The sequence below is a fragment of the Aeromonas aquatilis genome, assembly GCF_054052405.1.
On sequence record NZ_JBSTYP010000031.1, the window covers coordinates 1 to 56,456 of the forward strand.

The following is a 56,456-nucleotide window of genomic DNA, read 5'->3' on the forward strand; positions in this document are numbered from 1 at the left end:
GCTGGAACGTTACGGGAGGGGCGTGAATATCAAAGCATGTTTGCATGAGGCGCTGGGGCACCCCATGCAACACGTAATTGGGACATAGCCAATAAAAACCGTTGAGATAAGGTACAGCGGTGAAGAGTGGTGGCCATCGTGGCAACGCGCCCGATGGCCATATGGCAAGACATCAATTCGGTAAGTCAGAAGCGCCCCAGCTGCTGGAGCATCTCGATCAGCTCCTCTTCGCTGCTCGGCTCATAAGCCAGCTGAAGGCTCGGCGCAGCGCCTCCCATCAGCATGTAGACGTTGGTGCTGCAGTGGTCGTAGTGATACCACTTACCGTCGATACTGATCGTGTAAAACATTACATTCACTCACCATTTTCATGGCAACTCAACACCACACAAACAATAAACATAACTAACCAAAGGAATGCACAAAAAGCACTCGAGATATGATGGAATATATTAACTTCATAGCATGAGAGTATGTCTAACTGCGCTAGTTTATAAACAAACAGATGAATACAGGTCTCAAATACGTTATAAAAGACACCTGCGACAAATTAAGACCAATAAAACCATGCTTAATCAAATTAACAAAACAAACAATTACGGGATGATTGGCAAGCAAGATGATGAGGTCAATCTTTTGGAGTTTTTCACGCTCCTGTGGAAGAAAAAGTCGAAAATTTTACTTGCAACCTTTATTTTCGGTGGCATAGGTGTGTTGTATGCGGTGCTCGCACCGGAGCAATGGACCACTCATGCTACTATTTATCAACCCAAGCCACTCGATACTCTGGAACTTGATAGGCTGAGGGATAAGTTTAATTTATTGGGGCTGAGTGGTGTCAAAAATAACAACTCCATCTATAATGAATTCTTGGTGGAATTCAAGTCTTACAACAACATTAAAAATTACTTACAGAGTACTACACCGTTCAAAGAATATGTGGCCAAGAATAACTTGAATAACCAGCAGCAACAGCTGCTGCTGAAACAGTGGTCAGAATGGATGAAACTTGCCCCTGAAGATAAAAAAGGGGAAGAACCTGGCACCCACCTCTCTTTTTCTTTCTTTAACAAGGAAGATTCCCTCTCCATGCTGACGGGGTATATTGACTATATCGTTCGGTTACAAGGCCAAGATCAGCTCGACATTCTAGAGAACAATCGACAAAGCCAGATCAACACGCTTAAATTGGAAATAAGGCTGAAAACCGAAGATGCACAACGCGCCTTATCCAGAGAGATAGACAGCATCGAATACAGTATGAGTATTGCCAAAGCAGCCAAAGTGAACAAGCCATTGGTAAATTTCAACTACGGCGACCGCTTCCCAATCACTCTTGGTCAGGATGCATTGGCTCGAAAGTTAAACATTCTCAAGTCGCTGAGGATCGAAGAATATCAGCCAGAGATAATGGAGCTGAATGCACAACTCGCCCGACTGAAGAGCATCAATATTGGTAAACTAACACTCAGCCCATTCACTTATCTGGATACCCCAAGCACACCGCTTAGCCGTGATAAACCCAAGCGTCCGCTGATCGTCATCCTTGCTGCCATGTTGGGAGGAATGTTGGGTATTACACTGGTGCTGCTTCAACATGCAATTCAGCAACGTTGCAATAAAACAGAACCGGAACATGATTTCCACCCATCCCTGCTGGCCAATGCCAGCTGAGAATGTCGAGCAGACACATTCCTCGCCTTTATCCTTAATTTTTAGATAACAGCAAAACGGCCCCAAAGGGCCTAATGCCAGTCAGTTAAGCCTGACTGGCATTGTTTTTATTGGCTTTTTTCACACTATACCGCTGTGGTCTTGGCTTCACGCAGTGGGAATAACTTCGCTCCCTTCGTTCCGGCAGCACAAACCGCCTCGCCATGTCCCCCTTCAGGCTCGCCGCCTTCTTGCTACGCAGGGTCAGTCGATCTTGTTGCAGACTGTTCTTCATCTCCCGATAGCCCAGTTCGATTTTCCAGCGATGGCTGTAGATCTCAACAATATCGGCGCTCGAAAAGCGCATCGGGTCAACCATCGAGGTCAGTACCTGCAGCTCCTTACCGTTGATAGTGCGAGTCAGCAAGCGGGCTTCCACCGTGTCCGGCAGTTGTGGCCACTTCTTGTATGCCTGTGGACAGGTCTTTAGATGCACCAGCACATCCTGACACCCCAGCTGGCGCACCACCTCATATTGTGTGCCCTTTTTGAGCGGCAGCAGCCAGTGCCGCTCGCAGCCCGCGGTTTGCCAGGCATGGCGCAGGCCAAGCGAATAGAACCCCTTGTCGAACAGGGTCAGTGAGTGGTCTGGCGTGCGCACGATAAGCTGCTCAGCCAGCACCATCTCGTTGACGGCGCCGACAGCCTGAACAAGCAGATGGCTAGTGAGCTCCATTTGGCAAAACATGCGCACCTGCGGATAGGCAGTCTCGCCATGCTAGAGCTTGGCAAGGGGTTATTGGGCAATAAAAACCGCTGAGATAAGGTACAGCGGTGAAGAGTGGTGGCCATCGTGGCAACGCGCCCGATGGCCATATGGCAAGACATCAATTCGGTGATTTAGAAGCGCCCCTGCTGCTGGAGCATCTCGATCAGCTCCTCTTCGCTGCTCGGCTCATAGGCCAGCTGAAGGCTCGGCGCGGCGCCTCCCATTAGCATGTAGACGTTGGTGCTGCAGTGGTCGTAGTGATACCACTTACCGTCGATACAGACGTCGGTATAGCATCTCGGGTCCCTTTTCAGTTCCATATGCACATCCTTTTGTTACATCCCATCAACATCACTCCTGACCGTAAAATAACCACCAAGATTCAAGCTTGATGCAGATCAAGGGAAGCGGCTGAAAGGGACAGATATTTACCAGATCTGTGGCCTGCGGGACCCGGAGCGGCCAACCGCTATCCGAATGACGATAGGGGAAGGGCAAACAGATCGCTGGGTAGGAACTGCAACAACAAAAACGGCGCCCGCATGCGCCGTTTTTCATTTTCCCTCAACAGAGAGGGCAAGCCGGTAGGCTTATTCGTCTTCCAGATAGGCGTAGCCTTGCAGACCCAGCTCCAGCTCGTCGAGCAGGGCTTTGCGGGTTGCGTCGTCCAGCGCCGGGTGGGAGGCGATCCGCTGGTAGTTCTCGCGAATGACGGACGGGTCGATGTTGACGTAACGCAGCAGCTGGTCGACGGTATCGCCGCGCACCACGTTGCGAATGTCCATCTTGCCCTCTTCGTCCAGCCACACTTCCGCGCAGTGGGTGTCACCGAACAGGTTGTGCAGATCGCCGAGGATCTCCTGATAGGCACCGACCAGGAAGAAGCCGACGTGGCACTCTTCGTTCTCGCCGTAGACCGGCATCGGCAGGGTGCTCTCGACCCCCAGACCGTCAACATAGTGCTCGACCTGACCGTCGGAGTCACAGGTGATATCCATCAGGATACCGCGACGGCTAAGCGGACGATCGAGACCAGCCAGCGGCATCACCGGGAATACCTGACCGATACCCCAGGCATCCGGCAGAGACTGGAACAGAGAGAAGTTGGCAAAGCACTTGTCCGCCAGCTTTTCACTCAGTTCGTCAGCCAGCGCACGGTGGTTGCGGTTGACCGGGTTGAGCATCTCTTTGAGCGCCAGACAGGTGTTCTGGTGCAGCATCTCGGCCCAGGCACGCTGTTCAAGGTTCAAGAGGCCCATGGTGTACTGGGCATTCACGTCACCCAGATCTGCCACCGAGTCATGGAAGATCTCCAGCAGGGAGGGATCTTCGCTACGCAGATCCAGCCAGCCTTTCCACATGTTTTGCAGAATGGTCGGTGCATCTTCGTCCGGCGCGCTGATGTCGTTCATCTCCACCCCTTCGGCACCAATGATGTTGGTGACCAGCACGGCGTGGTGGGCGGTCAGGGCTCGGCCAGACTCGCTGATGATGGTCGGGTGCGGCAGGTCGAACTCGCGGCAGACATCGCCGATACCCCACACCACGTTGTTGGCGTACTCGGAGAGACTGTAGTTGGCGGAGCAGTGGCTCTGGGAACGGGTTCCCTCGTAGTCCACCCCCAGGCCGCCACCGACGTCCACTACCTCGATGTTGGCACCGAGGCGACGCAGTTCAGCGTAGAAACGACCGCACTCGCGGATGCCGCCCTGAATGTCGCGGATATTGGCGATCTGGGAGCCCAGATGGAAGTGCAGCAGTTGCAGGCAATCCAGCTTGCCCAGCCCGCGCAGACGCTCGATCAGCGCCAGGATCTGGGAGGCAGAGAGACCAAATTTGGACATGGAGCCGCCGCTCGATTCCCACATGCCGGAGCCGGTGGAAGCGAGCTTGGCACGCACCCCGATGTTGGGCTTGATATTGAGACGAGCTGACTCGTCCAGCACCATTTCCAGCTCGGAGGGCTTCTCCACCACGATGTAGACCTTGTGGCCCATCAGGTTGCCCAAGAGGGCGTGGCGGATATATTCGCGGTCTTTGTAACCGTTGCAGACGATCACCGAGCCTTGCTCATGGTGATGGGACAGCACGGCCAGCAGTTCCGGTTTGGAACCAGCTTCCAGGCCAAGCCGGGGCTTGTCGCTGTAGGACTGGCTGATGGTCTCGATGACACGACGCTGCTGGTTTACCTTGATCGGGTAAACGCACAGGTAGTCCCCTTCATAGCCTGACTTCTCGATGGCCTGACCAAAGGCGTTGAACAGCGCATCGACCCGACTCTTGAGGATGTCGGGGAAGCGCAGCAACACGGGGGTGGTCAGCCCGGACTGACGCAACTGTTCGATGGCGTCAGAGAGCACGATATGTGCGTCAGGGCGTGATTTGTCGGGGGCGACGGTCACATGACCGGCGTCATTGATATTGAAAAAACCCGCACCCCAGTAGGGAACGTTGTAGACCTTCAAGGAGTCCTTGCTGGACCAGTTAGTCATGGGCTATGCCTCGCAAATGAGCGACCCAAAGTCGCCTTCGTTACCCTCAATCACATCCAGACCATCTAGTGCAGAGTACGGCGAGCGCTGCCATCACGAGACGCAGCCACCCAAACCAACCCTTTGCACATCGCGGCAAGCCAGAGGCTGCCTGGTGGATCTTGGGAAGTAACGAGTCTTGATGTGGGGCTGGTGGCTTTACATCAAGCTCAACGGTATGCGGTGCTACTTTACGTTGCGCCGCGGTACTTTGATGACAGACGACATCAGCCACGTCGTCCGTTCATCATTCGGCAGCGATCCCGACAGCAGGAGAGGGTTCCAAGGAAGAGAAGCGAAGGCGCCAGCACGCATGCGTGCGTGTTGATAGACGACAACAACCACAGCCCAGCTCATATCCAGTGACCGCCCATGACAAGGGAAGATGATGAGCCGGTGGCCCACTCGGTCAAATGAAGGATGAGAGTCTGTTGTTCTCCCTGATACCGGAGCCTAACCGGTATTAAAGAAACCATTCCCCAGCAGTGTCTGTCGTTTCTGCGTGCCTCGCCCTATAGGCGTATGATCGGTCGGGTTTCTGGCGGCTCTGCCTGCTTCAGGGTTACCCTTGGATCGGCGCGGAGTGTACACACTTACCGCGGGCAGTGACAATAAAAAATAGTGTTCAAAATCTCCTTTTAATAAGTCGATCAAATCTTGCTGGCGGGCAGGCGGGCTCTGGGATGGCGCAGGTTATGCGACAGCCCGGTTTCCCCTTGAAAAGTGTGCGAAAACGCCATGGTTGGGCTGACGCCTTGCTGTGCGGTCGCTGAGGGGAATTTGGCCGCCACCACCAGCGCCTAAATATCGCAATAAATACCACATTTATGCGATCTCCCTCCCGGACGTTGCGCCGCGCGCCGCACATTCGCCGCTCTCCCCTTGCGTCAAAAAATGGGAAAAACCTGCGCTGACGCAATGAGTGCCCCGCACGGATTGGCCACAATGACCACTCACAACCGGAGGCTGATTAATGGATACCCTGCTTGAGCGTTTTTTGCGTTACGTGACTTTTCATACCCGCTCTGACGAGACCAATCCCGCCTGCCCGAGCAGCGAGGGGCAGCTGATCTTCGCCCGCGCCCTGCAAGGGGAGATGGAAGCGCTGGGGCTGACCCAAGTCACTCTGGATGAGCACGGCTACCTCACCGGCTGCCTGCCGGGCAACCAGCCGGATGCTCCCGCCATCGGCCTGATTGCCCACATGGATACCGCCGACTACGAGGCGGAGCAGGTCAACCCCCAGATCATCGAAAACTATCAGGGCGGCGACATCTGCCTTGGCAAGGGTGACGAGGTGCTCGCCATCCGTGACTACCGCTTTCTGAAAAACTACCTGGGTCAGGATCTCATCACCACCGACGGCACCACCCTGCTGGGCGCCGACGACAAGGCGGGCATCGCCGAGATCCTCACCGCCATCGACCACCTGCAGGCCCACCCCGAGATCCCGCGTGGCGATATCTGGGTCGGCTTTACCCCGGATGAAGAGATTGGCCGCGGCGCCAACCTGTTCCCGCTGGAGAGATTCCCGGCCAAGTGGGCCTATACCGTGGATGGCGGCGAACTGGGTGAGCTGGAGTATGAAAATTTCAACGCCGCCAGCGCCACGGTGCGTTTTATCGGCAATAACGTCCACCCCGGCACCGCCAAGGGGAGCATGATCAACAGCCAGACCCTGGCCGCCCGCTTCCACGCCGCCATGCCTGCCGAGCAGACCCCTGAGTGTACCGACGGGTATGAGGGCTTCTTCCATCTGGCTCAGATGAGCGGCAACGTGGAGGAGAGCACCCTGCACTACATCATCCGTGACTTCGACGACGAGCACTTCGCCGCACGCAAAGCCGAGATGCAGAGCCGGGTTGCCGCCCTGCAGGCCGAGTATCCGAAGGCCCGCATTGAGCTGACCCTGACCGACAGCTATCGCAACATGCGCAGCCAGATCGAGCCGCACATGCATATCGTCGAGCTGGCCCGCGCCGCCATGGAGGCCGCCGACGTGGTGCCGAAGATCAAGCCCATTCGCGGCGGTACCGATGGCGCCCGCCTCTCCTTTATGGGTCTGCCCTGCCCCAACCTCTTCACCGGTGGCCACAACTTCCACGGCAAGCATGAGTTCATCCCGCTGCAATCCATGGAGAAATCGGTCACCACCCTGGTGGAACTGGTACGCCTCACCGCAGCCTGGCGCGGTTAATCGGGTCGCTATCATTACCACGACCATCAAGGGGGGAGCCGGTTTACCGGCTCCCCCCTTGCTATCTGGCATCACCCATCAGGAAAGGGAAACCGGGGGAGGGTCGCTCAGGAGCTACTGGCTGCCGCTGCCATCAAACTGTCATCCCGCTGACATGTCGCGGGAACAGTGTCACATCATGCTGGGAGCAACGGATCGCCGGAGCCCACCAGATGTTCACTATCGATACCCTGCTGACCCAGCACTTCCCCCGCCTGCTTGGCTACCCCCTGCTCACCCCGCTGTTAAAGCGGCTGCTGGGCTGGCTGCTCAACGAACGTGCCTTTGCCGACTTTGCCACCCGCTATCCGCACCTTCGCGGCCTCGACTTTGTCGAGCAGGCGCTGACCCAGCTCGATTTCGACTATCGGGTCAGCGAGGCGCAGCTGGAGCATATTCCCGCCAGCGGCCGGGTCATTCTAGTCGCCAACCACCCCATCGGCTCGCTGGATGGACTGGCGCTGCTGCAACTGCTCGGCCGCATCCGCCCCGATGTGAAGATCGTCGCCAACCAGCTGCTGGCCCAGCTCGTGCCGCTGCGCCCTCTGCTATTGCCGGTGGACAATATGGAGGGCAAGACCGATCGGCAAGCCATCCTCGCCATGAACGAACACCTCGCCCATGAAGGGGCGCTGGTGATCTTCCCCGCAGGTGAAGTCTCGCGGCTTGGCCTCAAGGGGGTAAAAGATGGCCCCTGGCAGGCAGGCTTTATCAAGCTGGCCCAACGCACCCGCACCCCGTTGGTGCCCATCCATCTGGGAGGGCGCAACAGCCTCTGGTTCTATCTCGCCTCCTGGCTCAACAAGCCCGCTTCCGCCCTGTTGCTGGTACGCCAGCTATTTCGCCAGCAGGGGCAAACCCTGCCGGTGACCATAGGAGCGCGCATTCCGCTCGGCAGTTTTCAGGATCTACCCGCCAAGACGGCGGCGCGGCTGGTGCGCAACCACCTCTACCGAATTGGCCGTGGCAAGGCGGGACGGCTGCAGACCGAGGCCCCCATCGCCCTGCCGGAGGATCGCCGCCAGCTCAAACAGGCCATCGAAAGCTGCGAACAGCTCGGCACCACCCCGGATGGTCAGGGGATCTACCTCTACCGCCGCCATGAACTGAGCCACTCGGTGATCCTGCGCGAGCTGGGGCGACTGCGGGAGATCGCCTTTCGCGCGGTGGGGGAAGGATCCGGCAAGCGGCGGGACCTCGATGGCTTTGACAACGACTATCACCACCTGATCCTCTGGGATCCGGCCCGGCTCGATATTATCGGTGCCTACCGGTTCGCCCCGGTGGCCGAGCTGCTGGCCAGCAAGGGGAAGGATGGCCTCTACAGCCACACCCTGTTCGGCTTTGAGGATAAGCTGCTGCCCCGGTTGGAGCAGGCCATCGAGCTTGGCCGCAGCTTTATCCAGCCCGCTTACTGGGGCAAGCGGGGGCTCGATTATCTCTGGTTCGGCATCGGTGCCTATCTGGCCCGCTATCCCCGCTACCGCTACCTGTTTGGCCCGGTGTCGCTCTCCGGCAGCCTGCCGCCGGCGGCCAAGGACCTGCTGGTGAGCTTCTACCGCAAGCACTTTGCCCCCGAGCTGACGCTGGCCCCCTCCCGCCGTCCCTACCCCGAGACGCAGCCTCTGTTCGAGGGGTTGGATTACGGCACCGATCTCAAAGCACTCAAGGCCCGCCTCGACAATCTGGGCTGCGCTATCCCCACCCTCTACAAGCAGTATTCCGAGCTGTGCGAGCCGGGCGGGGTGCAGTTTATGGATTTTGGCATCGACCCCGACTTCAACCACTGCATCGACGGGCTGGTGTGGGTCGATGTGAGCCGCATCAAGCCCCACAAGCGGGCCCGCTATATCGGCAGCCATCTGGCCGAGCCGCGCTTATAACCCTGCAGGCACCAGGCAAACAGCCAAATGCAAAAAAGGAGAGAGAGGCCATGGCCTCCCTCTCCTTTCGATCTCATGCTCAGCACCTTTTCGAGGCGCTCGGCCCATCTGGCGTTACTCGGCCGCCTTGCGATCCGAGTGGCCCAGATCCCGCTCGGGTGCGATGACATCGCGCACCCGCTGCTTGATCACCTTGGCCTCGGGGAAGCCGTCATCGACCACCCGATCCCACACCTGCACCCCGCCCACCAGAATGCGGAACTCCCCCTTGCTGGCGGGCACCAGCGCCACCTCGCCCAGCTCGCTGTCGAAGGTGGAGAGCAGCTCCTGCGCCAGCCATGCGGCGCGCAGCATCCAGCGGCAAAGGGTGCAGTAGCGGATTTCGATGCGGGGTTTGCTGATCAGGGTTTCAGACTCGGTCATGAGTGACTCCATAAAAAAGCGGCCAATGGCGGGAAGTAGCGTACCGCCGCCCAATGGCCGCTCCCGGTTTGGTCAAATCAGTGCTGATCAACACCATGAAAATCGGCCAGCCAATGGCGGGCAATGGTACGCATCGCCGATTCTGGCAGCTCGAACAGGCCGGGAGCAAGAGGGCCTGCCGCCAGCATCCGGATCCCCTCCATGATCTCCGCCAGCACCAGATAGACATATTCGCCAATCACGGCGCCATGAACGAAGTTGACCGCCTCGCCCCGGTTGAGCAGGTAGATCTGGGTGCCGTCCGGCCGGTTGAGGGCCAGCACATGAGGGCACACCTCTTCGCTCGGCCACGGCAACTGGGCCAGCGAGAAGGCAAACTCGTCATCAGCTGAGGTGACCGAGGCCACCATGGTGCCGGGGCGCAGCTGTTGCAGATCCGCCAGATCGAGCGAGCCGTTGCCGGTGGAGCAGATCACCAGCTCGGCGCGGCTCAAGGCCTCGGCCTTGGTGATCAGACGAAAACCGTGGGAGAGCGCTTCGACCTGACGCAATACGTCGGTCTCTACCAACCCTAGGTGAAGGTTGCGACATCGTAGATCACGGGCGATGCTGCGCCCCACCTTGCCATAACCAAACAGCACGGCTTCGCAGACGTTGAAGGTGCGGTTGAGGGTGCGGGCCAGCGACTCGGCGGAATAGACCACGCTCAGACCAATCTGGATATCCTCGGCCTGCTTGAGGGGGCTGCGCGCTACCGACACCACCGGGGTCGCCAGCACCTCCTGCTCATAGCGCTGATGGCCGTTTTCGGTCATCTCCACCACCCCGAGAAAACGGGGACCGAAATACTCGCTGAGGGTTGTCTGGGTTCTGGCGAAGTAACCACCGATATCGAGGATCAGCAGCCGCTCGTGGGGGGCCACCAGCGGCGCAATCTGCTGGATGATGCTGTCGGGTTCATTGGTCCAGCGCCGGTTGAGGGGCAGCACCGGATAGTGCTGGGATACCCACTCCAGGGTCGGACCGTGTACCGATTTCGGTTTGGGCAAAATGGCACCAATCCGTCCAATCTGACCGAGAGCGTCGATAAAACGGGGGCGATCGGGAAGCAGGTGAGTGACCAGCAGAATGCAGAGACCGTCGATACGTCCCTGTCCGGTGAAATGGCGAAAAAACAGATGCTCAGATCCTTGACTGCGCAACTGTGGCCTCCTTATGTGCCGCAAAGCAGGCAAACAGAACCCGGCGCGGCCGGGTTCTGTGTGTGTCCAAATAAAATGAAAATCCTTTTTATCTGAAACACATATGGGGCTCAATCATTATCTACCAAGAGTATGAGCGAGTATGCAAAAATGACTGTAATTGCCTGTTTTTCATGCAAAAATCAGTACAAAGAAGCAGCAGGCCACACCCACCACAGGCTGAGCCCTGTTCCCGCCGCTGCGAGCAAGATCAGCCCACCCCAACGCACTGGCCAGGGTTTGTCACGCAACACCCACTCCAGCAGCGGCAGCAACCAGACCGGCAGCAACACCACTAGCGGCACCTCCACATATTGCCAGGCGAGCATCTGGACAAAAGCGAGTGCCAGCGCCAGACCGGCGGGTGCAGCCTTGATGCCAACAAAGGTGTCGAGCAGGGCGCGAAAACCGGCGAAAGCGGCCAGAGCACCGGCCAGCTGAGCAATCAACAGACTGCCATCGATGCCAATCACCAGCGCCAACCAGATAAAGCCGAGGGCAAACCCGAGCCCTTCGCGGCTGTCACCGCGCAGACCGCTCCAACCAAACCAGAGGATGGCGGGCAGCAGAGCCAGCCAGATCCCGGGTTCGCTCGCCAGTACCGAGGCCAATCCCTGCCACCACACCAGCGCACTGAACACAGCAAAGAGCAGCAGTGAACCGCGCAAATCGTTCACCTGAGCCGCAATGGCGGGCACCAGCAGGGTCAGCGGCAGCCACTGCCACGCCTTGGCCGGAATACCATAGAGACCGCCGAGCAAGGAGCCCACCAGCCAGAGCGCCAGCGCGCCCCACAGATAACCCAGTCGCGGCCAGCGCCACGATAGCAAAGCGGCTCCCAGAGGAGCCGCCAGGGTTTGCAGCAGAAGTTCCGCGCCCATTACTTGCGCACGCCTTCGACAAACAGGTTGATGTTCATCTCGTCCGGGATGCCGGGCAGCATGTAGCTCACGCCAAAGTCACTGCGCTTGATGGTGGTGGCGGCGTTGAAGCCGCTGCGGTAGCCGCCCCAGGGATCCTTGCCCTCACCGATCTTGACCAGATCGAAAGCCACTTCCTTGGAGACGCCGTGCAGGGTCAGGGTCCCTTTCAGCACGCCTTTATCCTTGGTGCCCTCGTAAGCGGAGCTGACGAAGGTCATCTTGGGATACTGCTTCACGTCGAGAAAATCGGGGCTGCGCAGGTGCTTGTCGCGGGCCTCGTGATTGGAGTCGACGCTGGCGGCATCCACTTCAAAGCTCGCCTTGGCCGCCGCCGGGTTGGCGTCATCCATGCTGAAGGTACCGCTGAAGGTGTTGAAGCGACCCACCAGTTCGGAGAAGCCCAGGTGACCCACCTTGAACTGCACCGTGGTGTGCGCTGCATCCACGTCGTAATCCGCCGCCATCAGAGGGGTCGCCATAAACAGGCAGGAGGCCAGCAGAGCCTTGGTCATTTTCATCCGTTCGTTCCTTCATCTTGGGGTTCACATCAGTGGTTAAAATGCTAACCTCGTTCTGAAGATGAATAATCAGTGATTTATTAAATTCATTATTTACTGAGGATGGAAAATGGACCAGATCGCCGCCATGCGCACCTTTATCAAGGTGGTGGAGTGCCAGAGCTTTACCAAGGCCGCCAACCAGCTCGGCATCTCGGTCGCCATGGCCTCCAAACTGATGCAGCAGTTGGAGGAATCCCTCGCCACCCGGCTGCTGTCGCGCACTACACGCCAGGTCAATCCCACCGAAGCGGGCCAGTTCTACTACCAGCGCTCCCTCGCCCTGCTGGCTGAGCTGGAAGAGACCCACAGCCAGCTGACCCACCACAACCAGCAGCCGAACGGCACCCTCAAGCTCTCGGTGCCGATGGATTTTGGCTATCTGCACCTCTCCCCCGCCCTGCCGCTGTTTCGCCAGCGCTTTCCCGATCTCAAGCTCGATATCGAGTACAGCGACCGGAGGGTGGCGCTGGTGGAAGAGGGGTTCGATCTGGCGCTGCGGATCGGCCACCTCAGCGACTCCTCGCTGGTGGCGCGCCAGCTTGCCACCATTCGGGTCGAGCTTTGCGCCAGCCCCGCCTATCTGGCGCGCAAGGGCAGACCGGAAAAACCCGAGGATCTCAAGCAGCACGACTGTCTGATCTACACCCTGACCCAGCCGGAGTGGCACTTCAAACAGGGAAGCGAGCAGCAGAGCATCCGGCCACAGGGGCCGCTGCGGGCCAACAACGGGGTGGCGCTGACTCGCGCCGCTTGTGATGATCAGGGCATCATATTGCAGCCCACCTTTATCGTGGGGGAAGCCTTGCAGGATGGCAGGCTGGTCAGCCTGCTGCCGGAGTGGGAGAAGGGGGAGGTGGGGCTCTATGCAGTCTATCCGCACCGCCGCTTCGTCTCGGCCAAGGTGCGCTGCTTTATCGAATTCGTGCAGGAGCGCTATCTCGCCCCGCAACAGTGGGATGCGCCGACCTGATGGCCAGCGCGGTGAACCACGACACACTGGACACACTGACTGTCCGGCGGGGTTAGCCGACGATAAACCGAGCCCCAAGCGGGCAACCTAGCCGCGAGTAGGCATCACAGCCGGTGCCAGTTTCGCCAGCAGACGCTCCTGCTCGAGACACAACTGCCAGCGTGGCAGTCGGGTGCGGATCACCGACAACTGCTGCTCACTGAGAGCATAGGGGAGCGCCACTTCAATCTCGGGGCAGTCAAACATGGCGGCAAGCTGCAGGATCAAAATGAGGTTTGCCTCGTCGGTCTTGTGCTTGTTGACCCGTTTGCGGATCTCGTGGCGCAGCTGGGTTTCAGGGTCCTGGGTCATCGCCTGCCAGCCGAAACCGAACAACGGCACCAGTGCGCTGACAATCCCCAGCGCCGTTATCGGCTGTTTGGGGGGATGATAGAGTTCGTTAAGATCCAGCAGAACAGGATTCTGACGAACCTCACCCTCACCAAATAAAATCGTTTTCGTCATTGGATTGCCCGTTATATTCCACTAGACTGCGCCGCATATTTTACCCCGATATGCCAACGAGGTGCTGATGCTAAGCGATATCGAGATCTCCCGCCAGTCCCCCCGTCTCTCCATTCACGCGCTGGCCGAACGCCTCGCCATCCCCCAGCACCTGCTCAGCCCCCATGGCCACTACAAAGGCAAGCTCAGCCTCGACCTGCTCACGTCTCAGCCCAAGCAGAGCGGCAAGCTGGTACTGGTGAGCGCCATCACCCCTACCCCGCTCGGTGAAGGGAAAACGGTGACCACCCTTGGCCTCTCCATGGGGCTCAACCATATCGGCCAGCCCAGCATCGCCACTATCCGCCAGCCGAGCCTCGGGCCGGTATTCGGGGTCAAGGGGGGCGCAGCCGGTGGCGGCCACGCCCAGGTGGTGCCGATGGAGGAGATGAACCTCCACCTTACCGGTGATTTTCACGCTCTGACGGCGGCTCACAATCTGGCGGCGGCAGCCCTCGATGCCCGCCTGTTCCATGAGCGCAAACTCGGCGACCAGTTCACCGCCAAAACCGGCCTGCCGCGGCTCGATATCGATGCCGATAACATCCTCTGGCCGCGCACCCTCGACATGAATGACCGCGCACTGCGCCACCTCACGATTGGACAGGGGGGCACTGCCGATGGTGTAGAGCGCAGCGATCGCTTCGTCATTACCGCCGCCTCCGAGCTGATGGCCATTCTGGCGCTGGCGAGCGATCTGAAAGACCTGCGCCAGCGCATCGGCCGCATCCAGCTGGCCCGCGATATTCACGGCGAGCCCATTACCGCCGAACAGTTGGAAGTGGCGGGCGCCATGACGGTACTGCTGAAAGATGCGCTGCAGCCGACCCTGATGCAGACCACCGAGCAGACACCGGTGCTGGTGCACGCCGGCCCCTTTGCCAATATTGCCCACGGCAACTCCTCGGTGATCGCCGATCGCATCGCCCTTGGTCTGACCGACTATGTGGTGACCGAAGCAGGTTTTGGCTCCGACATGGGGCTGGAGAAGTTCTTCAACATCAAGAGCCGCCAATCCGGCATTACCCCGGCCTGCGTGGTGCTGGTGGCCACGGTGCGCGGCCTCAAGGCCAACAGCGGCCTGCTCGATATCCGTCCGGGCCAGCCGCTGCCAGCCAGCCTGCAAGGGGAAGATCTGCCAACCCTCAAGCAGGGCTGCGCCAACCTCGCCTGGCATATCCGGAACGCCCGTCGCTACGGGATGACGGTAGTGGTCGCCATCAACCGCTTCCCCACCGACAGCGAGGCCGAGCTGGCGCTGCTGGCCCATGAGGCGCAGCAAGCCGGCGCCTGTGGCGCAGCCATCTCCAACGCCTTCACTCAGGGTGGTGCCGGTGCCAGCGAGCTGGCCCGCGCAGTGGTCGCCGCCTGCGAGCAACCCGGTAAGGTAAAACTGCTCTACCCAGATGAGATGAGCCTCGACGCCAAGCTGGCGACCCTGGTGGAGTGCGGCTACGGCGGCCGCGGAGTGCAGCTCTCCGACAGAGCGCGCCAGCAGCTGGCACAGCTCTCTGCCGAAGGGTGGGATCACTTGCCCATCTGCGTGGCCAAGACGCCGCTCTCCATCAGCCATGACCCCGCTCTCAAGGGAGTGCCGACCGATTTTGAGGTGCCCATCGACGAGGTGAAGCTCTGCGCCGGTGCCGGGTTCGTCTATGCGCTGGCGGGCCCTATCATGACCATGCCGGGGCTGGGCAGTCTGCCTGCCTATCGCCATATCGATATCGATGAGAACGGCGAGATAGTCGGCCTGAGCTGAGCCCTTCCACAACGCCAGAAACAACAAGGCCCCGCCAATTGCGAGGCCTTCTGTTATCCATGCATCACCCCTTAGAGGGTGAAGCGCTGGGTCATATGGTGCAGGGTGTTAGCCAGCTTGCTCAGTTCGCCACAAGCTTGGGCGATCTGATGAGCGCCCTGGGCATTCTCGTCAGCGGCATTGTGAATGTTGACGATGCTGCGGTTGAGCTCTTCGGTCACCGCATTCTGCTCTTCGGTGGCGGTGGCGATCAGGGTGTTCATGTCAGTGATGCGCACCACGGCACCGTTGATGGTCTCGATACTGGTACCGGCATCCCGCGCCAGACCGACGCTCTCCTGCATCTGGTGACGACTCAACTGCATGGCATTGCCCGCCTCGGCGGCGCGGCTCTGCAACAGCTCGATCATCTTGCTGATCTCGGCGGTGGAGTCCTGGGTACGCTGGGCCAAGGATCGCACTTCATCGGCAACGACCGCAAAGCCACGGCCCTGTTCACCGGCACGGGCGGCTTCGATGGCGGCGTTGAGGGCCAGCAGGTTGGTCTGACCGGCGATATCGCGGATCACATCCAGCACCACGCTGATGTTGGCGCTGTCGGCTTCCAGTTGCTGCACCACAGTACCCGCCTGTTCAATCTTGACCGACACATCTTCGATGCTGGCGATGGAGCTGCGTACCACTTCGCTGCCGGCCGCGGAGGTACGGGAGGCATCCTTGGCGACGCTCATGGCATCCGTGGTGTTGCGGGCCACTTCGTTGACGGTGGACTGCATCTCGTTCATGGCAGTCGCCACCTGGGAGACTTCGTTTTGCTGGATGGCCATGCCGCTGGCAGACTGGCTGGAGATGGCGCTCACCTCCTCCACCGCACTGCTGAGCTGGCTCACGGAACCGGCGATCTCGCTCACCAGATCGGAGAGAGAACCCTGCATCCGGTTGATGGCGGAGCCCAGCTGACCCAGTTCATCGCGGTTGAAGCGGCTGTCACGGATCCACTGCTGCAGTTCACCCTGCCCCAGCTCGCCATTGGCAATACGCTGGGCCTGACGGGCCAGCATGATCAGCGGGTCGCGAATTTGGCGGGTCAGTACCACGGAGAGCACCACCACAAGGATCAGGCCGAGCACCAGTGCGATGGTGACGCTCAGGTTGGCGGATTGGTAAGAGGCGACAATGTCACTGCGGGATTCAGACGCATAACCATGGTTAATCTGGATAAGGTCGGCCACCGACTTGTTAAGTGCCGTATAGAGGGAAATACCTTCCACCAGAAAGATGCGCTGGGCTTCTGCGAGTTGATCGCTGTCTTGCAGCTGCTTGACGCGCTGATGCAACGCCAGATAACGATCCCAGTCAGATTTAACGGTATCGAACGTGCGACGCTCCGCCACATCCTCAGCCCAGATGGTCTTGTCGTGCGCGACCAACTGCTGCACAATCTGGTTGACCTTTTGATTGGCGATATCACGGTATTCATTTCTCTTCACCGGATCCGCCGCCACCACGAAGTAGCCCAGTTCATAACGGCGCAAGTCGCTGATGGTGTCGCCTATTGCACTGGTGCGATTTACTGCGGGGAGGATGCTGTCGGTAAATCGAATGGCAACATCATTCATATTGCCAAACTGGACAATAGCGAAGCCGCCGATAAAGGCGACCATCAAACCGAGCACGGCGAAGCCGGCAGTGAGTTTTTTGCCTATGGTCATGGAACTGGTATTCATGGCGTATCCTGGTGGTCGTTAAATTCGTTGCACTCGTCCGGTTCACGCCCTCCTGGCATGAACTATCTGGCCACCTGTTCAGTGGCGCACCATCCAACCTTGATGAATATCTCTGAATTCCATGAGCGGCAGCGAGAGCCGTGAGGGGGCGCTAGAGTAACCGGATTGTGATGGTTCGAAAAGAGTCTGTCCGGTTACTTTTTGTAAGATAAAAACGAGGGATTTATCGTGCCCGATTAAATATACCGCTCAGATGAATAAATCGAGAAAATGCATAACGTTTGCATAAGGCAAGCCGCGCGAGTCAAGCCGTTGCAGGCCGCCACTCTCATCCGGGACCAATGAAAAACGCCAGCAATGGCTGCTGGCGTCTCGTTTATTCAGCAAGGCGGTTGCAAAACAACCGCCATCTTATCCGCGCAGGCCGCCCAGAAATTCAGCCCGGGTATCGGGCTGAGTCTTGAACACACCGCCGAGGGAGGTGGTGGTGGTATAGGAGGTGGAATCCATCACCCCGCGCGCCTTGACGCAGTAGTGGGTCGCCTTGATGCTGATGGCTACGTCCTTGGTACCGAGCAGCGTCTGCAGCGCCAACAAGATCTGCTGGGTCAGCCGCTCCTGCACCTGGGGACGACGGGCGAAGAACTGCACGATGCGGTTGATCTTCGACAGGCCAATCACCTTGCCGCGAGGGATATAGGCCACATGGGCCAGCCCGTCGATGGTGACGAAGTGGTGTTCGCAGGTACTGGTGAGGCTGATGTCCCGCACCATGATCATCTCGTCCACCTGCATCTTGTTCTCGATCACCGTCACCTTGGGGAAGGTGGAATAGTCGAGGCCGGAGAAGATCTCGTTGACGTACATCTTGGCGATGCGGTGCGGCGTCTCTGCCAGACTGTCATCGGTCAGATCCAGCCCCAGCGTCTCCATGATGGAGCGCATATGGCCTTCGATCTTCTCCCGCTTCTGCTGGCTGTTCAGCTCGTTGGTGACCAAGGGGGTTTCCAGTCCCTGGGCTTCGAGGGCAGCCCTGACCAGCAAGGCTTCCGGACTTAAGGTTGTCATTATCTTCTCTCCCACGCTCAGGGACTGTGAGGGCAGCTCAAGGAGCAACCCCTTATGTTATGGCGGCGTACAGGGCCGACGGTATCGCTGTAATGGTCGCCACACGAGATGTAACGGCCATCTGTTATGGCGGCATAGTAAACGGCCATTGCCGCCAAGATTCAAGTCAACTTGTGCGTCACCTCATACTTTATGGCCATCACCCCCCGTTTCAGCGCCGATTACCCCGAGATTCCCTTGAGATAACCTGCCCATCCCCGGGGATTTTTGTGATAATCCCGCCTTCAATCATAGAAAGAGGTCATGACGATGGGATTTGATACCAGCGGACTACTCCCCTTAAGCGATGCCCTGCAAGGGATGCTGGAACAACTCGCCTGCTGCTGCGACAGCGAACAGCTGCCCCTGCCAGAGGCTCTTGGCCGGGTACTTGCCTGCGATATCGCCTCCCCCCTCGCCGTGCCCCCCTTCGACAACTCCGCCATGGACGGTTATGCCGTACGCCTTGCAGATCTCGCCACCGGCACCCCGCTCATCATGGCGGGCAAGGCGTTTGCCGGTCAGCCCTATCAGAGCGAGTGGCCCGCCGGCCACTGCGTGCGGATCATGACAGGCGCTCCGGTCCCCCCAGGCACCGATGCGGTGGTGATGCAGGAAGAAACGCAGGCCGACGGCGATCGGATCACTTTTCTGGCACAACCCGAACCGGGCCAAAATATTCGCCGCGCCGGCAGCGATATCGGCAAGGGCGCCTGCGTGCTGCCAGCCGGTACTCGCCTCACCCCGCGCGAAATGCCACTGCTGGCCTCCCTCGGCGTGGCTACCGTCACGGTGCGTCGCCCGCTGAAAGTGGCCATCTTCAGCACCGGCGATGAGCTCAAACCGGTTGGTACCCCGCTCGCCCACGGCGATATCTATGACTCCAACCGCTATGGCGTACGGGCCATGCTGGCGCGCATGGGCTGCGACTGCCTCGACCTTGGCATCATCCCCGACGATCCCGCCCAGCTACGCGCCGCCTTTATCCGCGCCGACGAAGAGGCCGATGTACTCATCACCACCGGCGGCGTCTCGGTGGGGGAAGCGGACTTCACCAAACAACTGCTGGACGAGCTCGGCGAGATTGGCTTCTGGAAGCTGGCCATCAAGCCGGGCAAGCCGTTTGCTTTTGGCCGTCTGCCCCGCGCCTGGTTCTTCGGCCTGCCGGGCAACCCCGTCTCCGCCATGGTCACCTTCGATCAGCTAGTGCAACCGGCGCTGGCCAAGCTGGCGGGCCAGCACTTCGAGCGCCCGCTCCAGCTGCAAGCCATTGCGGCCGAGCCACTCAAAAAGAGCCCGGGCCGACTCGACTTCCAGCGCGGCATCCTGAGTCAGGGGCCAAACGGCCTCGAGGTGCGCAGCACCGGCTCGCAGGACTCCGCCGTGTTCAGCTCCCTGTCGCGAGCCAACTGCTACATCGTTCTTGAGCGCGAGCGGGGCCGCGTCGCAGCGGGCGAGACGGTGACCGTGGAGCCACTCGGGGGATTGCTGCTGTGAGCGAGATCCTGAGCGACGCCGAACTGCTGCGCTACAACCGCCAGATCATCCTCAAATCCTTCGACTTCGAGGGACAGGAGGCGCTCAAGCAGGCCCGTGTGCTGGTGATCGGCGCCGGTGGCCTTGGTTGCGCCGCCAGCCAGTATCTGGCGGTGGCCGGGGTTGGTCAGCTCACCCTGGTCGATTTCGACAAGGTGGAGCTCTCCAATCTGCAGCGTCAGGTGCTGCACAACGATGAGCGCATCGGTCACTACAAGGTGGACTCAGCAGCGCAATCGCTGCGCGCCCTCAACCCCTGGCTCAACGTGGAGACCCACGCTGCCGTTGCCGACGAGGCGCTGCTCGATAGCCTGCTGCCACGGCATCAGCTGGTACTCGACTGCACCGACAATCTGGCCATTCGCAACCTGCTGAATCAAAAGGCACGCCAGCATGGCGTGCCACTGGTCAGCGGCGCCGCCATCCGGCTGGAGGGGCAGCTGTGCAGCTTCACCTGGCAGGCAGATGAGCCCTGCTACGCCTGCCTCAGCGCCCTGTTCGGCGAGCAGGCACTCACCTGCGTCGAGGCGGGCGTGCTCGCCCCCGTGGTGGGTCTGGTGGGCAGCCTGCAAGCGCTGGAAGCTATCAAGCTATTGGCAGGCATGGGCAAAAGCTACAGCGGCCGCCTGCTGATGATCGACGGCCTGAGCGGCACCTTTCGCGAGATGAAGCTGCCCAAGCGCCCCTACTGCCCGGTCTGCTCCCACGGGTGAATCATGCCACCAATCTTCGCACCAACAAAAAAGCCGACCCACAGGGTCGGCTTTTTGCAAACATGTATGCGGCGGAAATTAACCCGCGCAGTAAACACGTGCCTCGCGCGGGGTGTAGATACCGAAGGTCACCGCGGCCAGCAAACCATTGACGAAGGTGTGCTGGGCTTCAACCCGTACCACTTTGTCAGCACCATTGCACACGGCAGCAGCATCAATGTCCTTGCTCTGACCCAGACCAGAGATGAAGAAGTGATGAGTCACCTCTTTGGTCGGTGCAACCGCAGTACCCGGATGAACCGTGAAACCTTGCTGGGCACAACCAGCCATCATTAATGCAGTGATTGCAGTCAATACCATTTTTTTCATTTTACTGTCCCTGACAACATTATTATTTTTTGGTCTAACCGGATGAAAAGAGGTGTATTTTTTACAGCCAATACGGTGTAAACCTCTTCCTCTTACACAACCCAAGTTAATGAAATTAATCAACCACTACAACATTACAATTGTTTCAAAATGCGACAAGCCCAGATCATGGCAGAGCTCAGTTTTAATGGGTGGCCAAAATCCGGTGAAGCAAATGATTAAATCCGGAAGGATCTTCCGCTGGCCAGGCGTGGTGGCCATTGGGGGTGTGGATGGTGGCGTTGGGCAGGGCGGCAAACTGCTCTACCCGTTTGGCCAGCGGCAGGTAGTCGTGACTGGTGGAGATGATGGCCACCGGCTGCCAGATGGCGCCGAGCCGGGCGCGTACCGACCAGCCGGGGAGTGCCTCCAGCAGCGCCTTGTAGATTTTCTTTTTATTGCGCACGAAACGCAGCCGGAAGGTGTGGCGCACCTGTGCCAGATCCGGGCCCGGGAAGAGCTCGCGTCCCAGCCACCAGGCGAGGGGACGCATGCCAAACCAGCGCAGCCATTTGAGGCGCTGGGCGTAACGCTCCTGCTCTTTGGGGGTCTCCAGCAGAAACTCGCTAAAACCGTTGACCAACACCAGCCCTTGCACCTTGTGGGGCAGTTGCAGCGCCAGCTCCAGCGCCACCATGGCCCCGAGCGACAATCCCACGACCCAAGCGGGCTCCGGCTGCTCGTCGAGCCAGTTCACCACATCGGCTGCCAGGGTCGCCACATCGAACGGCCCCTCCTGCATGCTCAGGCCATGACCGCGCAAGTCCAGCGCCACCACCCGGTAGTGCTCGGAAAACCGTTCGATCTGCGCCTGCCAGTCAAGGCTGGAGGAGCCCAGCCCATGCAGCAGCAACAGCAAAGGGCCCTCCCCCGCACTGCGCAGGGCAAGACCGTTGAATTTCATCACCTGATTACGGCGCATCAGTGTATTGCCTCTCGACTCATCACCTGAACCATCTCTTGTTGTTATGTTGCCCGTGGCTATCCTGCCACGGCACGGCGCCCAATCAGCCTTCGCTGACCAGACTCACCGCCTTGATATAAGCGTAGATCTGCTGCTCCGGCGCCAGCGCCAGCCGTCTGGCGGAGCGGCTGGTGATCCGGGCCAGCAGTATCTGCTCACCCAGCACCAACTGCAACAGGGTCTGGCCGGGGCGCACCTCGCGCACCGCCAGCAGACGGGTGACGAGACAGTTGGAGAGACTGGAGTGCTCGATGGGGGCTGTGGCAATCACCACATCCCGCCCCGCCACCTTGATTTGCAAGGGGCCGCTCTCATCCGGCACCTGGGTCATGGTGACCCACAGTTGCTGCTCACCAAGCTGCAGGGTCGCCATCTGCTCCTCTTCATCGTAGTGAGAGAGGGTCGCATCCAGCATCACCCCGGCATCGTCACGGCTGGCGAGCGAGAGATCGGTGCGGGCGAAAATCTCGCTCGGCCTGCCTTGCGCCTCGACCCTGCCCCCTTCCAGCAGCACCAGCTGATCGCAGAGCAGGCTCACCTCCTCCATGGCGTGGCTGACGAAGATCATCGGGATGCCGCTCTCCTGCTGCAAGCCCTTTAGCACATGGGCCTGATGGATGCGGCTGCGTCGATCGAGCGCCGAGAAAGGCTCATCGAGCAGCAGCAGATCCGGCTCGGCCAGCAGCGCCCGCCCCAGCGCAACCCGCTGGCGTTGACCGCCAGAGAGGGCATGGGCAGGCTGCCCCAGCAGATCGGCAAAGCCGAGCCGCGCCGCCAGCGCTTCGGGTTGCCAACGCCCCCGTCCCTTGCGGGCCGCCAGTTGCAGATTGCCGAGCGCCGTCAGATGGGGAAAGAGGCGCGAGTCCTGAAACACCAGTCCGATCCGGCGCGCTTCGGGCAACAGTTGAGCATACTCCCGATCGCGCCACAGCAAGCGATCCCCGTTTTGGCGATCGAGCCCGGCGATGATGCGCAGCAGGGTGCTCTTGCCGCAGCCGGAGGGGCCGAACAGGCCGAGGATCCCCCCCAGTTCGAGGGTCAGTGCGCAGTCGAGGATAAAGGGGCCAAACTCGCGCCTGGCATTTAGGTTCAGGGCAAGGCGGTGCGGCATGTTCACAGGCGGCATAGTGGCTGGCTGATTCATCCAAACACTCTCCTCTGTCTGCGCTGCAGCACCCCGTAGACCAGCACCAGCATCACCAGCGAGAAGGCCATCAAACCGCCCGCCAGAATATGGGCGTTCTGATAGTCCATCGCCTCCACATGATCAAACAGGGCTATCGAAAGCACCTGGGTCTCGCCGGGGATATTGCCGCCAATCATCAGCACCACGCCAAACTCCCCCAATGTATGGGCAAAGCCCAGCGCCGCCGCCATCACAAAGCTCGGCAGGGTCATCGGCAAGATGATGTGGAAGAAGCGCTCCAGCGGGCCGAGCCCCAAGGTAGCGGCAGCTTCCAGCTCCTTGTTACCCATGTTGACGAAGGCGGAGGTGAGCGGCTGCACCACAAACGGCAGCGAATAGAGAATGGAGGCAAACAGCAGGCCGAGAAAGCTGAAGGCAAGCGGGGCGCCAAAGGTGTCGCGCCACCAGGCGCCGAAACCATATTCGGGGGAAAAGGCGAGTAGCAGATAAAAACCCAGTACCGTGGGAGGCAGCACCAACGGCAGTGCCACCAGCGCCTCCACCAGCGGCCGCAGCCGGTTCTGACTGCGCGACAGCCACCAGGCCAGCGGCGGTGCCAGCAACAGTAAAATCGCTGTGGTGCAGGCCGCAAGCTTCAGGGTGAGCCAGACCGCCAGCAGATCCCCTTCACTCATTGCCGACCTCCCGGTTGATAAATGCCCCCAACGGCATGGTATCCATCCTTATTACAAAGAGTGGCCGACCCGAAGGCCGACCACTCAGGGTATCGCATCAGGCCCATCCCCTTATTGGGGCAAGGCATAACCCGCCGCCTTGATCTGCGCCTGACCCGGCCCCTTGAGCCAGGCCACCAGCGCCTCGACCGCGGCGCCTTTCTTCAATACCAGCCCCTGCTGCTCGATGGGAGGATAGAAGCTCGCAGGCACTGCCCAGGCTTCACCAGTCTTGCCCGCCTCAACCAGATTGGCCCAGGCGACAAAGCCCAGCTCAGCATTGCCGGTGTCGACAAATTGCCAGGTCTGGCCGATGTTGGCACCGGTCAGCAGCCGGTACTGCTTGGGATCGATCTTGAGATGGGTGAGGGTCGCCATGGCGGCAGCACCATAGGGGGCGGTACGGGCATTGGCGATGGCGAGGTTGCCTTTCCAGCTGCGCAGGGTCGCTTCATCAGGGGCCGGTCCCCCCTTCTTCCACAACCCAAGCTGACCGATGGCGTAGGTGAAGCGCTCGCTCCCCTTGCCCTCTTTTTCCAGCTTCTCGGGGGTCGCCACATCGGCGGAGAGGAAGAGATCGAACGGTGCGCCGTGACTGATCTGGGTGTAGAGCACTCCGGTGGCGGCAGACGAGATGGCCAGAGTGTGGCCGGTCTTGGCGGTAAACTCCTTGCCGATACGCTCTATGGTGCCCTTGAAATTGGCAGCCACAGCCACCTTCACTTCATCGGCCTGCACGGCACCGGTATGCAAGGTGGCGGCGCAGACGCCGGCGATGACAACAGATAACAGCGGTTTCATTCCCTTTCTCCTGATGGGGCCCGCACATCCGCGCCCCTTGGCGGGGCCGTGGTTCCCGTTGAACCTGCGCCCCTCGTGATGAACAGGTCAGGCTTGCCAGCGGGCAGCGGCGGCGTTGTCGCTCTCCTTGGCCTCGACCCAGCGTTGCACACCCTCGGCGGTCAGCTCTTTTTTCCAGAACGGCGCCCGGGTTTTCAAGAAATCCATGATGAAGTGACAGGCGTCAAAGGCGGCGTCGCGGTGGGCACTGCTCACCGCCACCAGCACGATCTGATCGCCAAGCCACAACTCGCCGATACGATGAACGAGGGTACACTCCTGCAGCGGCCAGCGGCGACGGGCCTCCTGCACGATATCGGCCAGCGCCTTCTCGGTCATACCGGGGTAGTGCTCGAGGGCCAGCCCCTTCACCTCTTCCCCCTGATTGAAGTCGCGCACCTTGCCAACGAAAGTGACGATGGCGCCACTATCGGGGCGGGTGGCGAGGCGGGCATATTCGTCCGCCAGCGAGAAATCCTCCCGCTGCACCAGAATGCGATCTGTGATGACTGCGTCGCTCATGGCTCAGCCTCCGGTCGTTACTGTAGGGAGAGGGAAGAAGGCCACTTCGTCGCCACCGCACAGCTCAGTGGTGCGATCCAGGGTCATTATCTCGCTCATCCTTAACCTCCGGTCACCGGCGGGAAAAAGGCCACCTCATCGCCATCGTTGATGGGGGTATCGAGAGGCACCAGGGTCTGGTTGACCGCGACCAAGAGCTTGCCAGCTTCCAGCGCCAGCGCCCACTTGTCACCGCGCTCACAGAGCGCCGCACGCAGTTGTTCGGCGGTGGCATAGTCGCACGGCAGGCTCAGCTCATCGCAGGCCACCAGCTCTCTTACTTGCGCAAAAAACAGTACCTTGATCATGCTTGCTCCCCGCTATTTGACCCCAGCTGAAAATGGCCGGACTTGCCGCCCTTTTTCTCAACCAGCCGCACCTGTTCGATCACCATGTCCTTTTGCACCGCCTTACACATGTCGTAGATGGTCAGCGCCGCTACCGACGCGGCGGTCAGCGCCTCCATCTCGACACCAGTCTTGCCGGAGAGCTTGCAGAGGGTGCGGATATGCACCTTGTGCTGCTCGGGCAGCGGCACTATCTCCACCTCGACTTTGGTCAAGGCCAGCGGATGGCAGAGGGGGATAAGATCGGAGGTCTTCTTGGCGGCCATGATGCCTGCGATGCGGGCGGTGGCGAACACGTCCCCCTTGTGGTGCTGGCCGCTCAGGATCAGCGCCAGCGTCTCGGGGGCCATGGCAACAAACGCCTCGGCGCGAGCTTCGCGCTCGGTCACCTGCTTGTCGGTCACATCCACCATATGGGCTTCGCCGCTCTGGTTCAGATGCGTCAGGTTGGGCTGGGTCTGCTTGGGATCGGTCTGGTTCATCGCTTGCTCTCAGAGGTGGGAGACAAAGTTGCACGGCTTGGTGCGGGCATCGAGCTGATCGCGGATCAGTTGCTCCCAGCCCAGCTGGCAGGCGCCGGTGGAGCCTGGCAGGCAGCAGATCAGGGTGCGATTGGCGAGTCCCGCCAGCGCACGGCTCTGCATGGCGGAGCCTTTAATCTCGGCAAAGGAGAGCTGACGGAACATCTCGCCAAAACCCTGTACGGTGCGCTCGAACAGCACACCGACCGCTTCCGGTACCCGATTTTGTTCGTTGAAGCCGGTACCACCGTTGATCAGCACCACCTGCACCCCGTCATCGACGATCCACTCGCTCACCCGCGCGCGGATGCGAAACAGGTTGTCCGGGCAGATCGCCCGATCGGCCAGTTGATGGCCCGCGTCGGTGAGGGCCGAGACCAGATAGTCACCCGAACTGTCATCGGCGGCGGTGCGGCTATCGGAGACCGTCAGCACGGCGATCTGGAGGGGAATAAATGCGTTGTGTTTCTGTCCCATCGGGCAGCTCCTTGTGGCTATGGGCCGTCAACGAGGCAGGAAGAGAAGGGGTATGAGAGGCCACCTGTCAGGGCGCAAAAAACTGACGCAGACAGGGGTGACCAACTTGCTCAAGCGTGTGACGGCGGGCTGATTCTATCAAAGGTTTCACGAGATATGGGATTTAAAAGACACACAAATCTGATGCTTGTCCCATATATGAACAAAACGCAGGCCGGGGAACCCGGCCTGTCGTCGCAGGATCAGAACCCTTTCACCCCAGTCATGTCGGGCAACTGGTGAGCTATCCCCTTGTGACAGTCGATGCAGGTATTTTCACCACTGGCCAGATTGGTAGAGTGCATCTTGGCGGCACGCTGCCCCTGCAGGGAGAAGTCCATGTACTCGAAGTTGTGGCAGTTGCGGCACTCGCGCGAATCAGTCTCTTTCATCCGCTGCCACTCCCGCTCCGCCATCTCGCGTCGGTGCGACTCGAACTTCTCGCGGGTATCCACCTTGCCGGTGATCATACCCCACAGCTCCTTGGAAGCCTGAACCTTGCGGATGATCTTGTAGGTCCACTCGTGGGGCACGTGGCAATCTGGGCAGCTGGCCCGCACGCCGGAGCGGTTGGCGTAGTGGATGGTGTCGCGGTACTCCTCGAACACGTTGTCCTTCATCTCGTGACAGCTGGTGCAGAAGGCCTCGGTGTTGGATGCTTCCATGGCGGTGTTGAAGCCACCCCAGAAAATCACGCCACCGAAGAAGCCCATCAGCAGGATGACCCAGAGAGCCGCCTTCGATGGTGACTTGAAGGTGGTCCACAGACGCTGGATAAAGCCGGGTAATTTCATCTATGGATTCCTCAGTTCAGCGCTTCAACCGGTTTAAAGGTATTTTCCACCAGCGGCTTGGCATCCGCTTGCGGCACATGGCACTGCAGGCAGAAGTAACGACGCGGCGACACTTCACCCAGGGTCAGGCCGTCGCGGGTCTCGAAGTGAGTCGGGCTGATCTTGGGGGCCTTCATGGCACTGGCATTCTTGAAGCTGTGGCAAGCCAGGCACTTGTTGACCTTGGTATCCACCTCGTAGTTGCGAATGTCGTGGGGGATCAGCGGCGGCTGATGCATGTACTGGCGATCGTACGGCGCGCCATCCTTGCGAAAGTTTTTCAGCGGCGCGGCCGTATCATCGGTCACCAGATCGGTGGCGCCACGCTCGGACTTGAGGCCACCGGTACTGTTGGTGATCTCGGGGGCGGCGGCCATCAAGGATCCCGCCATCAGGCAGGCCAGCATTGCTCCAATCAGCTTTTTCATTATTTGTTCTCCGACGTTTTTTCTGCCTTGACGGCAAAACCTACAGTGATTTCAAAAACTTGTTCCGCGCAGACATCGATGCAGCGGCCACAGTTGGTACACTCCTGAGCCGCAATCAAGGGCCCGTGACCGCGCTTGGCACCGTGAACGGGGCCGCGCAGGATGGGACGCTCCGGGCAGACCGCATAACAATCCATGCAGTTGTTGCACCGCTCGCGCCCCTTGGCAGAAATCTTGATAAATCCGACCCAGTTGACCAGGGCATAGAAGGCCCCCACCGGACAGAGATGACCGCACCAGCCCCGCTCCACCACGAAGAGATCGAACAGGAATAGCGCCGCCAGCAGGGCCCAGCCCGCCCCCATGCCAAACAGCAGACCGCGCATGGCAAGTGACACCGGATTGACCAGCTCCCACGCCATCACCCCGACCACCGCAGGCACCACCAGCACCATGGCCAGCAGCCAGTAGCGGGTCGCACGGCTGAACTGGCCGTTGCCCTTGAGGCCAAGTCGCCCCCTGAGCCAGGCCGCCGCATCCGTGATGAGGTTGACCGGACAGACCCAGGAGCAGAACACACGTCCCCCGACCAGCCAGTAACCGGCCAGCACAATGGCAGCACCCAGCCAAAGGGTGGTGATGGGCCAGTGGCCCGCCGCCAGCGACTGCAGCAGGGTCAGCGGATCAGTCAGCGGCACCGTATCCAGCAACAGCGAACTGGAGAGGTTGCCCTTGAGGATCCAGATCCCCGCCAGCGGCCCCAGCAGAAACAGCGCGAGCACGCTGAACTGACTCAGCCGACGCAGCAGCAGGAAGCGGTGGGAACGCCACCAACCCAGCTTGATGCGAGCATCTTCCCCCGGATAACGACTCATAACCCCTCCGGTTTGCGGGTGGGCAGGGTGAGCCTGTCGCCGATGAGCGACTTGTTACCCGCCTTGGCCTTCTCTTCCCAGCCGAGCCGGTAGTGATGGCCCAGCTCACCTTTGGCGAGCTGGCGAGGCAGCACCTTGATGGCCGCCTCTTCCAGCACGCAGGCGTGCTCGCACTTGCCACAGCCGGTACAGATATCGCTGTGTACCGTGGGCAGGAACATGGCGTGCTTGCCGGTGCGCTGGTTATGTTGCAGCTCAAGAGTGATCGCCTTGTCAATCAGCGGACAGACCCGATAACAGACATCGCAGCGCAGCCCCAGATAGTTGAGGCAGGTCTCGTGATCGATGAGCACTGCCACCCCCATCCGGGCCTGATCGATGTCGGTCATCTGCTGATCCAGCGCCCCGCTCGGGCAGGCCGCCACGCAGGGGATGTCATCACACATCTCGCACGGCACGGCACGTGCCTTGAAATAGGGAGTGCCGGTGGTCACAGGGTCAAACAGCCGGGCGAGCTTGAGGGTGTCGTAGGGGCAGGCCTCGACGCAGAGCCCGCAGCGCACGCAGGCGCCGAGAAACTCTGCTTCATCGAGGGCGGCAGGGGGGCGCAGCGCCTGGGCAGGCACAGCTTGTGCCTGCTGGCGGGCCACGCCACCGAGCCCCACGCCAAGCAGGCCCACACCGCAGGCCCCCTTGGCCATGTCGGCCAGAAACTGGCGACGACTACGACTCATCTCCCGTTCCCCCGCCTTAAGCCTTCATCACCTTGACGGCGCACTTCTTGTAATCGGTCTCTTTCGAGAGCGGATCGGTGGCGTCCAGGGTCAGCTTGTTGACCAACTGGCTCGCATCAAAGAAGGGCATGAAGACCAGTCCTTTCGGCGGACGGTTGCGACCACGGGTCTCGACACGGGTCTTAACCTCGCCACGGCGGGAGGAGACGATCACCTCTTCACCACGGCGCACGCCGCGAGCCTTGGCATCATCCGGGTGCATGAAGAGCACCGCATCCGGGAAGGCGCGATAGAGCTCGGGCACCCGGCGAGTCATGGTGCCGGTGTGCCAGTGCTCCAGCACGCGACCGGTGGAGAGCCACAGATCGTACTCCTGATCCGGCGACTCGGCGGCGGGCTCGAACGGCAGGGCGAAGATAACCGCCTTGCCATCGGGCTTGCCATAGAAGCGCACACCCTCGCCCGCTTTGACATAGGGGTCGAACCCTTCGCGATAGCGCCACAGGGTCTCTTTACCATCCACTACCGGCCAGCGCAGACCACGGGACTCATGGTATTGATCGAAGGGAGCCAAATCGTGCGCATGACCACGCCCAAAGGTGGCGTACTCCTCGAACAAGCCCTTCTGGACGTAGAACCCGAAGTGCTCGGCCTCGTCGTTCAGCAGCCCCTTGCTCTGCTCTTTCGGGAACTGGTTGACCTGACCGTTAGCATAGAGCACGTCGAACAGGGTTTTACCCTTTACTTCCGGCATCTTGGCAATCAGCTCAGCTGGCCACACTTCCTCGACCTTGAATCGCTTGGAGAACTCCATCAGCTGCCACAAGTCGGACTTGGCCCCTTCCGGCGCTTTCACCTGCTGGTGCCAGAACTGGGTGCGGCGCTCGGCGTTGCCGTAGGCCCCCTCTTTCTCCACCCACATGGCGGTGGGCAGGATGAGGTCAGCGGCCTGGGCAGTGACGGTCGGGTACGGATCGGAGACCACGATGAAGTTGCGTGGATCGCGATAGCCAGGCAGGCGATCGGTATTCATGTTGGGGCCAGCCTGCATGTTGTTGTTGCACATCACCCAGTAGGCGTTGAGCTTGCCATCCTTGAGCATGCGATCCTGCAGCACGGCGTGGAAACCCACCTTGTCGGGAATGGTCCCCTCCGGCAGTTTCCAGATCTGCTCGGCAATGGCGCGGTGCTTGGGCTCGGTTACCACCATGTCGGCAGGCAGACGGTGGGCAAAGGTACCCACTTCACGCGCGGTGCCGCAGGCAGAGGGCTGGCCGGTCAGTGAGAAAGGACCATTACCCGGCTCGGAGATCTTGCCGGTCAGCAGGTGGATGTTGTAGCAGAGGTTGTTGGCCCAGACGCCACGGGTATGCTGGTTGAAGCCCATAGTCCAGTAGGAGACCACCTTCTTGCTCGGGTCGGCATAGAGCTTGGCCAGCTTTTCCAGCTTCTCTTTGGAGACGCCGGAGAGCTTGGAGACAGACTCCACATCGTAATCCGCCACGAACTTGGCAAACTCCTCGAAGGTCATCGGAGTGGCATCGCCGCTGTCCGGGTTCTTCGCTTTCTGCTGCAGCGGATCGGTCGGGCGCAGGCCGTAACCGATGTCGGTGACCCCCTTCTTGAACACGGTGTGTTTGTTGACGAAGTCCCAGTTCACCTTGTCGTTCTGGATGATGTAGTTGGCGACATAGTTGAGGATCGCCAGATCGGTCTGCGGGGTGAACACCATGCCGTTGTCCGCCAGCTCGAAGCTGCGGTGCTCGAAGGTCGAGAGCACGTGCACCTGCACATCCGGGTTGGAGAGACGACGATCAGACATCCGCGACCAGAGGATGGGGTGCATCTCGGCCATGTTGGAGCCCCATAACACAAACGCATCGGCCTGCTCGATATCGTCGTAGCAGCCCATCGGTTCGTCCATGCCGAAGGTACGCATGAAGCCGACGACCGCAGAGGCCATGCAGTGACGGGCATTGGGGTCAATGTTGTTGGAGCGGAAACCGGCCTTCATCAGCTTGGCGGCAGCGTAGCCTTCCCAGACGGTCCACTGGCCGGAGCCGAACATGCCGACGGCGGTCGGCCCCTTCTCTTTCAGGGTCGCCTTGAACTTCTCGGCCATGATGTCGAACGCCTGATCCCAGCTGATGGGGGCGAAGTCGCCATCCTTGTCGAACTGGCCGTTCTTCATCCGCAGCATGGGCTGGGTGAGGCGATCCTGGCCGTACATGATCTTGGAGAGGAAGTAGCCCTTGATGCAGTTGAGGCCACGGTTAACCGGCGCATCGGGGTCGCCCTGAGTCGCTACAACCCGACCATCCTGAGAACCCACCAGCACGGAGCAGCCGGTACCGCAGAAGCGGCAGGGAGCCTTATCCCAATGGATGGCCGTCTTGTCGGTACTGGTGATGAGATTGGCTGCCAGCGTGGGGGCACTGACACCGGCCACGGCAGCGGCAGCTGCCACCGCGTTGGCCTTCATAAAGTCGCGTCGACTCAGCTTCATGGCATATCCTCACATTGCTTATCGCGTAATAGTTGTCGAATCTGTCGAACGGGAGCCAGCCATCAGCGGCAGAGGGCACGCCCGGCATCCCATCACTCTTTTCAGTGACCGCCCAGTTCATCGAACTGGTGGTAAATCAGGGCGGCAGAGAGCACGCCCGGCATCGCCTGTATCGCATCAATGGCCGCCATGATCGGCCGCTGGCTCGGACCTTCCAGGGTCACGACCAGCTTGCCCTCGTCACTGACGGCGTGGATCTCGGCCCCTTCAAGGGCGCCAATCTGCTCGGCGAGCTGATGACGCAATGGGGGCTGGGTCAGCACCACCAGACTCGATACATGGAACTCCTGATCCATTGTGGCTTCTGTGTCACACAGCTTCTGACTCATTCTGACTCCTGCTTGAGGGTGGGCTGGCTCGCACCACCGGATGGGGCGGCTCGCCCGTCGACCTTGATGCTACCAACCGGACAATCCTGCACACAGGCGCCGCAGCCATTACAGCGATCCGGCTCCACCGTCGGGGTGGGCACACGCCCCAGCACCGGAATAAAACGAATGGCATTGGGCTCGCAGCTGTCCTGACAGCGCTGGCAGAACACCTGACCATTGGCCAGACAGTTGGCCTCGATATGGGCCTTATAGTGCCAGGGGGACTCGCTGGTTGGGCGAAACAGCGGCGCCTTGCAGACCGTGACGCACTCGGTGCAGAAGGTGCATTCGCCACGCTGGAAATCGACCACCGGAAAACCACCCTCGCCGCTCACCAGGATCTGCTCCGGACAGGCAGCCAGACAGTCCCCGCAGCGGGTGCAGTCGGCGACAAATGCCGACCAGTTGACTGACCAGGGCAACTGCACCGGCGGTTCGGCAGTTCTCAGCCGCCCCCGGAACAGGCCGCGGCGGGCAAGATCGATATCCGACATCTTGACTCCTGTTCTGGTGAAGAAGGGGACAGTGCGAGTCCATGATCGGCATTCTTGATACCAATTATAAGAGTGGGTCTATATTGCGGCCCTGACAAGGTAAGGGATATACCACCAGGGAGATAAACAGGGGGGATTCTTGCGCCAGATCAAAGCCTTGCAGCGCAATAAAAATGGAGGTATCGGTTAAAATACCTCCATGTGAGGATTGCTATTTTATTGTTGGGGATTTTTTGCAGTTATCCGCCGATCGAGGCGAGATGAGGAGTGATGCCGGCATTGCCTTCATGAAGCCGATGGGTGGCACTCTTGCCCGCAAGTGCCGCGCGAATGCGCTGTTGCAGCTCATCGGATTGCCCATCTGCGCCGAGCAGATCCCGCAGGTCGATGCCGTTGTCGCCAAACAGGCACAGATGCAGCTTCCCCAGCGAGGAGACCCGCAGCCGGTTGCAACCAGCACAGAAATCCTTGCTGTAGGGCATGATGAGCCCCACCCCACCCTGCGATTCCGGGTGCATAAAGACCTGCGCCGGACCGTCATCCGTGCCCCGCAACTGCTGCACCCAGCCGCTCTCCAGCAAGCGCTGTTTGATCTGCTCGCCACTGACATGGTGGTCACGAAACAGGGTATCCATCTCGCCGGTCTGCATCAGTTCGATAAAGCGCAACTCGATGGGCTTGTGCCTGATCCAGCCGAGAAAGGCATCAAGCTGGTAGTCGTTGAGCCCCTTGAGCAGCACCGCATTGATCTTCACCGATTTGAAACCGGCGGCCAGTGCTGCTTCGATCCCCTCCATCACTTCGGCCAGCTTGTTCTCACCGGTGATCTGGTGAAACTGGCGCGGGTCGAGACTGTCGACACTGACATTCAGCGCGTTGAGTCCGGCATCAAACCACTCCCGGGCCCGCTCCTTGAGGCGATAGCCGTTGGTGGTCATGGCGACCTTCTCGATACCCGGGGTGGAGGCAATCACTTTGACGATCTCGGTGAAATCACGGCGCAAGGAGGGCTCGCCCCCGGTGATGCGCACCTTGCGGGTGCCCATGGCGGCAAAACCGCTGACCACGTGGCGGATCTCGTCAAGCGAGAGAAAGGGTTGACGCCCCGCTTTGTGACCTTCCGGGGGGCGATAGCCGTCAGGCAAGCAATAGGTGCAACGGAAATTGCACACATCGGTCACTGACAGACGCAAATAGTAAAAACGACGGGAAAAACCATCTTCAAGTGGCAACATAAACACCTTTCCAAATACGGGAGGCCAGGGCATTTCTTTCCTGACCCTTACAGCTCGAACGTCGGCTGACGGCTGGTTTCCCCCTATCGCTAGGACTTAGGCAAAACCGCTCGGAGTTCATCTAGTTTTTCGATGCTAACACAAGTTGGAGTACACTCCCACGCATCTTGCGGGGTCCTTATCACTATTCAGAGGTGCGCATCAGTATGGGAAAACGGTTCAGGGTCCATTCGGTCAGCAGTGCCATTGGCCGCGCCATGGTGTTGATCCTCTTCATGGCCAGCCTGATCGCGCTGGTCGCCATGGTCACCCTCTTCTACTCGGTACCCGATGCCAAGGCGATCAACCTCTCCGGTTCGCTGCGGATGCAGGCCTACCGGATGGCCTACGAAATCGAGCGGGGCGACAGCGTGCTGGGGCGCCTCGCCCAGTTTGAAGAGACCCTGCACGCCGAAGAGCTGCAGGAGACCCAGCGCTGGATCACTCCTGCCTCCCTGCGTCGCACCTATGGCGAGGTGCTCGGCCAGTGGCAGGTGATGCGCCAGCACATCGAGGATCGCACTCCCAGACGTTACACCGATAACACCGAGCAGTTTGTGGCGGCCATCGACAATTTCGTTAATCAGATGCAGTACCACGTCGAATTCAAGGTGCGGATGCTGGCACTGGCGGAGGGGCTCGGCCTGCTGGCCATCATCACCATCGCCTGGTTCACGGTGCGCTTCACCCGCCAGCAGGTGGTCGCCCCCCTCAACCAGCTGGTCTACTGCGCCCGCCAGATCCAGCGGCAGGATTTCGATCTTAAGCTGCCCGCCCACGGCGAAAATGAGCTGGGGGAGCTGTCGCGCGCCTTTGTCACCATGGCAGACGAGCTGGGCAAGCTCTATCGGGAGCTGGAAAACAAGGTGGAAGAGAAAACCGCCAAGCTGCAACAAGCCAACGACACTCTCTCGTTTCTCTACTCAACCGCCCAGAAGCTGCACGCGGCTCCACTCAGTACCCGTACCCTCATCAAACTGCTGGACCGCGCTGCCGCCCACCAGCATATCGACCATATCCGGCTGACCCGCTTCGAACACAACGCCATGCCGGTCTACATCTCGGGGCGCACCGGCTGGCCCGGCGATCTCGATGCGGTGGCCAGCTTCTATCTGCAGATGGATGAGCAGGAGTTCGGCCGCCTCGACATCATCAGCCAACACCCCATCGATGAGCGGTTGATTAAAAACTTCACCATGCTGCTGGCTCAGGTGCTGCACAAAGACCAGACCCTGCTGCAGCAGCAGCGACTGCTGCTGATGGAGGAGCGGGCGGTGATCGCCCGCGAGCTGCACGACTCGCTGGCGCAGGCCCTCTCTTATCTCAAGATCCAGTCCACCCTGCTAAAGCGCTCTTACGCCAAGGGGCAGCATGACAAGGCGCAGGAGGCGATGCAGCAGATCGACGAGGGACTTAGCAATGCCTATACCCAGTTGCGCGAACTGCTAGGTACCTTCCGTCTCACCATTGGCGATGCCAATCTGGGGGAAGCGATCCGCGTCATGCTTGATCAGCTGCAACCCCAGACCCAGGCCGAGATCCGGTTCCATTACGGACTGGCCGACAACGATCTGGAGGCGGGCCAGCATATCCACATTTTGCAGCTGATCCGTGAGGCAGTGCTCAATGCCATCAAACACGCCAACGCGCAAGTGATTGATGTTAGCTGTGAGACCCTCGCCAGTGGTAACATCGAGGTTCAGATTTCAGATGACGGTGTCGGGATCGGACTCGCCAGCTCGGCGATCAACCATTACGGGTTGAGCATCATGAACGAGCGCGCCAGCAAACTGCACGGTCTGCTGACCATCAACGAGCAGCAACCACAAGGCACCTGCGTGCATCTGACCTTTCCCACCAGTCTAGCGAGAGACGCCTGATGGACGAGATGAAATACACAGTTCTGGTCGTAGATGACCATCCCCTCATGCGCAAAGGGATTGTGCAGTTACTTGCTCTGGAAGAGAACATGGAGGTGACCGGTGAAGCCTCCAACGGCACAGATGCCGTGGCATTGGCCAAAGAGTCCGAGCCGGACCTGATCCTGCTCGATCTCAACATGAAGGGGCTCTCCGGACTCGATACCCTCAAGGCACTGCGCGCCGAAGAGATCACCTCCCGGGTGGTGATCCTCACCGTCTCCGATGCCCGTCAGGATGTGGTTGCTTTGCTCAAGGCGGGTGCCGACGGCTACCTGCTCAAAGATACCGAGCCTGATCTGCTGCTGGCCCAGCTGGCCGACGTGATGACCGGCAAGCAGATCCTGAGCGAACCATTGCGCCCCTATCTCGAAAACATCTACGAGCTGGATCACCTGCAGCAGAAGCTGGAAAGCTTAACGCGTCGCGAAATGCAAATCCTGCGCGAAATTGCAAAAGGCCTCTCCAACAAACAGGTCGCCTCGGTACTCCATATCTCCGAGGGAACGGTCAAGGTTCACGTGAAGAGCCTGCTGAAGAAACTCGAGGCGCAAAGCCGCGTGGAAGCGGCTGTCATGTATCTGGAGCAGCGCAACTAAGCGCCCTCAACCGCCCGAAAAGCCACCCTCCGGTGGCTTTTTTCATTCTCTGGCACAGTCGCTGCATTGTCATATTCAGCAACTACTCAATGGAGGATGGAACATGAAACTACAACCTTTGGCACTGTTCCCCTTGCCTTCCCACATACTGCCGGGCGGCAAGCTTCCTCTACGTCTGTTCGAGCCACGCCACCTGCAGATGCTCAAGGAGTCATTCATCAACGATCAGGGCTTTGGCATCGTGATGGAAGAGTCGACCACCTCGGGACAATCCGGCCGCATTCTGCCGGTGGGCACCCGGGTCAAGGTGACCGACTTCTACACCCTCAATGATGGCCTGCTGGGTGTGACGGTGCTGGGACTGGAGCGCTTCTGTATCCACGAGATGGAAACAGACGAGATGGGCCTGCGCCGGGCCAAGGTGGAGATGCTGCCCAACTGGCCGAGCACCCACTCAGATTTCAACGACAAGCTGCTGGTCAATCGCCTGCGGGAAGTGTTCGAGCAGTATCCGGAGCTTGATGAGCTCTATCCGGACAAGCGCTTTGAAGATGCCGCCTGGCTCTGCCAACGCTGGCTCGAGATATTGCCGATGCCGATTTATGAAAAGCAGATGCTGATTGCCAAACAAAACAGCGAAGCAGCCCGCAAATTCCTGCATCGCCTGATTTCACAATGACAAAAAACAGCGTTGCAAAATGCAATTATTCCAACAATGAAAATGTGAAATTCGCATTTTGCGAGTGAGTAGGAACGCAGAACGCCATAACAAGAGAGAGCCGCTGCGCTAAACGGCCAAAATTGAACACAAAAGAGTCTAAAAAAGTTGGCACAGATTTTTCATATAGATTGATACAACCCGATTTATCCCGTGCTCTCTTCAGTATTTGCTGAAGAACTGGTCAACCCACAAAGTTGACCATTTTTTTTATCCGCGCGTCGGCAACCGCTGACCAAAGTGACGCTGCAAACACTCTCTCAGCCGTGACAAGGTGATGGGCTTGGCGAGAAAGTCATCCATCCCCTGCGCCAGACAGCAGGCCTTGTCCTCCGCCATCGCATTGGCCGTCAGGGCGACGATAGGCATGGTGCAGCCCAACTCACGCAAGCGCCGGGTGGCTTCCAGTCCATCCATCAGGGGCATCCGCATATCCATCAGGATCAGATCTGGGCGCTGTTCATCCACCTGCGCCAGCGCCTCCAGACCATTGGCTGCCAGCCGTACCTTGCCCACCAATTTTTGCAGCATCAGCGACACCACCAACTGGTTCACCGGGCTGTCCTCCACCACCAGCACATCCAGTGGCAGCAGTGCCGGCGCCCCCTCCTCCCGCTGCGGCTGGCTATGGCAGGGTAGCGCCATGCCGGACAGTTCGAACCAGAAACAGCTTCCCTTGCCCGGCTCGCTCTTCAGGTGGATCTCTCCCCCCATAAGCGTCACCAGACGCTTGCTGATGGCAAGACCGAGGCCGGTACCGGAAAAACGCCGGGTGGCCGAGTTGTCGACCTGGGAAAAGGGTTCAAACAGCACCGCCTGATCCGCATCGGCGATCCCGATCCCGGTGTCGGAGACCGAGATAAGCAGCTTCTCATCCTGCCAACCCAGGTGCAGTGTCACCTGCCCCTGCTCGGTAAATTTGAGGGCGTTGTCCAGCAGATTGCCCATCACCTGTGACAAACGCATCGGATCCCCCTGCAACTCCCGGGGCACAGACTCATCGACCCGATAAACCAGCGCAATCCCCTTGGCGGCGGCACGGGTTTGCAGCGGTTCGACCAGGGATTGGCAAAGCTGGACGGGCTGCAGGGTCTCGCAGTGAAACACCAGGGTTTGCGACTCGATTTTCGAAAAATCGAGCACGTCGTCGATGATGGTTTGCAGCAATCTGGCCGAGTGGGTGGCATGGCGCAGCAGGCTCTGTTGCTCCGGCGCCAGCTCGGCATGCTGCACCAGATCGAGCATCCCCAACACCGCATTCATGGGCGAACGGATCTCGTGGGTCATCATGGCCAGAAACTGGGACTTGGCACGGTTGGCCGCTTCCGCCTCATCCCGTGCCCGCGCCAGCTCCTCTTCCCGGCGGATCTGATTGCTGATATCCCGAGCGGTGCCGCGATAGCCGATGAACAGGCCAGCATGATCAAAACAGGGCTCGGCGCTCACCTCCATCCAGCAAGGACCCCCCTGCAGAGCGACCTGCATCCGCACTGCGCGAACTGGCTGGCGCTGTTCCAGCAGCCGCAGGTATTGCTGGGCCTCGCAGCTCTGCTTGTTGCAGACGTAGTCATAGAGGGTCGGCCGGGTCGCCAGCGGCGTCAGCTCATCCAGATAACCCGGTTCGGAGGCGTAACTGAGGCGATGTTCGGCATCGGTCTCCCAGAACCAGTCAGAGGCCATGGCGGCGAAACTGCGAAAACGGCGCTCGCTGGCCTGCAGCGCCTCGGTTTTCACCGCCACCTGCTCCTGCAAACGGGCCCGATAGGTGATGTTGACCAGCGCCTGGGCGATGAGCGGACGGCAACGCTCCATGGCGGCCTTGCTGGTGAGATCGAAGGTTCCCGCCTGATGGTGGCGGCAGATGAGGATGGCGGTAAAACCGGGGGCCTGCAGCCCGGTCAGCATCACGCTGGCCCAGCCCGGCTCGCTCGCCAGCGGCGCCAGCTCAGGCAGTTGGGAGGGATCGTAAATCACCAGGGTTTCACCCGAGATGGCGCGGGCAAATGCCGGGGTCATGCGCCAGCTGCGGGCTGATAGCATCGGCTCGGTACTGAGGTGGGTACTCCCCTGCTCCCCTTCCCAGGCCACTACATCCGCGTGCTCAAAGCCGATAAAGGGTTTGAGCACCTGGATAAGGCTCTCCAGCACCTGCTCCAGCGTCTTGGCATCGGCGAGGGTGGCAACCCCGCCCAGCAGGGTCTGGGACTCGTGACGATACTTGGCCTCGCGCTCGCGGCAACGCATAAGGTCGACCAGCGTGGTCTGCAATTTGTCGCCGAGGGCTTCCAGTTCACTGTTGCCAATCATCTTGTTGCCTGCTCTGTTATGTTCTGCCGACTCAACGGGTCAGGAAAATCACGCTCGATACCATCAGGTTGCCGTGGGCCAGCTCGCCATTGGGCAGCCGCCCCTGCTCGCCGAAGGTAAAGGGGGTGATAAAAGGGATCTTGCCGAGGCGAGCCTGGCTCTGCTCGACAAATTGGCATAACATATCACCTAGCGCCAAACGGCAACCAGCACAAAAGATGATGAGCGCGCCGATAGGCTGCAATTCCACATCGACCCCATACCCTGGCTCGATACGCATGGCATTGAGGCTGCGCTGCAACAACCCTTCCTGACTGCTGTACATCAACAGCAGACGCTCCCCTTGCACCACATCGGTAAAGAGCCGCAGCCCGCCCTGTTCGGTCACCGCTTCGGGGTGGGAAAGTTTGTAGTAAGGAATGCCATCCAGTGCTCCCACCTGACGAGCCAGCGGGGTGAGCGTGGTCTCGCGCAAAATCGCCCCCACCGGCCAGGGCTGCTCGCGCCCGCACCAGCGGGCATAGACCTCGGCGGCTGGCTGGTGATCGATGGTGAGTACCTCCCGCCCATTGCAGGCGGTGATCTCGCCGCTGAATTCGGCAGGCACATAGCCGGAGTGAAACTGAAAGGCCAGCTGGCAATCGGGATAGAGCACCGCCAGAGCGATGCCATCCCGCGTCACCGCCTTATCCCAGCAGAGCTGCCAGTCACCGCTAACACTGTTATCTGCCGCGGATCCACCGACCACCGGCACCGAGGCACCGAGTTCGGCCTCGATACCAGCCAGCAACCCCTCCTCCTTGCCGGGACTGGCATGAAACAGGATCAGCTGGGGCAACTCGCCCGGTCGGCCGCAATCACTCATGGCTCGGCGCAGCAATTGCCGCACATCCACCCCGTCACCGCAGGCACCAGCCACCCCGAAGGCCCCTTTCTCATCATACAAGGCCGCCACTGCCAGCCCATATCCGTCTCGGGCATGGTGTCCCATCTCGGTCATGACGCCACCGCAAGAGCTGCACCCAAGCAAACGGGTGGTCGGGAACTGGCGTTTGAGCGCGTCGCGCAGTATCGCCCCCTCATGGGCTTGGGTAAAATAGAGTAACAGCAGGGAGGGGGCCTGATCGGCATGGTGGCGCAGCTGCGCACAGATATCTTGGGCCGCCAGCGATGAATTCTGGGCGAGGGAGTGAACGGTCAGAAATTTCAACACCATCTCCTTGTTTTATCGAATGGCAGCCTCAAGCAAAAATCATACCTTTATCAAACAATTATCTCGCTTCGCTTGCTAACATAGCGGTCAACTGAGACCAATAACAGGACGCCCATATGTGGCAAAAAAACATCAATGACTTCGATCGGGTCGTTGCCATCGGTGGTGGCCACGGCATGGGACGAGTGCTTTCGTCCCTCTCGTTTCTCGGTCAACGGCTCACCGGCATCGTCACCACCACAGATGATGGCGGCTCGACTGGACGCCTGCGCAAGAGTCAGGAGTGCATCGCCTGGGGCGATCTGCGCAACTGCCTGAACCAGCTGGTGACCGATCCCAGCATCGGCAGCCTGTTGTTCGAGTACCGCTTTGCCGGCAAAGGCGAGCTGGCGGGCCACAACCTTGGCAACCTGATGCTGCTGGCGCTCGATAATCTCTGTGTCCGTCCTCTTGATGCTATCAAGCTGATCAGTGACATGCTCAAAATCGAGTCACAATTGCTACCCATGTCTGAATTTCCCACCGATCTCTGCGCCCATATGGAGTGTGGCACCCAGATCCTGGGAGAAGTATCCATCGATCAACTGGCAACACCGCCCCTCTCCCTCGGCCTGATGCCGGAGGTGCAAGCGACCCGGGAAGCGGTGCTGGCACTGCAGCAGGCGGACATGATCATTCTGGGGCCGGGCAGTTTTCTCACCTCCATCATGCCACCACTGCTGCTGGCCGAGATCGCCCAGGCCATCAACGAGAGCAGCGCCATGCTGGTTTTCGTCTGCAATCTGGTGGCGGAAAACGGCCCTGCCAGTCAGCTGGATCTGATGAGTCAGTGTCGCTGGCTGGAATCCCGGGTCGGTCAGGGTCGGCTGGATGCCATCCTGGCCCCACAAGGCGCGGGTGATGCGGGGGAGTGGCAAGGGCGAGTGATCGAAGCCGAGCTGGGCGAGCTTGAGCTGCCCCATCGGCACGATCGGTTGAAGCTGAAACTGGCGCTGGACCGGATCATCCAGCAACTGCTCAACCAGCGTTAGGCAACGGTCACGGCGCCCCGGCATCCCTGCATGGCGCCGTTACTGATAATCGGCAAGAAACGCGAGCACCTGGGGCAAGGAGGCCTCCAGCAGTTGCAATTGGCGCTCTGCCTCGGCCACATCGGCATGCTTGCTGGCCATCTCCAGCGCCATCACCTGCTGATAGCTCGGCATGGCGCCGTAGCTGCCACAGGATGATTTCATGCTGTGCGCCACCCGAGCCAGCGCCTCCCACTCCCCCTGCTCATAGAGGGGCCTGAGCTGACTCAGCTGCTCGCCCACCTCTTCAATAAAGACTGCGATGACCACGGGCAGCATATCCGGACCGATATCCTCTGCCAGCTGCTGCAACACCTTGCGATCCACCCACTCCATGCGAGGCTCCTCCAGAACGGTATTCAAACAGACCATACTATAGATAGTTTTCGATGTCGTGGCTCACGACCAGGCTGTGATGAAGCACCAGATTGGATGGCTCAGGGAATAAAGTGGCAAAAAATGTGATCAGCATCGAAATAGCGATGCTGAAACGCCCGTCAAGACAACAACTTGATTGCCTCAAATTAACAATTGATCAACACTCAATGCCGTCAGAGTGATGATGCTCAGCAACACCTCTCATCCCTTTTGCCTTTTATGGCTGCTGCGAAGAACCAGGGTAGGTATCTACCCTGGTATTTTTTTATCTTGCTCAAGCGCGACCTGGTTGGTCGCCACCCGCTCCCCCATGCGAAACAGATTGAATTCGCCAGGCGCCATTTTGACCCAATTCTCATTGCCGGTCAGCGGACGGGTGGTGATCAGGGTGACCACATCGTTGGGGGTGGTCTCGCTTTGAAAGTCGATCACCACCTCCTCATCCAGCAGGCTCGCCTCGCCAAACGGCGCACAGCGAGTCAGCCAGTGCAGGTTGTTGCTGCAGTAGCTCATCACATACTCCCCGTCCGAGAGCAGCATGTTGAACACCCCGAACGCTCTGAGCTCGTCACACAGGGTAGCGAGATAGCGAAACATGGCGGGAAAGTTGGCCGGACGCTTGGGATATTTTTGCTCCAGCCGATCGAGCAGCCAGCAGAAGGCGTGCTCGCTGTCGGTATCCCCCACAGGACGGTGGCGGCCGGTTGGCAGCTTCTTGTAGCCGGTCAGCTGACCATTGTGGGCGAAGGTCCAGTAACGGCCCCACAGCTCACGGGTAAAGGGGTGGGTATTTTCCAGTGACACGCAGCCACGGTTGGCCTGCCGAATGTGGCTGACCACGGCGCAGCTCTTGATGGGCAGCGCCTGTACCAGTCTAGCGATGGGAGATTGGGCGCTGGGCTCGGGATCCTTGAAGGTGCGAAAGCCCTTCCCCTCGTAGAAGGTGATCCCCCAGCCATCCTTGTGGGGCCCTGTCTTGCCGCCGCGCAGCATCAACCCGGTAAAGCTGAAGCAGATATCGGTCGGCACATTGGCACTCATGCCGAGCAGTTCGCACATATCCGGCAGACTCCTTTCATGATTTGGCTTGTGTCATGTTCGACCAGAGCTCTGGTCCGACAGGCAGCAGGGGAAGGCGCAATTCCTTCCCCTGTGACTGGCAACAACCGGTCGATGGCGAACCATGCAACCTGTGTTGCCCTTGTCTGGTAGTGACAGCCTGATTACTTGGCCATCTCTTTTTCGACCAGCTGGATCAGGATGTGGATCACCTTGATGTGCACTTCCTGAATACGGTCGGCATAGCCAAAGTGCGGAACCCGGATCTCGACATCCGCCAGACCCGCCATCTTACCGCCATCCTTGCCGGTCAGGGCGATCACTTTCATCCCTTTGGCGCGGGCAGCCTCGATGGCTTTGATGATATTGCCGGAGTTACCGCTGGTGGAAATGCCAAGCAACACGTCGCCACGACGGCCGACCGCTTCTACGTAGCGGGAGAAGACATAGTCATAGCCAAAGTCGTTGGAGACGCAGGAGAGGTGGCTCGGATCGGAGATGGCGATACCGGCATAACCCGGGCGGTTCTCGCGATAGCGACCGGTCAGCTCTTCGGCAAAGTGCATGGCGTCACAGTGGGAACCACCGTTGCCACAAGAGAGCACCTTGCCCTCTTCTTTGAAAGAGTCAGCCAGCAGTTTGGCGGCCGCTTCGATGTTTTTCAGGTTCTGCTCATCAGCCAGGAAGGCCTGCAGCACGCTGGCAGCTTCGGTCAGTTCATTGCGGATCAATTCTTGGTACATGATGTCTCTTCCACTGTTTTTAGTGTGCGTGTAGATCGCGGCTATTCTCGCACAAGCGAATCGCACAGTCGCCCCCCTGCAAGCCACAGCGCTGGCGGCGCGTGAGCGTTATGGTGATCACAGAGAGAAGGTAATGAAGATGTAAACAGCTTGATAACTTTGTGCGTATGAATTACAACAGGGGCCATATCCAACAGGTCAGACCTCTGGATCAGTTACGCCACGTTGGCAACCTAACCACGCAAGGAGCAAGCAATGACGACGACCCTCACTCTGCTCGGGGTGATCCTGGTTATCGGAGCCCTGGCCTATCGCCGGGCATCCCTGTTCATCTCCACCCTGGTCACCGGCGCCGCCCTGGTGCTTGGCGCCCTCTATGGTCATGTGCCCTTGCTGGTCTGGGCGCTGTTCGCGGTGATCGCCATCCCGCTCAATCTGGTGGAATTTCGCCGCAATCAAATAACCAAGCCGCTGTTCAAGATCTACAAATCAATCATGCCGGAGATGTCCCGCACCGAGAAAGAGGCTATCGAAGCGGGCACCACCTGGTGGGAAGCCGACCTGTTCGCGGGCAACCCGGACTGGAAAAAGCTGCACGCCATCCCGGTCAGCGCCCTCTCTGCCGAAGAACAGGCCTTTATGGATGGTCCGGTCGAGGAAGTGTGCCGCATGGTGAGCGACTGGGAAGTGACCCACGAGCGCGCGGACCTCTCCCCCGAGGTGTGGCAATACCTGAAGGACAACAAGTTCTTCGCCATGATCATCAAGAAGAAATATGGCGGTCTGGAGTTCTCGGCCTATGCCCAGTCCTGTGTACTGCAAAAACTGACTGGTGCCAGTGCCGTGCTCGCCTCCACCGTCGGCGTGCCCAACTCGCTGGGCCCGGGCGAACTGCTGCAGCACTATGGCACTGACGAGCAGAAGGATTACTACCTGCCCCGTCTGGCGGTCGGCAAAGAGATCCCCTGCTTCGCCCTGACCAGCCCGGAAGCGGGTTCTGATGCAGGTTCCATCCCCGACTTCGGTATCGTCTGCAAAGGCGAGTGGGAAGGCAAAGAGGTGCTCGGTATGCGCCTCACCTGGAACAAGCGTTATATCACGCTCGCCCCCATTGCTACCGTGCTGGGTCTGGCCTTCAAACTGCGTGACCCCGAGCACCTGCTGGGTGAAGAGGAAGAGCTCGGCATCACCTGCGCCCTGATCCCCACTCACATCAAGGGGGTCGGCATTGGCCGTCGCCACTTCCCGCTCAACGTGCCGTTCCAGAACGGCCCGACCCAGGGCAAGGATGTATTCGTCCCGCTCGATTTCATCATCGGTGGCCCGGCCATGGCCGGTCAGGGCTGGCGCATGCTGGTCGAGTGTCTGTCGGTCGGCCGCGGTATCACCCTGCCCTCTAACAGCACAGGTGGCGTCAAGATGCTGGCCCTGGCGAGCGGCGCCTATAGCCGCATCCGTCGCCAGTTCAAGCTGCCCATCGGCAAGATGGAAGGGATTGAAGAGCCGCTGGCCCGCATCGGTGGCAACGCCTACATCATGGGCGCCGCAGCCAACCTGACCGTGACCGGTATCGACCTTGGCGAGAAGCCCTCGGTCATCTCCGCCATCGTCAAATACCACCTCACCGACCGTGCCCAGAAGTGCATCATCGATGCCATGGACATCCACGGCGGCAAGGCCATCTGCATGGGCCCCAACAACTATCTGGCCCGTGGCTATCAGGGTGCCCCCATCGCCGTGACGGTAGAAGGGGCCAACATCCTGACCCGCAGCATGATCATCTACGGTCAGGGCGCCATCCGTTGCCACCCGTATGTACTGCCGGAGATGCTGGCTGCCAGCCACCCGGATAAAGAGCAGGCGCTGAAAGATTTCGACAAGGCGGTGTTCAGCCACGTCGGCTTTGCCATCAGCAACCTGGTGCGCAGCTTCTGGCTCGGTATCACCGGCGCCCACTTTGCCGCGGCCCCTTACAAGGATCAGACCAAGGGCTACTACCAGCAGCTCTCCCGCCTCTCGGCCAACCTGGCGTTCCTGTCAGACATGGCGATGGGCACCCTGGGTGGCGAGCTCAAGCGCAAGGAGCGGGTCTCCGCCCGCCTTGGCGACGTATTGAGCCAGCTTTATCTGGCCTCCAGCGCCCTCAAGCGCTATCAGGACGAGGGACGCCAGCAGGCCGACCTGCCGCTGCTGCACTGGGCACTGCAAGATGCCATGTTCAAGGCACAAGAGGCAATCGACGAGCTGCTGCGCAACTTCCCGAACCGCTGGATTGGCCTTGCCCTGCGCGCCGTGGTATTGCCGCTGGGTCGTGACCTGAACCGTCCGTGCGACAAGCTGGATCAACAGGTTGCCCGTCTGCTGCAAACCCCGAGCGAAACCCGCAGCCGCCTGGCCAAGGGCCAATACCTGACCCGCGAAGAGGGCAACCCCTTCGGTCTGCTGGAGCAGGCGCTCGATGACGTGCTGGCGGCCGAACCGCTGTTCGAGAAAGTCTGCAAAGCAGATGGCATCAAGCGCCCCTTCATGGCGCTGGACAAGGTGGCCGACATGGGTCTGGCCGCTGGTGTACTGACCCAGAGCGAAGCCGAGCTGCTGCGCCGCGCCGAGGTAAGTCGCCTGCGCACCATCAACGTCGATGACTTTGACCCCATCGATCTGGTGGCCAACAAGAAGCTGTTTGAAGCCTCCGCTTACCATCACGCCGCCTGATATCAAGGCATTCTGACAACGCCTCCCTTGTGGAGGCGTTTTTTATGGGCGCTCACTACTATTCACGGCCCGAACAGCCACCACTTGCACTCACTGCTCCCCCGACCAGCTGCAGCCCCCGTGTGGTCAGACGGGAAAAAAGGCACAATAGCCGACAAATCGAATCACCAAGGAAGCCAAGATGACCCTTGAGCACCTGATCCTGTGGCGCCGCGACCTGCACCGCCTGCCGGAAGCCGCCTGGAAAGAGTTTCGCACCACCAGCCTGATTGCCCACCACCTGAGCGAGCTCGGTTATCGCATCGTGCTCGGCGACAAGCTGCTGGCCAGCAATCTGATGATGGGCCGTGATGTGGATGTGGCGGCTGAGAAGGCTCGCGCCCGCCGTCAGGGAGCCCATCCCGACTGGCTGGAGCGGATCGGTGATGTCACCGGCCTGATGGGAGAGCTGGATACCGGCCGTCCCGGCCCGACCCTGGCCTTTCGCTTCGACATCGATGCGGTGGAGGTGGAAGAGTCCGACGCCGAACAGCACCAACCGCAGCAGGAGGGCTTTGCTTCCCACAACAAGGGGTGGATGCACGCCTGTGCTCACGATGGCCACACCGCCATCGGCATGGGGCTGGCCAGCAGCCTGATGGCGATGAAGGAGCAGCTGTGCGGGCGCATCAAGCTCTTCTTCCAACCCGCCGAAGAGGGGTGCCGTGGTGGCAAGGCGCTGGCTGCCGGTGGCGCACTCGATGACGTGGATGCACTGCTCTCGCTCCATATCGGCATTCACGCTGGCAGCGGCGAGCTGGTGATCAACCCCACCGAATTTCTCTGCTCCACCAAGTTCGACGTCCACTTTATGGGCACCGCCGCCCACGCGGGGCTCGAACCCAATGCCGGCAGCAATGCGCTGGCAGCCGCCTGCATGGCCACCACCGCCATGCTCGGCATTCCCCGCCACCGCGACGGCATGACCCGCATCAACGTCGGCCAGCTTAACGCCGGCAGCGGCCGCAACGTCATTCCCGATCATGCGGAGATGCGCGGTGAAACCCGCGGCGCCGACTGTGCGCTCAACGACTACATGTTCAGTCAGGTACAGCGCATCGTCGAAGGTACCGCCCTCGCCCACGGTGTCACCTATCGCATCATCAAGCAGGGTGAGGCCATTGCCCTCGACAACAGCCCGGCGCTGCAAGCCGAGCTGGCGGCGCTGGCCCGCAAGCAGGGGCTCGCCACTATCCAGACTCGCCGCTTTGGCGCCAGCGAAGATGCCGGTTTTCTGATGGAGCGGGTGCAAAAACAGGGGGGCGAAGCGGCTTACCTCATTCTGGGGGCCGATCTGGCGGCACCACACCATCACAACGAATTCGATTTCGATGAGCGGGTGATGCAAAGCGGGGTCGAGCTGCTGGCCGCCTGGGCACGCGCCCGGCTGGCCGGTACAACCGGATAAGAAAAAGCGGGAGCAACATCACTGCTGCTCCCGCCTGACAAGCCGGTCAACCACCGGTATTCACACTGCACACCACTACCCTGTGGTCAACAGCCCCTTGATCACTTCGGCATCGATCTGGGCGACCTGATTCTGGTCTCCCAGCACCCCTTCGGCCAGCTCTCGTTTCTGGGCATGCAATGCCACAATTTTCTCCTCCACCGTCTGCTCGCACACCAGTCGATAAATGGTAACCGGTTCGGTCTGGCCCATGCGGTGCACCCGATCACTGGCCTGATCTTCCACCGCCGGATTCCACCAGGGGTCGAGATGGATAACGGTGTCGGCTTCGGTCAGATTGAGCCCCGTGCCTCCCGCTTTCAGACTGATCAGAAACAGCGGAATTTCCTCGCTTTTGAAGCGCCCGATCGCCTCCTGCCGCTGCTTGGCACTGCAACTACCATCGAGATAACAGTAATCGAGGGATACCGCTTCCAGGCGCTTGCGCAGCAGAGAGAGCAGATCGACAAACTGGCTGAACACCAGGATCCGGTGACCGTTGTCGATGGCCTCCAGTATCAGATCCATCGCGGCCTCCAGTTTGCTCTGTGGCTGCTGCCAATCGGGCACCAGCAACGCGGGCGAACAGCAGATCCGGCGCAGGCGGGTAAGATTGCTCAGCATCAACATCAGGTTGTGCCCTTCACCACTCTCCATTTGGCTGACCGCTTCACGACGACTCGCCTCATAAAGCGCCAACTCGGGGCCTGACAGCTCGACGTGGTGCACGATCTCGGTCTTCTGGGGCAGTTCGGTCAACACCTCCCGCTTGAGACGGCGCAGCACGAAGGGGGCGATCACCCCTTTCAACTGGGCAAGATGGGCAGGATCCCGGCTCGCCTTGCCAAACCGTTGTTTAAAATGGGTTTTATTGCCGAGCAGCCCTGGGTTGATGAAGTTGAACAGGCTCCAGAGTTCACCGAGGTGGTTCTCGACCGGGGTGCCACTGAGGGCAAGCCGAAACTCGCCATTCAGCTGGAACAGCGCCTTGGCGCGTGCCGTGCTGGCATTTTTAATCTGTTGCGCCTCATCGGCGACTATGGTGGCCCACTGGATCTCGCCCAGCGCGGCATGGCTGGTCACCAATCCATAGGTGGTCAACAGCAAAGAGCCAGGCCCCAGATTGGCCAACGCCGCCTCCCTGTCTTGTTGTTCATTGAGCACCTGAACGGTCAGCTCAGGGGCAAACCGGGCCGCCTCTTCACACCAGTTAGCCAGCAGCGTAGTGGGCACAATCACCAACGCGGGCCCCTGCTCTTTTCGAAGCCGCAGCAGCGTCAACGCCTGGATGGTCTTACCCAGCCCCATATCATCGGCCAGACAGGCGCCGAAGCGGTGCAGTGCCAGATTGGCCATCCACTGCACCCCCACCCGCTGATACTCCCGTAGCGGCGTCATCAACTCGGCGGGGCAATTGGCCTCCTGACGCCAGGCGTTGGTCAAGGTACGCCAACCTTGATCTCCGCTGACCGCGCTTTGCTCAAGCAGATGCATAAGCGGATAGGCCAGCCGCTGGTTTACCTGCTGGTTCTCATCCACCAACGCCGCCAGGGTGGTCAGCCGCGCGAGCAAGGCATCACTTAACATGAGCTGGGCCTGCTTGCCCTCCAGCGTGATGTAACGCCGGCCTCCCGCTATTTGACGCAGCAACATCCGCAGATCCAGCACCTGTTGCGGATCGACCTGCAATTCGCCATCGATGACAAACCACTCCTGCTGCTGCTCGATCCGCAAGGTCAGTGACTCTTCACCGAGCAGATGCACCCGCTGGCTGTCGCTGTGCCATTGCAGACGAATCCCTAGTTCGTCGAGGGCCGCGAATCGCTCCAGCATGGGGAGCATATCACTGCCACTCACTGACCAAGGCCCTTTGCCTGCCAACCCCAGCGCGTTGGCAACGGCTTTGGTCAGCCCGCTCTCTTGCTTCAAGGCCCGCTGCCAGTAGTGGTGGGGCGTTTGCCAATCTTTAATGAACTCGGCACCACTGCCCAACGGCATGGCTTTGCCCCCGGGCAACAGGTTGGCCAGTTGCAAGTGCAGAGACTCTTTTTGCAAGTCAGTCAATAGCACTGCATCGAGGGGGCAAGGGCTTAGCCGGGTATGGCTGCGAAGTGTCGGATGCTCACTAACCCAATCGAGTTCCGGCTGATTGTTGAGAGTGTCAGCCAATTGAGGCAACGCTTCGGCTGGCCACTCGGGCATCCGCTCAAGATGGGGCAGCAGCATTTGCACCTGTGGCGGCACCGCCTCGACTTGCCACAAATCCGCCGCTATACGAGTGATTTTCTGGCCGCTATTCACCGACACCGCTTTACCGTTGCTCATCAGGGTCGCTTGCCAACGCCCTTCACGCTCTTCAATAGCCACCAGTGGCGAATTGAACAGCAGGGCGAGCGGCGTCCCCTCGGCGGTTTGCAGCCGGGGATGCTCCGCCAGCATCCGTAATGTGTCGATATCCGGCGTACCGTAATAGTTATTGCGCATGCTATGGGCAATGCGCAGATCCTGCTCGTCAGCCACGTCGGGATAGAGGTTATCGATATCCCACATATGGTGGATCACCCGACCACTGCTCCAGCCACCTTTGACACTCTCTTTCTGCAAGCGGCAGATCAGCTCCTTACCCTGCTTGTCCAGTTGCCACACCAGACGTTCACGCTTGCCAACCTGAAGCTGTGGCTGTGGCAAGGCGGCGAGCCAGCGCTCCCACTGGGCAGGACGGTGTATTGCAAAGATACGCAAGGTGATGGGGAGCTCCTGCAACAGACGTAGCAGATCCTGACAGAGGGCCATCAACAGATTATCGGGGGACGCATTCAAAAAAGGTTCAACCCGCCAGCTAGTCAGCTCGCCAACATCACCGCCAGACTGCTGTGCCTGCCATAACAAGCAGAGCACCAGCCAGAGTTGCCCCAGCGGGAGATGGGGGCGGGAGCTAAACGCCTCAACCGGGCCACGCCAGTCACGCATCAGAAGGGGGGTAGCAACACGATCTTTCTCGCCCAACAGCTGCAAGGGCTCCACCAGCCAGGGATACTGTTGCTTCGCCCAAGTTATCGCGGGCTTATGCCACTTGGTCAGATCGCCTCCCACCACTGCAAGCAGGCCGAACCAGATCACGGTCAACCCACCGGGAAAAAAAACCTTCTGATTGGTACGAATGCGCCAGTCAAGCAGTGCCTGTTCCAGCGCAGCGGCTTGCCCTGAAGCATCCCCTTTATAGTGGCGCAGCAACGCGACAAACTCGTGCGGGCCGCTCGGATAGTCAGATGCCCGTTGCGCCAGCAGACAATCCTGCTCGCATTGCATATAAGAGAGCTGCTCGGCGAGCGCGTCCCCCTCATCCCGCAACTCGCCCCAAGGGTAGCAAGGCGCGCCACTGAGAAACTCCTCCTCATGCCAACACCTTACAATCACTTGCTGCAACGAGAGGGAGAGATAACCAAAGACCCGCGTCGCTCCTATGGCGCCGAATATCTCCCGGTCCAGCTCACGATGATGGAAACTGGCTTTTTTCCCCTGCATCAACGTCTTGGCATAAGAGGCATAACGCCAGCTGGCAAAGCGTATCTCCAGGAGGAAAGTATCTGGTTGCGTGAAATGGAGATAGATCAGATACCAGAACCCTTCTGGCAACAGCGTGTAACTGCCATTCCCCCCCCGATGAATCATCCCGCTCTCGACCAACTCGGCCAAGGCATCTTTATCTGCCTTCTTGATCGAATGACCCCGAGCAATGCCAATGTTGTTCAGATTACATTGCTCGAATCTGGCTACATAAAAGAGCAGCTGGTTATGGATGGAGGTGAATTGCATGTCGGTTATCCCGGAGTAATAGACAAGGAACCAAAGGACAAGGGTGGGATTTTACACAAGGGTTAGGGGCTATTCAGCACGCTTGCGATGCACATCGGGACGGCCACCGGTCACGCTATCGGCTCTCCCCTCTTCTTTGGCCTTCTCGGCGCGCTTTTTACGCATTTCGCGGGGATCGGCGATGAGTGGACGGTAGATCTCGATGCGATCGCCGTCGTGCAGCGGCTCGCTCCCTTTCACCGGGCGGCTGTAGATACCGAACTTGTTGACCGACAAGTCAATCTCGGGGTGCTTTTGCACGATGCCGGACTGCTCGATGGCCGCCAGCACGCAAGTCTCGGGCGCCACCCTCAGGGCAATCACCGTCTGCTGCTGCGGCAAGGCATAGACAACCTCGATATTGAGTTGGTCAGACACCGTAGACCTCCTTCGCCCGGTTGGAGAAGGCGGAGACCATGGAGCTCACCAGATCGCGGAATACCTGACCAAAGGCCACCTCGATAAGCTTGGAGGTAAACTCGAAATCGAGATCAAACTCCACCTTGCAGGCGTCGACATCAAGCGGGGTAAAGGTCCACCAGCCCGCCAGCTTGCGGAACGGGCCATCCACCAGCTCCATCCTGATCTGACGGTTCACATCCAGCTGATTGCGGGTGGTAAAGGTCTTGGCAATCCCCGCCTTGGCCACATCGACCGACGCCATCATGTAGTCATCGCCAGCCTCGTGGACACGGCTGCCGACACAGCCGGGCAAAAACTGCGGATAGGCATCCACATCGTTAACCAACTTGAACATCTGTTCTGCACTGAACATCACCAGGGCACTGCGCGTAATTCGGGGCATGGCTTTTCCTCATCCAATCGGCGCGATTTTATCACCATGTTTGGAGTTGTGGAGGTAAAACCTCAGCCAAACCGCTCAGAAAGCCACCACTTGACCTGCTGCGCGTTTTACAGCCGCCCCTGCCTACGTATAATACGAGCCTCCTAGTCATTGCCGGAAATCGCCCGTCATGAGCAAAAAAAACAGTAAAAACAAAGCCGGGTCCAGCACCATTGCACTCAACAGAACCGCGCGCCACGAATACTTCATCGAAGAGAAGATCGAAGCGGGTCTGTCCCTGCAAGGGTGGGAAGTCAAATCCCTGCGGGCGGGCAAGGCCAATATCAGCGAAGCCTATGTCATCTTCCGCGATGGCGAGGCCTATCTGTTCGGCTCCAGCTTCCTGCCACTGCAAGCGGCCTCCAGCCATGTGGTATGTGACCCGACCCGCACCCGCAAACTGCTGCTGAGCCGTCGTGAACTCGACAAGCTCGAAAGCCTGATCGCCCGTCAGGGCTACACCATAGTTCCCCTCGCCCTCTACTGGAAACAGTGCTGGGTCAAGGTCGAGATCGGCCTGGTGAAGGGTAAGAAGGAGCACGACAAGCGCGAAGATACCAAGGCCCGCGAGTGGGATCGGGAAAAAGCGCGCATCATGAAGAACAAGCATCGCGGCTAATCTGCCACCGCTGGCTCAAGACGCCGGTGCACCTTTCCCCTGCGCAGCGGAACACTGGCTCAGTTGCGCACAATAAATCGGCAAACAGGCTGGTTGCCAGAGGGAATGGGGATCAACGCCTTGCTATCGCAACATTTTTGCGTACAATCGCAATTAACAACTTGGGGCTGATTCTGGATTCGACAAGATTCACGAAACCCAAGGTGCATGCCGAGGTGCGGTAGGCCTCGTTAATAAACCGCAAAAAAATAGTCGCAAACGACGAAAACTACGCACTCGCAGCTTAATAACCTGCGCTGAGCCCTTCTACCCTAGCTTGCCTGTGTCCTAGGGAATCGGAAGGTCATCCTTCACAGGATCGTGTGGAAGTCCTGCTCGGGGCGGAAGCATTAAAACCAATCGAGCTAGTCTATTCGTGGCGTGTCTCTCCGCAGCGGGTTGGCGAATGTAAAGAGTGACTAAGCATGTAGTGCCAAGGATGTAGTAATTTTGGACGGGGGTTCAAATCCCCCCAGCTCCACCAAACGTTTGGAAAGGGCCACCTCGCAAGAGGTGGCCCTTTTTACTGTCCATGGTTGTTTACCGATACCAAACATATCTACACGTCTTACGACATCGTATTGGGCATTTGACGCAGCACGGCATAAGCCACTCTCCACACTGCTTATCCCTTGCTCCAGATATGAATTATGCAATAGCCAGGCAGGCAGACCCCCATGCTGTCGGGATAGACCCACACCGGACTACCCACATGTAGCCCGCCGCCGAAAATGAAAAAGAGTTACGGGGAAAATGAAAAGCTACCGGCCCGGTAGTTTATCAAACTTGGTGGCACCGGAATCACTGAGTTTGATAACCCCGTTAAACCGGCATTAAACCTCTATCTCATAGGTCGGTAAATCCGGCGCCTCTCCTGCCAGCTCCCCTCCCCTGTAAAATGCCTTCTTGCCGATGGCTACCCCGATACCCCGCACTGTGACCGTTCCACCCGCCAGTGTACTGATAGTGGTCGAGGTTGAACCAACAGCTGTCACGGTACCAACCAGTAAGGGATCAGCGCCGGGTACCAGCTCAAGGAATCGCTTAAACAGGTTCATACAAATCGCTCCACACTCAGTTGCTGGCGCACCGTCATGGCCCTGTTCTGCAGCGCAGCAGAGACCCTGACGCCCCGGTTGTAACCCTTCCAACCGTCCACGGCGAGCAACGCCCCCGGCAGGATCAAGCCGGTATCAGCTGACAACGGCAGTTCAATGGTCTGGGTACGCTTGGGCATGGTCTTGGCCAGCCCCACCACACCCTGGGCACGGGCTGCCGTCACATCACACACCAACGGGTGGGTGATGGTCGGCGCTTGTTGCTCGCCAGCCGTCCCCTGGCGTACCACCCGTGCACTGATGCCCTGGTGGCCACCGCTGACCCAGATCCCGTTGGCGGCATGACCCGGCTGGAAGTCACTGCCCAGGGTAGTAATGATGGCGCGGGGGATCGCCACATCGGCCTGAGCAGTATCGAGCTGCCATGGCACTGTGGGATAACGCGGCTTGATGACCAGATGACGGTTGCGCTGGTGTGGCAGCACAAAACCACCGGCCGCCTCGGCCAGGTACCTGACCACCTCGATCGGAGTCTGGTTATCCAGGCTAAAGAATCCGGCAGGTACCAACCAGTCAGCCGCTTGCCAATCCAGCGTCCAACCCACCGGCAATACGGCGGCCGCCAGCTGAGCCATGGTCGCGGCAGCAGGCTCGCTTACCGCCTGCGCCAATACATGGGTCGGTGATAAGTAAGCGGTGCGAGAGCGTCCCGTCAGCGTTGCCGACTCGCGGCCAAAGCTCTGGCTCGATTGCCAACCATCACACACGCAGTCCCATTGCTGACCGTTGATATGAATGCTGACCTCTTCATCATCGGTCAGCGCAGCCGCCGCGATACGGGGGATCTGGGCGCTGAACTGCCACGCCCAGGAGTCGGTATCGAGTTCGATACTCACCGCAGTGGCCGGGATATCGAGTCCATCACGTACCCGCACGATCTTTGCTGTATTGCTCACCAGATAAACCCTCCGGGTTGGAATGACGATTGCCGCATCACTGCCCTGCCAGACGAACTCCAGCTCTGCCGTGTCGCGCTTGCGCCCAAACGCCAGCCGCAGCACCCGCTTATCGAGGCGGATGGGTGGCTTGGGTGGTTCTGGTGGCGGCGTCTTGCCCTTGGGTGGCCACATGGCCTCGTCCCAGCCATCACGCCAACCCTCAATCAGCGGCTGGCCGGGGTGCCAGGCTTGGGCGGCTACCCCTTTACCGGTGGGGATGCCTTCTTGCCACTGGTCAGCCTGCCAAACCTGGTCAAAGCGCGGCGGGTTGGTGAACACGACCAGGCGCCAGCGGCTGACCGGCGCCGCCTCAACCCACAGGGACTGATTCGCCACATGGCCAGCGGCCAGGCTGTCATAGTCCTGGCGGCTCTGCTGGCTGACCGGCAGCCCCTCGGCAAAACGCTGTTGATTGGCCATAAACGTCTGGTGCATCTGCTCGCCCAGCTCGGCCACCTGCTGCTGATGCGCGGCGGCCTGTTGCCACAGGGAGCGGCTGGTTGCCCGCTCGGTGCCAGCCTTCTGCCATTCGCTACTGAGGTGCAGGAAATGACGATCCGCCCGATCCCAAACATCCCCCATTGCACTGGCAGGGCCCCGGAATACGTTCTGGTCATACTGCCCGGCGAGCACAGGCTGCGGGGCGCAGGATGTGCTGGCCATGGTGCATTCA

Annotated in this window: 51 protein-coding genes, 1 other RNA gene, 1 pseudogene and 1 riboswitch (1 of these 54 running past the window's edge); of the genes and pseudogenes, 15 read left to right on the top strand and 38 right to left on the bottom strand. The window is 59.7% G+C overall.

Annotated features, from left to right (window positions below; genetic code table 11):
- Positions 1-185: 185 nt before the first annotated feature.
- Positions 186-350 carry a hypothetical protein gene (locus ACW5W8_RS13545; protein ID WP_498628306.1) on the bottom strand — a complete coding sequence of 55 codons (165 nt, stop codon included), beginning with the start codon at positions 348-350 and terminating at the stop codon, positions 186-188.
- A 217-nt stretch (positions 351-567) separates the two neighbouring features.
- On the opposite strand from ACW5W8_RS13545, the gene ACW5W8_RS13550 reads away from it, so the two are divergent.
- A complete protein-coding gene (locus tag ACW5W8_RS13550; protein WP_498628307.1) occupies positions 568-1,674 on the top strand; it encodes an LPS O-antigen chain length determinant protein WzzB in 1,107 nt (368 codons plus the stop codon).
- Positions 1,675-1,759: 85 nt separating this feature from the next.
- Here the strand turns inward: ACW5W8_RS13550 and ACW5W8_RS13555 are convergent.
- The 3 genes and pseudogenes from ACW5W8_RS13555 to speA form a co-directional block, all read right to left on the bottom strand.
- Positions 1,760-2,431 (bottom strand): annotated as a pseudogene (locus ACW5W8_RS13555) (IS4 family transposase); the annotation flags it as partial.
- A gap of 122 nt (positions 2,432-2,553) precedes the next feature.
- Positions 2,554-2,742, bottom strand: coding sequence for a hypothetical protein (locus ACW5W8_RS13560; protein ID WP_429035212.1), 189 nt, complete (start codon positions 2,740-2,742; stop codon positions 2,554-2,556).
- Positions 2,743-3,012: 270 nt separating this feature from the next.
- The gene (gene speA / locus ACW5W8_RS13565; protein WP_498628308.1) at positions 3,013-4,914 is read right to left on the bottom strand and encodes a biosynthetic arginine decarboxylase; all 1,902 of its coding nucleotides are present in this window, start codon (positions 4,912-4,914) and stop codon (positions 3,013-3,015) included.
- Between the two features lie 1,012 nt (positions 4,915-5,926).
- On the opposite strand from speA, the gene pepT reads away from it, so the two are divergent.
- On the top strand, positions 5,927-7,150 hold the full coding sequence (pepT, locus tag ACW5W8_RS13570) for a peptidase T (RefSeq protein ID WP_498628309.1): 1,224 nt from the start codon (positions 5,927-5,929) through the stop codon (positions 7,148-7,150).
- Between the two features lie 212 nt (positions 7,151-7,362).
- Complete coding sequence (olsF, locus tag ACW5W8_RS13575) at positions 7,363-9,072, top strand: bifunctional ornithine lipid synthase OlsF (RefSeq protein WP_498628310.1); 1,710 nt, start codon at positions 7,363-7,365, stop codon at positions 9,070-9,072.
- A gap of 114 nt (positions 9,073-9,186) precedes the next feature.
- On the opposite strand, the gene ACW5W8_RS13580 is transcribed toward olsF, so the two are convergent.
- From ACW5W8_RS13580 to ACW5W8_RS13595, 4 genes are all read right to left on the bottom strand, one after another.
- Positions 9,187-9,495: an Rdx family protein gene (locus ACW5W8_RS13580; RefSeq protein ID WP_498628311.1), complete on the bottom strand. Its 309-nt coding sequence runs from the start codon at positions 9,493-9,495 to the stop codon at positions 9,187-9,189.
- 77 nt (positions 9,496-9,572) lie between these two features.
- Positions 9,573-10,697 (bottom strand): adenosylhomocysteinase, encoded by a 1,125-nt coding sequence (locus ACW5W8_RS13585; protein WP_498628312.1) that lies wholly within the window; start codon positions 10,695-10,697, stop codon positions 9,573-9,575.
- Positions 10,698-10,879: 182 nt separating this feature from the next.
- On the bottom strand, positions 10,880-11,617 hold the full coding sequence (locus tag ACW5W8_RS13590; RefSeq protein ID WP_498628313.1) for a hypothetical protein: 738 nt from the start codon (positions 11,615-11,617) through the stop codon (positions 10,880-10,882).
- A complete protein-coding gene (locus tag ACW5W8_RS13595) occupies positions 11,617-12,177 on the bottom strand; it encodes a YceI family protein (protein ID WP_498628314.1) in 561 nt (186 codons plus the stop codon). Before ACW5W8_RS13595 ends, ACW5W8_RS13590 begins: the two co-directional genes overlap by 1 nt.
- Positions 12,178-12,286: 109 nt before the next feature.
- On the opposite strand from ACW5W8_RS13595, the gene ACW5W8_RS13600 reads away from it, so the two are divergent.
- Positions 12,287-13,189 (top strand): LysR family transcriptional regulator, encoded by a 903-nt coding sequence (locus ACW5W8_RS13600; RefSeq protein WP_498628315.1) that lies wholly within the window; start codon positions 12,287-12,289, stop codon positions 13,187-13,189.
- Positions 13,190-13,276: 87 nt separating this feature from the next.
- Here the strand turns inward: ACW5W8_RS13600 and ACW5W8_RS13605 are convergent, their stop codons facing one another.
- Positions 13,277-13,693 carry a hypothetical protein gene (locus ACW5W8_RS13605; RefSeq protein ID WP_498628316.1) on the bottom strand — a complete coding sequence of 139 codons (417 nt, stop codon included), beginning with the start codon at positions 13,691-13,693 and terminating at the stop codon, positions 13,277-13,279.
- A gap of 67 nt (positions 13,694-13,760) precedes the next feature.
- Here ACW5W8_RS13605 and ACW5W8_RS13610 point away from each other — a divergent pair, with 67 nt between their 5' ends.
- Positions 13,761-15,491 carry a formate--tetrahydrofolate ligase gene (locus ACW5W8_RS13610; protein ID WP_498628317.1) on the top strand — a complete coding sequence of 577 codons (1,731 nt, stop codon included), beginning with the start codon at positions 13,761-13,763 and terminating at the stop codon, positions 15,489-15,491.
- Positions 15,492-15,562: 71 nt separating this feature from the next.
- On the opposite strand, the gene ACW5W8_RS13615 is transcribed toward ACW5W8_RS13610, so the two are convergent.
- Both ACW5W8_RS13615 and folE read right to left on the bottom strand, forming a co-directional pair.
- Positions 15,563-17,218 (bottom strand): methyl-accepting chemotaxis protein, encoded by a 1,656-nt coding sequence (locus tag ACW5W8_RS13615; protein ID WP_498628318.1) that lies wholly within the window; start codon positions 17,216-17,218, stop codon positions 15,563-15,565.
- A 411-nt stretch (positions 17,219-17,629) separates the two neighbouring features.
- Positions 17,630-18,286: a GTP cyclohydrolase I FolE gene (gene folE / locus ACW5W8_RS13620; RefSeq protein WP_115522773.1), complete on the bottom strand. Its 657-nt coding sequence runs from the start codon at positions 18,284-18,286 to the stop codon at positions 17,630-17,632.
- A gap of 309 nt (positions 18,287-18,595) precedes the next feature.
- On the opposite strand from folE, the gene moeA reads away from it, so the two are divergent.
- The gene (moeA, locus tag ACW5W8_RS13625; RefSeq protein WP_498628319.1) at positions 18,596-19,822 is read left to right on the top strand and encodes a molybdopterin molybdotransferase MoeA; all 1,227 of its coding nucleotides are present in this window, start codon (positions 18,596-18,598) and stop codon (positions 19,820-19,822) included.
- Complete coding sequence (gene moeB, locus ACW5W8_RS13630; protein ID WP_498628320.1) at positions 19,819-20,574, top strand: molybdopterin-synthase adenylyltransferase MoeB; 756 nt, start codon at positions 19,819-19,821, stop codon at positions 20,572-20,574. Before moeA ends, moeB begins: the two co-directional genes overlap by 4 nt.
- A gap of 78 nt (positions 20,575-20,652) precedes the next feature.
- On the opposite strand, the gene ACW5W8_RS13635 is transcribed toward moeB, so the two are convergent.
- The 17 genes from ACW5W8_RS13635 to moaA form a co-directional block, all read right to left on the bottom strand.
- Positions 20,653-20,943 (bottom strand): Bor family protein, encoded by a 291-nt coding sequence (locus ACW5W8_RS13635; RefSeq protein WP_479317580.1) that lies wholly within the window; start codon positions 20,941-20,943, stop codon positions 20,653-20,655.
- A 184-nt stretch (positions 20,944-21,127) separates the two neighbouring features.
- Complete coding sequence (locus tag ACW5W8_RS13640; protein ID WP_498628321.1) at positions 21,128-21,904, bottom strand: alpha/beta fold hydrolase; 777 nt, start codon at positions 21,902-21,904, stop codon at positions 21,128-21,130.
- Positions 21,905-21,989: 85 nt separating this feature from the next.
- Positions 21,990-23,090: a molybdenum ABC transporter ATP-binding protein gene (gene modC / locus ACW5W8_RS13645; protein WP_498628322.1), complete on the bottom strand. Its 1,101-nt coding sequence runs from the start codon at positions 23,088-23,090 to the stop codon at positions 21,990-21,992.
- A complete protein-coding gene (modB, locus tag ACW5W8_RS13650; RefSeq protein ID WP_005361814.1) occupies positions 23,087-23,767 on the bottom strand; it encodes a molybdate ABC transporter permease subunit in 681 nt (226 codons plus the stop codon). The genes modC and modB overlap by 4 nt, the downstream gene beginning before the upstream one ends.
- Before the next feature lie 111 nt (positions 23,768-23,878).
- Positions 23,879-24,607, bottom strand: a complete 729-nt coding sequence (gene modA / locus ACW5W8_RS13655) for a molybdate ABC transporter substrate-binding protein (protein WP_498628323.1) — start codon at positions 24,605-24,607, stop codon at positions 23,879-23,881.
- Positions 24,608-24,694: 87 nt separating this feature from the next.
- Positions 24,695-25,168 carry a molybdopterin synthase catalytic subunit MoaE gene (gene moaE / locus ACW5W8_RS13660; protein WP_498628324.1) on the bottom strand — a complete coding sequence of 158 codons (474 nt, stop codon included), beginning with the start codon at positions 25,166-25,168 and terminating at the stop codon, positions 24,695-24,697.
- Positions 25,169-25,269: 101 nt separating this feature from the next.
- Complete coding sequence (gene moaD, locus ACW5W8_RS13665) at positions 25,270-25,515, bottom strand: molybdopterin synthase sulfur carrier subunit (protein WP_005353453.1); 246 nt, start codon at positions 25,513-25,515, stop codon at positions 25,270-25,272.
- Positions 25,512-26,036, bottom strand: coding sequence for a cyclic pyranopterin monophosphate synthase MoaC (moaC, locus tag ACW5W8_RS13670; protein ID WP_103252102.1), 525 nt, complete (start codon positions 26,034-26,036; stop codon positions 25,512-25,514). Before moaC ends, moaD begins: the two co-directional genes overlap by 4 nt.
- A gap of 9 nt (positions 26,037-26,045) precedes the next feature.
- Positions 26,046-26,552 (bottom strand): molybdenum cofactor biosynthesis protein B, encoded by a 507-nt coding sequence (gene moaB / locus ACW5W8_RS13675; RefSeq protein ID WP_498628325.1) that lies wholly within the window; start codon positions 26,550-26,552, stop codon positions 26,046-26,048.
- 242 nt (positions 26,553-26,794) lie between these two features.
- Entirely contained in the window at positions 26,795-27,385 is a 591-nt protein-coding gene (locus ACW5W8_RS13680; RefSeq protein WP_323905737.1) for a cytochrome c3 family protein, read from the bottom strand.
- A gap of 11 nt (positions 27,386-27,396) precedes the next feature.
- Entirely contained in the window at positions 27,397-27,852 is a 456-nt protein-coding gene (locus ACW5W8_RS13685; protein ID WP_498628326.1) for a nitrate reductase cytochrome c-type subunit, read from the bottom strand.
- Positions 27,852-28,727 carry a quinol dehydrogenase ferredoxin subunit NapH gene (gene napH / locus ACW5W8_RS13690; RefSeq protein WP_498628327.1) on the bottom strand — a complete coding sequence of 292 codons (876 nt, stop codon included), beginning with the start codon at positions 28,725-28,727 and terminating at the stop codon, positions 27,852-27,854. Before napH ends, ACW5W8_RS13685 begins: the two co-directional genes overlap by 1 nt.
- Positions 28,724-29,461, bottom strand: coding sequence for a ferredoxin-type protein NapG (napG, locus tag ACW5W8_RS13695; protein WP_498628328.1), 738 nt, complete (start codon positions 29,459-29,461; stop codon positions 28,724-28,726). The genes napH and napG overlap by 4 nt, the downstream gene beginning before the upstream one ends.
- 16 nt (positions 29,462-29,477) lie before the next feature.
- Entirely contained in the window at positions 29,478-31,967 is a 2,490-nt protein-coding gene (gene napA, locus ACW5W8_RS13700) for a nitrate reductase catalytic subunit NapA (protein ID WP_498628329.1), read from the bottom strand.
- Between the two features lie 101 nt (positions 31,968-32,068).
- A complete protein-coding gene (locus ACW5W8_RS13705; protein WP_031227438.1) occupies positions 32,069-32,323 on the bottom strand; it encodes a chaperone NapD in 255 nt (84 codons plus the stop codon).
- 29 nt (positions 32,324-32,352) lie between these two features.
- Positions 32,353-32,892 carry a ferredoxin-type protein NapF gene (napF, locus tag ACW5W8_RS13710; protein WP_498628330.1) on the bottom strand — a complete coding sequence of 180 codons (540 nt, stop codon included), beginning with the start codon at positions 32,890-32,892 and terminating at the stop codon, positions 32,353-32,355.
- Between the two features lie 239 nt (positions 32,893-33,131).
- Positions 33,132-34,127 (bottom strand): GTP 3',8-cyclase MoaA, encoded by a 996-nt coding sequence (moaA, locus tag ACW5W8_RS13715; RefSeq protein WP_498628331.1) that lies wholly within the window; start codon positions 34,125-34,127, stop codon positions 33,132-33,134.
- Positions 34,115-34,255, bottom strand: a riboswitch (molybdenum cofactor riboswitch). It overlaps the preceding gene by 13 nt.
- 78 nt (positions 34,256-34,333) lie before the next feature.
- Between moaA and narQ the strand changes: the two genes are divergently transcribed.
- The 3 genes from narQ to ACW5W8_RS13730 all read left to right on the top strand — a co-directional run bounded on the left by narQ (position 34,334) and on the right by ACW5W8_RS13730 (position 37,363).
- Positions 34,334-36,046 carry a nitrate/nitrite two-component system sensor histidine kinase NarQ gene (narQ, locus tag ACW5W8_RS13720; protein ID WP_498628332.1) on the top strand — a complete coding sequence of 571 codons (1,713 nt, stop codon included), beginning with the start codon at positions 34,334-34,336 and terminating at the stop codon, positions 36,044-36,046.
- Positions 36,046-36,684 carry a two-component system response regulator NarL gene (gene narL / locus ACW5W8_RS13725; protein WP_005334471.1) on the top strand — a complete coding sequence of 213 codons (639 nt, stop codon included), beginning with the start codon at positions 36,046-36,048 and terminating at the stop codon, positions 36,682-36,684. Before narQ ends, narL begins: the two co-directional genes overlap by 1 nt.
- A 103-nt stretch (positions 36,685-36,787) precedes the next feature.
- Positions 36,788-37,363 (top strand): LON peptidase substrate-binding domain-containing protein, encoded by a 576-nt coding sequence (locus ACW5W8_RS13730; protein WP_005334473.1) that lies wholly within the window; start codon positions 36,788-36,790, stop codon positions 37,361-37,363.
- 249 nt (positions 37,364-37,612) lie between these two features.
- Here ACW5W8_RS13730 and ACW5W8_RS13735 read toward each other — a convergent pair whose 3' ends face one another.
- Both ACW5W8_RS13735 and ACW5W8_RS13740 read right to left on the bottom strand, forming a co-directional pair.
- On the bottom strand, positions 37,613-39,709 hold the full coding sequence (locus ACW5W8_RS13735) for a hybrid sensor histidine kinase/response regulator (RefSeq protein ID WP_498628333.1): 2,097 nt from the start codon (positions 39,707-39,709) through the stop codon (positions 37,613-37,615).
- Between the two features lie 31 nt (positions 39,710-39,740).
- The gene (locus ACW5W8_RS13740) at positions 39,741-40,925 is read right to left on the bottom strand and encodes an FIST signal transduction protein (RefSeq protein ID WP_498628334.1); all 1,185 of its coding nucleotides are present in this window, start codon (positions 40,923-40,925) and stop codon (positions 39,741-39,743) included.
- Between the two features lie 113 nt (positions 40,926-41,038).
- On the opposite strand from ACW5W8_RS13740, the gene ACW5W8_RS13745 reads away from it, so the two are divergent.
- Positions 41,039-41,953 carry a gluconeogenesis factor YvcK family protein gene (locus tag ACW5W8_RS13745; RefSeq protein ID WP_331378053.1) on the top strand — a complete coding sequence of 305 codons (915 nt, stop codon included), beginning with the start codon at positions 41,039-41,041 and terminating at the stop codon, positions 41,951-41,953.
- Positions 41,954-41,992: 39 nt separating this feature from the next.
- On the opposite strand, the gene ACW5W8_RS13750 is transcribed toward ACW5W8_RS13745, so the two are convergent.
- From ACW5W8_RS13750 to lpcA, 3 genes are all read right to left on the bottom strand, one after another.
- A complete protein-coding gene (locus ACW5W8_RS13750; RefSeq protein WP_498628335.1) occupies positions 41,993-42,328 on the bottom strand; it encodes an Hpt domain-containing protein in 336 nt (111 codons plus the stop codon).
- Between the two features lie 291 nt (positions 42,329-42,619).
- A complete protein-coding gene (locus ACW5W8_RS13755) occupies positions 42,620-43,429 on the bottom strand; it encodes a class II glutamine amidotransferase (protein ID WP_019446544.1) in 810 nt (269 codons plus the stop codon).
- Between the two features lie 164 nt (positions 43,430-43,593).
- Complete coding sequence (lpcA, locus tag ACW5W8_RS13760; protein ID WP_139408188.1) at positions 43,594-44,172, bottom strand: D-sedoheptulose 7-phosphate isomerase; 579 nt, start codon at positions 44,170-44,172, stop codon at positions 43,594-43,596.
- Between the two features lie 255 nt (positions 44,173-44,427).
- Between lpcA and fadE the strand changes: the two genes are divergently transcribed.
- Both fadE and ACW5W8_RS13770 read left to right on the top strand, forming a co-directional pair.
- Entirely contained in the window at positions 44,428-46,884 is a 2,457-nt protein-coding gene (fadE, locus tag ACW5W8_RS13765) for an acyl-CoA dehydrogenase FadE (protein ID WP_498628336.1), read from the top strand.
- Positions 46,885-47,065: 181 nt separating this feature from the next.
- The gene (locus ACW5W8_RS13770; protein ID WP_498628337.1) at positions 47,066-48,331 is read left to right on the top strand and encodes an amidohydrolase; all 1,266 of its coding nucleotides are present in this window, start codon (positions 47,066-47,068) and stop codon (positions 48,329-48,331) included.
- Between the two features lie 75 nt (positions 48,332-48,406).
- Here ACW5W8_RS13770 and ACW5W8_RS13775 read toward each other — a convergent pair whose 3' ends face one another.
- From ACW5W8_RS13775 to ACW5W8_RS13785, 3 genes are all read right to left on the bottom strand, one after another.
- Entirely contained in the window at positions 48,407-52,186 is a 3,780-nt protein-coding gene (locus tag ACW5W8_RS13775; protein WP_498628338.1) for a DEAD/DEAH box helicase, read from the bottom strand.
- Positions 52,187-52,255: 69 nt separating this feature from the next.
- Positions 52,256-52,603, bottom strand: a complete 348-nt coding sequence (locus tag ACW5W8_RS13780; protein WP_498628339.1) for an RnfH family protein — start codon at positions 52,601-52,603, stop codon at positions 52,256-52,258.
- Positions 52,596-53,030, bottom strand: a complete 435-nt coding sequence (locus ACW5W8_RS13785) for an SRPBCC family protein (protein WP_005334496.1) — start codon at positions 53,028-53,030, stop codon at positions 52,596-52,598. Before ACW5W8_RS13785 ends, ACW5W8_RS13780 begins: the two co-directional genes overlap by 8 nt.
- Positions 53,031-53,199: 169 nt before the next feature.
- On the opposite strand from ACW5W8_RS13785, the gene smpB reads away from it, so the two are divergent.
- Both smpB and ssrA read left to right on the top strand, forming a co-directional pair.
- Complete coding sequence (gene smpB / locus ACW5W8_RS13790; protein WP_005334498.1) at positions 53,200-53,688, top strand: SsrA-binding protein SmpB; 489 nt, start codon at positions 53,200-53,202, stop codon at positions 53,686-53,688.
- A gap of 163 nt (positions 53,689-53,851) precedes the next feature.
- Positions 53,852-54,211, top strand: a transfer-messenger RNA (tmRNA) gene (gene ssrA, locus ACW5W8_RS13795).
- Between the two features lie 349 nt (positions 54,212-54,560).
- Here the strand turns inward: ssrA and ACW5W8_RS13800 are convergent.
- Positions 54,561-54,785 (bottom strand): hypothetical protein, encoded by a 225-nt coding sequence (locus tag ACW5W8_RS13800; RefSeq protein WP_139461483.1) that lies wholly within the window; start codon positions 54,783-54,785, stop codon positions 54,561-54,563.
- Positions 54,782-56,456: the 3' portion of a hypothetical protein gene (locus ACW5W8_RS13805; protein WP_498628340.1), read on the bottom strand. 275 nt of this gene lie beyond the right edge of the window; only the last 1,675 of its 1,950 coding nucleotides appear in the window; its start codon lies off the right edge, out of view; it ends in the stop codon at positions 54,782-54,784. Before ACW5W8_RS13805 ends, ACW5W8_RS13800 begins: the two co-directional genes overlap by 4 nt.

Excerpts from the sequence above, each read along its gene's own strand:
- ACW5W8_RS13545 (WP_498628306.1), bottom strand. The coding sequence starts at position 350 with ATGTTTTACACGATCAGTATCGACGGTAAGTGGTATCACTACGACCAC.
- ACW5W8_RS13550 (WP_498628307.1), top strand. The coding sequence starts at position 568 with ATGCTTAATCAAATTAACAAAACAAACAATTACGGGATGATTGGCAAG.
- ACW5W8_RS13560 (WP_429035212.1), bottom strand. The coding sequence starts at position 2,742 with ATGGAACTGAAAAGGGACCCGAGATGCTATACCGACGTCTGTATCGAC.
- speA (WP_498628308.1), bottom strand. The coding sequence starts at position 4,914 with ATGACTAACTGGTCCAGCAAGGACTCCTTGAAGGTCTACAACGTTCCC.
- pepT (WP_498628309.1), top strand. The coding sequence starts at position 5,927 with ATGGATACCCTGCTTGAGCGTTTTTTGCGTTACGTGACTTTTCATACC.
- olsF (WP_498628310.1), top strand. The coding sequence starts at position 7,363 with ATGTTCACTATCGATACCCTGCTGACCCAGCACTTCCCCCGCCTGCTT.
- ACW5W8_RS13580 (WP_498628311.1), bottom strand. The coding sequence starts at position 9,495 with ATGACCGAGTCTGAAACCCTGATCAGCAAACCCCGCATCGAAATCCGC.
- ACW5W8_RS13590 (WP_498628313.1), bottom strand. The coding sequence starts at position 11,617 with ATGGGCGCGGAACTTCTGCTGCAAACCCTGGCGGCTCCTCTGGGAGCC.
- ACW5W8_RS13595 (WP_498628314.1), bottom strand. The coding sequence starts at position 12,177 with ATGAAAATGACCAAGGCTCTGCTGGCCTCCTGCCTGTTTATGGCGACC.
- ACW5W8_RS13600 (WP_498628315.1), top strand. The coding sequence starts at position 12,287 with ATGGACCAGATCGCCGCCATGCGCACCTTTATCAAGGTGGTGGAGTGC.
- ACW5W8_RS13605 (WP_498628316.1), bottom strand. The coding sequence starts at position 13,693 with ATGACGAAAACGATTTTATTTGGTGAGGGTGAGGTTCGTCAGAATCCT.
- ACW5W8_RS13610 (WP_498628317.1), top strand. The coding sequence starts at position 13,761 with ATGCTAAGCGATATCGAGATCTCCCGCCAGTCCCCCCGTCTCTCCATT.
- ACW5W8_RS13615 (WP_498628318.1), bottom strand. The coding sequence starts at position 17,218 with ATGAATACCAGTTCCATGACCATAGGCAAAAAACTCACTGCCGGCTTC.
- folE (WP_115522773.1), bottom strand. The coding sequence starts at position 18,286 with ATGACAACCTTAAGTCCGGAAGCCTTGCTGGTCAGGGCTGCCCTCGAA.
- moeA (WP_498628319.1), top strand. The coding sequence starts at position 18,596 with ATGGGATTTGATACCAGCGGACTACTCCCCTTAAGCGATGCCCTGCAA.
- ACW5W8_RS13635 (WP_479317580.1), bottom strand. The coding sequence starts at position 20,943 with ATGAAAAAAATGGTATTGACTGCAATCACTGCATTAATGATGGCTGGT.
- ACW5W8_RS13640 (WP_498628321.1), bottom strand. The coding sequence starts at position 21,904 with ATGCGCCGTAATCAGGTGATGAAATTCAACGGTCTTGCCCTGCGCAGT.
- modC (WP_498628322.1), bottom strand. The coding sequence starts at position 23,090 with ATGAATCAGCCAGCCACTATGCCGCCTGTGAACATGCCGCACCGCCTT.
- modB (WP_005361814.1), bottom strand. The coding sequence starts at position 23,767 with ATGAGTGAAGGGGATCTGCTGGCGGTCTGGCTCACCCTGAAGCTTGCG.
- modA (WP_498628323.1), bottom strand. The coding sequence starts at position 24,607 with ATGAAACCGCTGTTATCTGTTGTCATCGCCGGCGTCTGCGCCGCCACC.
- moaE (WP_498628324.1), bottom strand. The coding sequence starts at position 25,168 with ATGAGCGACGCAGTCATCACAGATCGCATTCTGGTGCAGCGGGAGGAT.
- moaD (WP_005353453.1), bottom strand. The coding sequence starts at position 25,515 with ATGATCAAGGTACTGTTTTTTGCGCAAGTAAGAGAGCTGGTGGCCTGC.
- moaC (WP_103252102.1), bottom strand. The coding sequence starts at position 26,036 with ATGAACCAGACCGATCCCAAGCAGACCCAGCCCAACCTGACGCATCTG.
- moaB (WP_498628325.1), bottom strand. The coding sequence starts at position 26,552 with ATGGGACAGAAACACAACGCATTTATTCCCCTCCAGATCGCCGTGCTG.
- ACW5W8_RS13680 (WP_323905737.1), bottom strand. The coding sequence starts at position 27,385 with ATGAAATTACCCGGCTTTATCCAGCGTCTGTGGACCACCTTCAAGTCA.
- ACW5W8_RS13685 (WP_498628326.1), bottom strand. The coding sequence starts at position 27,852 with ATGAAAAAGCTGATTGGAGCAATGCTGGCCTGCCTGATGGCGGGATCC.
- napH (WP_498628327.1), bottom strand. The coding sequence starts at position 28,727 with ATGAGTCGTTATCCGGGGGAAGATGCTCGCATCAAGCTGGGTTGGTGG.
- napG (WP_498628328.1), bottom strand. The coding sequence starts at position 29,461 with ATGAGTCGTAGTCGTCGCCAGTTTCTGGCCGACATGGCCAAGGGGGCC.
- napA (WP_498628329.1), bottom strand. The coding sequence starts at position 31,967 with ATGAAGCTGAGTCGACGCGACTTTATGAAGGCCAACGCGGTGGCAGCT.
- ACW5W8_RS13705 (WP_031227438.1), bottom strand. The coding sequence starts at position 32,323 with ATGGATCAGGAGTTCCATGTATCGAGTCTGGTGGTGCTGACCCAGCCC.
- napF (WP_498628330.1), bottom strand. The coding sequence starts at position 32,892 with ATGTCGGATATCGATCTTGCCCGCCGCGGCCTGTTCCGGGGGCGGCTG.
- moaA (WP_498628331.1), bottom strand. The coding sequence starts at position 34,127 with ATGTTGCCACTTGAAGATGGTTTTTCCCGTCGTTTTTACTATTTGCGT.
- narQ (WP_498628332.1), top strand. The coding sequence starts at position 34,334 with ATGGGAAAACGGTTCAGGGTCCATTCGGTCAGCAGTGCCATTGGCCGC.
- narL (WP_005334471.1), top strand. The coding sequence starts at position 36,046 with ATGGACGAGATGAAATACACAGTTCTGGTCGTAGATGACCATCCCCTC.
- ACW5W8_RS13730 (WP_005334473.1), top strand. The coding sequence starts at position 36,788 with ATGAAACTACAACCTTTGGCACTGTTCCCCTTGCCTTCCCACATACTG.
- ACW5W8_RS13735 (WP_498628333.1), bottom strand. The coding sequence starts at position 39,709 with ATGATTGGCAACAGTGAACTGGAAGCCCTCGGCGACAAATTGCAGACC.
- ACW5W8_RS13740 (WP_498628334.1), bottom strand. The coding sequence starts at position 40,925 with ATGGTGTTGAAATTTCTGACCGTTCACTCCCTCGCCCAGAATTCATCG.
- ACW5W8_RS13745 (WP_331378053.1), top strand. The coding sequence starts at position 41,039 with ATGTGGCAAAAAAACATCAATGACTTCGATCGGGTCGTTGCCATCGGT.
- ACW5W8_RS13750 (WP_498628335.1), bottom strand. The coding sequence starts at position 42,328 with ATGGAGTGGGTGGATCGCAAGGTGTTGCAGCAGCTGGCAGAGGATATC.
- ACW5W8_RS13755 (WP_019446544.1), bottom strand. The coding sequence starts at position 43,429 with ATGTGCGAACTGCTCGGCATGAGTGCCAATGTGCCGACCGATATCTGC.
- lpcA (WP_139408188.1), bottom strand. The coding sequence starts at position 44,172 with ATGTACCAAGAATTGATCCGCAATGAACTGACCGAAGCTGCCAGCGTG.
- fadE (WP_498628336.1), top strand. The coding sequence starts at position 44,428 with ATGACGACGACCCTCACTCTGCTCGGGGTGATCCTGGTTATCGGAGCC.
- ACW5W8_RS13770 (WP_498628337.1), top strand. The coding sequence starts at position 47,066 with ATGACCCTTGAGCACCTGATCCTGTGGCGCCGCGACCTGCACCGCCTG.
- ACW5W8_RS13775 (WP_498628338.1), bottom strand. The coding sequence starts at position 52,186 with ATGCAATTCACCTCCATCCATAACCAGCTGCTCTTTTATGTAGCCAGA.
- ACW5W8_RS13785 (WP_005334496.1), bottom strand. The coding sequence starts at position 53,030 with ATGCCCCGAATTACGCGCAGTGCCCTGGTGATGTTCAGTGCAGAACAG.
- smpB (WP_005334498.1), top strand. The coding sequence starts at position 53,200 with ATGAGCAAAAAAAACAGTAAAAACAAAGCCGGGTCCAGCACCATTGCA.
- ACW5W8_RS13800 (WP_139461483.1), bottom strand. The coding sequence starts at position 54,785 with ATGAACCTGTTTAAGCGATTCCTTGAGCTGGTACCCGGCGCTGATCCC.